Origin of the sequence: Paraburkholderia ribeironis (assembly GCF_900019265.1) — a bacterium.
Lineage (GTDB): Bacteria > Pseudomonadota > Gammaproteobacteria > Burkholderiales > Burkholderiaceae > Paraburkholderia > Paraburkholderia ribeironis.
In genome coordinates this window covers 1-55548 of the sequence record NZ_CYGX02000024.1, presented here as the reverse complement: position 1 = coordinate 55548, position 55548 = coordinate 1, and the positions used below count along the sequence as shown (strand labels likewise).

At 61.0% G+C, this 55548-nt stretch carries 59 protein-coding genes and 1 pseudogene; 43 read left to right on the top strand and 17 right to left on the bottom strand.

Features of this window, described 5'->3' with window-relative positions:
• Positions 1 to 1358: 1358 nt before the first annotated feature.
• The 4 genes from pheA to BN2475_RS11760 are packed head-to-tail and all read right to left on the bottom strand — an operon-like array spanning position 1359 to position 5486.
• Positions 1359 to 2201 (bottom strand): prephenate dehydratase, encoded by an 843-nt coding sequence (gene pheA / locus BN2475_RS11780; protein WP_094779703.1) that lies wholly within the window; start codon positions 2199 to 2201, stop codon positions 1359 to 1361.
• Positions 2198 to 2878 carry an acyl-homoserine-lactone synthase gene (locus BN2475_RS11775; RefSeq protein ID WP_094779702.1) on the bottom strand — a complete coding sequence of 227 codons (681 nt, stop codon included), beginning with the start codon at positions 2876 to 2878 and terminating at the stop codon, positions 2198 to 2200. The genes pheA and BN2475_RS11775 overlap by 4 nt, the downstream gene beginning before the upstream one ends.
• A 6-nt stretch (positions 2879 to 2884) precedes the next feature.
• Positions 2885 to 3841 (bottom strand): NAD(P)H-dependent flavin oxidoreductase, encoded by a 957-nt coding sequence (locus BN2475_RS11770; protein ID WP_094779701.1) that lies wholly within the window; start codon positions 3839 to 3841, stop codon positions 2885 to 2887.
• A 1-nt stretch (position 3842) separates the two neighbouring features.
• Complete coding sequence (locus BN2475_RS11760; protein WP_245841281.1) at positions 3843 to 5486, bottom strand: thioesterase, FlK family; 1644 nt, start codon at positions 5484 to 5486, stop codon at positions 3843 to 3845.
• 427 nt (positions 5487 to 5913) lie between these two features.
• Here BN2475_RS11760 and BN2475_RS11755 point away from each other — a divergent pair, with 427 nt between their 5' ends.
• Positions 5914 to 6651 (top strand): LuxR family transcriptional regulator, encoded by a 738-nt coding sequence (locus BN2475_RS11755; protein WP_143325775.1) that lies wholly within the window; start codon positions 5914 to 5916, stop codon positions 6649 to 6651.
• Between the two features lie 44 nt (positions 6652 to 6695).
• On the opposite strand, the gene BN2475_RS11750 is transcribed toward BN2475_RS11755, so the two are convergent.
• Positions 6696 to 7115 carry an acyl-CoA thioesterase gene (locus BN2475_RS11750; protein ID WP_245841280.1) on the bottom strand — a complete coding sequence of 140 codons (420 nt, stop codon included), beginning with the start codon at positions 7113 to 7115 and terminating at the stop codon, positions 6696 to 6698.
• 242 nt (positions 7116 to 7357) lie between these two features.
• On the opposite strand from BN2475_RS11750, the gene BN2475_RS11745 reads away from it, so the two are divergent.
• From BN2475_RS11745 to BN2475_RS11715, 7 genes are read left to right on the top strand one after another with little or no spacing between them, the layout of a single operon-like run.
• Positions 7358 to 8515: a 3-deoxy-7-phosphoheptulonate synthase gene (locus BN2475_RS11745; protein ID WP_094779698.1), complete on the top strand. Its 1158-nt coding sequence runs from the start codon at positions 7358 to 7360 to the stop codon at positions 8513 to 8515.
• A 1-nt stretch (position 8516) separates the two neighbouring features.
• Positions 8517 to 9764: a Rieske 2Fe-2S domain-containing protein gene (locus BN2475_RS11740; protein ID WP_162844470.1), complete on the top strand. Its 1248-nt coding sequence runs from the start codon at positions 8517 to 8519 to the stop codon at positions 9762 to 9764.
• Positions 9761 to 10291 (top strand): aromatic-ring-hydroxylating dioxygenase subunit beta, encoded by a 531-nt coding sequence (locus BN2475_RS11735; protein ID WP_094779696.1) that lies wholly within the window; start codon positions 9761 to 9763, stop codon positions 10289 to 10291. The genes BN2475_RS11740 and BN2475_RS11735 overlap by 4 nt, the downstream gene beginning before the upstream one ends.
• 10 nt (positions 10292 to 10301) lie before the next feature.
• Positions 10302 to 10631, top strand: a complete 330-nt coding sequence (locus BN2475_RS11730) for a non-heme iron oxygenase ferredoxin subunit (RefSeq protein ID WP_094779695.1) — start codon at positions 10302 to 10304, stop codon at positions 10629 to 10631.
• Between the two features lie 26 nt (positions 10632 to 10657).
• Positions 10658 to 10945: a DUF1330 domain-containing protein gene (locus BN2475_RS11725; RefSeq protein WP_094779694.1), complete on the top strand. Its 288-nt coding sequence runs from the start codon at positions 10658 to 10660 to the stop codon at positions 10943 to 10945.
• A gap of 31 nt (positions 10946 to 10976) precedes the next feature.
• On the top strand, positions 10977 to 11264 hold the full coding sequence (locus BN2475_RS11720; protein WP_094779693.1) for a DUF1330 domain-containing protein: 288 nt from the start codon (positions 10977 to 10979) through the stop codon (positions 11262 to 11264).
• Positions 11265 to 11288: 24 nt separating this feature from the next.
• The gene (locus tag BN2475_RS11715; RefSeq protein WP_094779692.1) at positions 11289 to 12473 is read left to right on the top strand and encodes an FAD-dependent monooxygenase; all 1185 of its coding nucleotides are present in this window, start codon (positions 11289 to 11291) and stop codon (positions 12471 to 12473) included.
• A 37-nt stretch (positions 12474 to 12510) separates the two neighbouring features.
• Here BN2475_RS11715 and BN2475_RS11710 read toward each other — a convergent pair whose 3' ends face one another.
• The 3 genes from BN2475_RS11710 to BN2475_RS11700 are packed head-to-tail and all read right to left on the bottom strand — an operon-like array spanning position 12511 to position 16816.
• Complete coding sequence (locus BN2475_RS11710) at positions 12511 to 13998, bottom strand: DHA2 family efflux MFS transporter permease subunit (RefSeq protein WP_245841278.1); 1488 nt, start codon at positions 13996 to 13998, stop codon at positions 12511 to 12513.
• 53 nt (positions 13999 to 14051) lie between these two features.
• On the bottom strand, positions 14052 to 15281 hold the full coding sequence (locus tag BN2475_RS11705) for an HlyD/EmrA/EmrK family protein (protein ID WP_094779690.1): 1230 nt from the start codon (positions 15279 to 15281) through the stop codon (positions 14052 to 14054).
• Positions 15278 to 16816, bottom strand: a complete 1539-nt coding sequence (locus tag BN2475_RS11700; RefSeq protein WP_094779689.1) for an efflux transporter outer membrane subunit — start codon at positions 16814 to 16816, stop codon at positions 15278 to 15280. Before BN2475_RS11700 ends, BN2475_RS11705 begins: the two co-directional genes overlap by 4 nt.
• 39 nt (positions 16817 to 16855) lie before the next feature.
• On the opposite strand from BN2475_RS11700, the gene BN2475_RS11695 reads away from it, so the two are divergent.
• Positions 16856 to 17080: a LysR substrate-binding domain-containing protein gene (locus BN2475_RS11695; protein ID WP_094779688.1), complete on the top strand. Its 225-nt coding sequence runs from the start codon at positions 16856 to 16858 to the stop codon at positions 17078 to 17080.
• Positions 17081 to 17358: 278 nt separating this feature from the next.
• On the opposite strand, the gene BN2475_RS11690 is transcribed toward BN2475_RS11695, so the two are convergent.
• Together BN2475_RS11690 and BN2475_RS11685 are read right to left on the bottom strand one after the other, a co-directional pair.
• A complete protein-coding gene (locus tag BN2475_RS11690) occupies positions 17359 to 17781 on the bottom strand; it encodes an ACT domain-containing protein (RefSeq protein ID WP_094779687.1) in 423 nt (140 codons plus the stop codon).
• A 181-nt stretch (positions 17782 to 17962) separates the two neighbouring features.
• A complete protein-coding gene (locus BN2475_RS11685) occupies positions 17963 to 18511 on the bottom strand; it encodes a hypothetical protein (protein ID WP_094779686.1) in 549 nt (182 codons plus the stop codon).
• Between the two features lie 117 nt (positions 18512 to 18628).
• On the opposite strand from BN2475_RS11685, the gene BN2475_RS11680 reads away from it, so the two are divergent.
• From BN2475_RS11680 to BN2475_RS11640, 9 genes are all read left to right on the top strand, one after another.
• A complete protein-coding gene (locus BN2475_RS11680; RefSeq protein ID WP_094779685.1) occupies positions 18629 to 18898 on the top strand; it encodes a hypothetical protein in 270 nt (89 codons plus the stop codon).
• A 238-nt stretch (positions 18899 to 19136) separates the two neighbouring features.
• Entirely contained in the window at positions 19137 to 19640 is a 504-nt protein-coding gene (locus BN2475_RS11675) for an SUF system Fe-S cluster assembly regulator (protein WP_094779684.1), read from the top strand.
• The gene (gene sufB / locus BN2475_RS11670; RefSeq protein ID WP_094779683.1) at positions 19637 to 21085 is read left to right on the top strand and encodes a Fe-S cluster assembly protein SufB; all 1449 of its coding nucleotides are present in this window, start codon (positions 19637 to 19639) and stop codon (positions 21083 to 21085) included. Before BN2475_RS11675 ends, sufB begins: the two co-directional genes overlap by 4 nt.
• A 29-nt stretch (positions 21086 to 21114) precedes the next feature.
• Positions 21115 to 21906 carry a Fe-S cluster assembly ATPase SufC gene (gene sufC / locus BN2475_RS11665; RefSeq protein WP_094779682.1) on the top strand — a complete coding sequence of 264 codons (792 nt, stop codon included), beginning with the start codon at positions 21115 to 21117 and terminating at the stop codon, positions 21904 to 21906.
• Positions 21903 to 23228 (top strand): Fe-S cluster assembly protein SufD, encoded by a 1326-nt coding sequence (sufD, locus tag BN2475_RS11660; RefSeq protein ID WP_094779681.1) that lies wholly within the window; start codon positions 21903 to 21905, stop codon positions 23226 to 23228. The genes sufC and sufD overlap by 4 nt, the downstream gene beginning before the upstream one ends.
• Positions 23225 to 24478, top strand: coding sequence for a cysteine desulfurase (locus tag BN2475_RS11655; RefSeq protein WP_094779680.1), 1254 nt, complete (start codon positions 23225 to 23227; stop codon positions 24476 to 24478). The genes sufD and BN2475_RS11655 overlap by 4 nt, the downstream gene beginning before the upstream one ends.
• Entirely contained in the window at positions 24475 to 24930 is a 456-nt protein-coding gene (sufU, locus tag BN2475_RS11650; RefSeq protein WP_094779679.1) for a Fe-S cluster assembly sulfur transfer protein SufU, read from the top strand. The genes BN2475_RS11655 and sufU overlap by 4 nt, the downstream gene beginning before the upstream one ends.
• A gap of 8 nt (positions 24931 to 24938) precedes the next feature.
• The gene (locus BN2475_RS11645) at positions 24939 to 25307 is read left to right on the top strand and encodes an SUF system Fe-S cluster assembly protein (RefSeq protein WP_094779678.1); all 369 of its coding nucleotides are present in this window, start codon (positions 24939 to 24941) and stop codon (positions 25305 to 25307) included.
• A 1-nt stretch (position 25308) separates the two neighbouring features.
• Positions 25309 to 25629, top strand: coding sequence for a Rieske (2Fe-2S) protein (locus BN2475_RS11640; RefSeq protein WP_094779677.1), 321 nt, complete (start codon positions 25309 to 25311; stop codon positions 25627 to 25629).
• A 146-nt stretch (positions 25630 to 25775) separates the two neighbouring features.
• On the opposite strand, the gene BN2475_RS11635 is transcribed toward BN2475_RS11640, so the two are convergent.
• Positions 25776 to 26330, bottom strand: coding sequence for a dioxygenase family protein (locus tag BN2475_RS11635; RefSeq protein ID WP_245841276.1), 555 nt, complete (start codon positions 26328 to 26330; stop codon positions 25776 to 25778).
• 915 nt (positions 26331 to 27245) lie between these two features.
• On the opposite strand from BN2475_RS11635, the gene BN2475_RS11625 reads away from it, so the two are divergent.
• Genes BN2475_RS11625 through BN2475_RS11615 form a run of 3 tightly spaced genes read left to right on the top strand, consistent with a single transcriptional unit; the run spans position 27246 to position 28447 of the window.
• Positions 27246 to 27827: an RNA polymerase sigma factor gene (locus BN2475_RS11625; protein WP_174641936.1), complete on the top strand. Its 582-nt coding sequence runs from the start codon at positions 27246 to 27248 to the stop codon at positions 27825 to 27827.
• Between the two features lie 12 nt (positions 27828 to 27839).
• Positions 27840 to 28148 carry a hypothetical protein gene (locus tag BN2475_RS11620; RefSeq protein ID WP_094779673.1) on the top strand — a complete coding sequence of 103 codons (309 nt, stop codon included), beginning with the start codon at positions 27840 to 27842 and terminating at the stop codon, positions 28146 to 28148.
• A gap of 2 nt (positions 28149 to 28150) precedes the next feature.
• On the top strand, positions 28151 to 28447 hold the full coding sequence (locus tag BN2475_RS11615) for a 4Fe-4S binding protein (RefSeq protein WP_094779672.1): 297 nt from the start codon (positions 28151 to 28153) through the stop codon (positions 28445 to 28447).
• Between the two features lie 393 nt (positions 28448 to 28840).
• Here the strand turns inward: BN2475_RS11615 and BN2475_RS11610 are convergent, their stop codons facing one another.
• Positions 28841 to 29611 carry a hypothetical protein gene (locus tag BN2475_RS11610; protein ID WP_245841274.1) on the bottom strand — a complete coding sequence of 257 codons (771 nt, stop codon included), beginning with the start codon at positions 29609 to 29611 and terminating at the stop codon, positions 28841 to 28843.
• A 439-nt stretch (positions 29612 to 30050) separates the two neighbouring features.
• Between BN2475_RS11610 and BN2475_RS11605 the strand changes: the two genes are divergently transcribed.
• Together BN2475_RS11605 and BN2475_RS11600 are read left to right on the top strand one after the other, a co-directional pair.
• Positions 30051 to 31619, top strand: coding sequence for a flavin monoamine oxidase family protein (locus BN2475_RS11605; RefSeq protein WP_245841273.1), 1569 nt, complete (start codon positions 30051 to 30053; stop codon positions 31617 to 31619).
• Between the two features lie 22 nt (positions 31620 to 31641).
• Positions 31642 to 32031, top strand: a complete 390-nt coding sequence (locus tag BN2475_RS11600; RefSeq protein WP_245841283.1) for a c-type cytochrome — start codon at positions 31642 to 31644, stop codon at positions 32029 to 32031.
• A gap of 540 nt (positions 32032 to 32571) precedes the next feature.
• On the opposite strand, the gene BN2475_RS11590 is transcribed toward BN2475_RS11600, so the two are convergent.
• Entirely contained in the window at positions 32572 to 33261 is a 690-nt protein-coding gene (locus BN2475_RS11590; protein WP_094779667.1) for a response regulator, read from the bottom strand.
• A 421-nt stretch (positions 33262 to 33682) separates the two neighbouring features.
• On the opposite strand from BN2475_RS11590, the gene BN2475_RS11585 reads away from it, so the two are divergent.
• Positions 33683 to 34057, top strand: coding sequence for a BON domain-containing protein (locus tag BN2475_RS11585; protein ID WP_094779666.1), 375 nt, complete (start codon positions 33683 to 33685; stop codon positions 34055 to 34057).
• A 432-nt stretch (positions 34058 to 34489) separates the two neighbouring features.
• On the opposite strand, the gene BN2475_RS11580 is transcribed toward BN2475_RS11585, so the two are convergent.
• A complete protein-coding gene (locus BN2475_RS11580) occupies positions 34490 to 35236 on the bottom strand; it encodes an SDR family NAD(P)-dependent oxidoreductase (RefSeq protein ID WP_094779665.1) in 747 nt (248 codons plus the stop codon).
• 369 nt (positions 35237 to 35605) lie between these two features.
• Between BN2475_RS11580 and BN2475_RS11575 the strand changes: the two genes are divergently transcribed.
• The 9 genes and pseudogenes from BN2475_RS11575 to BN2475_RS36330 all read left to right on the top strand — a co-directional run.
• A complete protein-coding gene (locus tag BN2475_RS11575; protein ID WP_094779664.1) occupies positions 35606 to 36418 on the top strand; it encodes an MBL fold metallo-hydrolase in 813 nt (270 codons plus the stop codon).
• A 137-nt stretch (positions 36419 to 36555) separates the two neighbouring features.
• Positions 36556 to 37185, top strand: coding sequence for a hypothetical protein (locus tag BN2475_RS11570; protein WP_245841269.1), 630 nt, complete (start codon positions 36556 to 36558; stop codon positions 37183 to 37185).
• 198 nt (positions 37186 to 37383) lie between these two features.
• Complete coding sequence (locus BN2475_RS11565) at positions 37384 to 38520, top strand: amine dehydrogenase large subunit (protein ID WP_094779662.1); 1137 nt, start codon at positions 37384 to 37386, stop codon at positions 38518 to 38520.
• Between the two features lie 13 nt (positions 38521 to 38533).
• The gene (locus BN2475_RS11560; RefSeq protein WP_094779661.1) at positions 38534 to 39022 is read left to right on the top strand and encodes a MauE/DoxX family redox-associated membrane protein; all 489 of its coding nucleotides are present in this window, start codon (positions 38534 to 38536) and stop codon (positions 39020 to 39022) included.
• Positions 39022 to 39630 (top strand): methylamine dehydrogenase accessory protein MauD, encoded by a 609-nt coding sequence (gene mauD / locus BN2475_RS11555; protein ID WP_094779660.1) that lies wholly within the window; start codon positions 39022 to 39024, stop codon positions 39628 to 39630. The genes BN2475_RS11560 and mauD overlap by 1 nt, the downstream gene beginning before the upstream one ends.
• A gap of 71 nt (positions 39631 to 39701) precedes the next feature.
• Positions 39702 to 40430 (top strand): aminotransferase class III-fold pyridoxal phosphate-dependent enzyme, encoded by a 729-nt coding sequence (locus tag BN2475_RS11550; RefSeq protein WP_245841267.1) that lies wholly within the window; start codon positions 39702 to 39704, stop codon positions 40428 to 40430.
• Positions 40431 to 40440: 10 nt separating this feature from the next.
• Positions 40441 to 41247 carry a phosphotransferase enzyme family protein gene (locus tag BN2475_RS11545; protein ID WP_094779659.1) on the top strand — a complete coding sequence of 269 codons (807 nt, stop codon included), beginning with the start codon at positions 40441 to 40443 and terminating at the stop codon, positions 41245 to 41247.
• 28 nt (positions 41248 to 41275) lie between these two features.
• Positions 41276 to 41704, top strand: a complete 429-nt coding sequence (locus BN2475_RS11540) for a porin (protein ID WP_245841266.1) — start codon at positions 41276 to 41278, stop codon at positions 41702 to 41704.
• A 114-nt stretch (positions 41705 to 41818) separates the two neighbouring features.
• Positions 41819 to 41977, top strand: a pseudogene (locus BN2475_RS36330) (transposase); the annotation flags it as partial.
• Between the two features lie 87 nt (positions 41978 to 42064).
• On the opposite strand, the gene BN2475_RS11530 reads toward BN2475_RS36330, so the two are convergent.
• Entirely contained in the window at positions 42065 to 43846 is a 1782-nt protein-coding gene (locus BN2475_RS11530; protein ID WP_094779657.1) for a PHA/PHB synthase family protein, read from the bottom strand.
• 325 nt (positions 43847 to 44171) lie between these two features.
• Between BN2475_RS11530 and BN2475_RS11525 the strand changes: the two genes are divergently transcribed.
• On the top strand, positions 44172 to 44333 hold the full coding sequence (locus BN2475_RS11525) for a DUF1328 family protein (protein WP_094779705.1): 162 nt from the start codon (positions 44172 to 44174) through the stop codon (positions 44331 to 44333).
• Between the two features lie 645 nt (positions 44334 to 44978).
• Positions 44979 to 45224 carry a hypothetical protein gene (locus BN2475_RS11520; protein ID WP_143325774.1) on the top strand — a complete coding sequence of 82 codons (246 nt, stop codon included), beginning with the start codon at positions 44979 to 44981 and terminating at the stop codon, positions 45222 to 45224.
• 438 nt (positions 45225 to 45662) lie between these two features.
• Here the strand turns inward: BN2475_RS11520 and BN2475_RS11515 are convergent, their stop codons facing one another.
• Entirely contained in the window at positions 45663 to 46118 is a 456-nt protein-coding gene (locus BN2475_RS11515; protein ID WP_094779655.1) for a ribonuclease, read from the bottom strand.
• A gap of 487 nt (positions 46119 to 46605) precedes the next feature.
• On the opposite strand from BN2475_RS11515, the gene BN2475_RS11510 reads away from it, so the two are divergent.
• Positions 46606 to 47400: a DUF899 domain-containing protein gene (locus BN2475_RS11510; protein WP_162494328.1), complete on the top strand. Its 795-nt coding sequence runs from the start codon at positions 46606 to 46608 to the stop codon at positions 47398 to 47400.
• Between the two features lie 87 nt (positions 47401 to 47487).
• On the opposite strand, the gene BN2475_RS11505 is transcribed toward BN2475_RS11510, so the two are convergent.
• Complete coding sequence (locus BN2475_RS11505; protein ID WP_094779654.1) at positions 47488 to 47856, bottom strand: hypothetical protein; 369 nt, start codon at positions 47854 to 47856, stop codon at positions 47488 to 47490.
• Positions 47857 to 48294: 438 nt separating this feature from the next.
• Between BN2475_RS11505 and BN2475_RS11500 the strand changes: the two genes are divergently transcribed.
• The 7 genes from BN2475_RS11500 to BN2475_RS11470 all read left to right on the top strand — a co-directional run.
• Positions 48295 to 49827, top strand: coding sequence for an amino acid permease (locus BN2475_RS11500; protein ID WP_094779653.1), 1533 nt, complete (start codon positions 48295 to 48297; stop codon positions 49825 to 49827).
• A 26-nt stretch (positions 49828 to 49853) separates the two neighbouring features.
• Positions 49854 to 50636, top strand: a complete 783-nt coding sequence (locus tag BN2475_RS11495; RefSeq protein ID WP_094779652.1) for an SDR family NAD(P)-dependent oxidoreductase — start codon at positions 49854 to 49856, stop codon at positions 50634 to 50636.
• Positions 50637 to 50759: 123 nt separating this feature from the next.
• Positions 50760 to 51758: a helix-turn-helix domain-containing protein gene (locus BN2475_RS11490; protein ID WP_094779651.1), complete on the top strand. Its 999-nt coding sequence runs from the start codon at positions 50760 to 50762 to the stop codon at positions 51756 to 51758.
• Positions 51759 to 52053: 295 nt separating this feature from the next.
• Positions 52054 to 52332: a metal/formaldehyde-sensitive transcriptional repressor gene (locus BN2475_RS11485; protein ID WP_094779650.1), complete on the top strand. Its 279-nt coding sequence runs from the start codon at positions 52054 to 52056 to the stop codon at positions 52330 to 52332.
• An 8-nt stretch (positions 52333 to 52340) separates the two neighbouring features.
• Entirely contained in the window at positions 52341 to 53633 is a 1293-nt protein-coding gene (gene dmeF, locus BN2475_RS11480) for a CDF family Co(II)/Ni(II) efflux transporter DmeF (protein ID WP_094779649.1), read from the top strand.
• A 3-nt stretch (positions 53634 to 53636) separates the two neighbouring features.
• On the top strand, positions 53637 to 53870 hold the full coding sequence (locus BN2475_RS11475) for a DUF1289 domain-containing protein (RefSeq protein ID WP_094779648.1): 234 nt from the start codon (positions 53637 to 53639) through the stop codon (positions 53868 to 53870).
• A gap of 498 nt (positions 53871 to 54368) precedes the next feature.
• The coding region (locus BN2475_RS11470; protein ID WP_143325773.1) for an MFS transporter at positions 54369 to 55548 on the top strand (1180 nt) is incomplete at its 3' end.

Below are 55548 nucleotides of genomic sequence, written 5' to 3'. Positions count from 1 at the left end.
GCGCCCGAACCGGCTGCACCTGCACCCGAGCCGCGTGCGCCCGAACCGGCTGCGCCTGCACCCGAGCTGCCCGCACCCGAGCTGCCCGCACCCGAACCGCCCGCACCCGAACCGGCTGTGCCTACCCCCGAACCGCCCGCGCCCAAACCACCTCCTCCGTGAGCGCCTGCAGGCTGTCCTTGAACCAGCCGCAGTGAAGCAGAATTCCGAGAAGGTGTACCGCGAGTATTCGGAGAAGGTGCACCGCGGTGATCGAGCGAAGCGGAAGACACGGCTGGGGCATGTTCAGCATTGCTAATTGCAGGTCCCCGCGCAGGAACTGACGATGATCCCGCGACATGAACGGACGAAGACGCTTGTGGCGTCGGCGATGTGGGCAGGGTGATCCCGCTCGCATGCCGCTTGATTGCTCTCACATACGGCGCCGAGTGGCGGCGATTCTGCGTGGCGGCATAGCTTGCGTGATCGGGCCCTCGTGTAACCGACTGCGGCGCGGCAGAATCCAGAGTAGCTTCAGCGCCGTGATCGGACGGAGCGGAAGACACAGGCGGGGCGAGGTCAGCACTGCCAACCGGGGTTGCGCGAGCGGGAGGCGACGGCGGCAGCGCGACATGCCCGGACCAAGTCTTGTGTTGCGCTGGCGACGTTGTTCCGATGATCCCGAGCGCCTGATCATCGTCGAACCGATCGCTACGCGCGACGATACCCATGACCGCGACAGCCAACGCGCTTGCCGACGCAGCCCAAAGCGCAAGGCGTCTGCCTCGCGAAGGCTGTGCGGTATTGATGTCTGCATCGGGGCTACCTGCACCCGAACGCGGAAGCCCGGTCTGCCTGAAGATTCCAACACGCTTCGGACCGTTTCGCCAAGTCCTTCCATTCACTATGTTCATCTGCCATCCCCTTACGGAGTGCTCATCGAAATGAGCCGCGGTTCGGCCTGTTCGCCCACGGTTCCGCCACGGCAATGGGGAGCCGTGTACCAGCTTTTCTATCCTAAGCCTTTGAGCTATGAAGACGCCCGCCATCTTCGTGGCCGATCTGGACTGGTGGCCGGAATCGCCGTCCGGCGTGCCTCTGCGCGATCCCTCCACAGTTGGCAATGACCCGATGCAGGTAGAGCATTCACTGTGCCTGATAGGTCGAACCCCAATGAAATTGTGAGATCGTGGACATGGCATGGGCATACACGACCCAACAGGATCCGTGCCAGGCGAGGCGGCAGATCGAACGGGGAAAAGATGGAAGAGAAAGATCTATTTGTGAACCTACTTAATCTGGACGCGCAGCGTTTCAAATGCAAACGGAGCCGGGTTCGTCGGGATGCGAAATGGTCCCCGGGAAGGACCATGGTCGGCTTACGCCGCGCGTGGATACGAACCGAGCATCCGGATCTCGCGCATCGAATGCCGAATCTCGGTAAGTGCGGCGCTCAATGGTGGATCGTCGCGATGACCCATCAGATCAAGATAAAAGCGGTAGTTCCAGCCCGAACCATGCGCGGGACGGGATGCGAGCCGCAACACGGACACGCCGTGTCGGGCAAACGGTGTCAGTACATCGACAAGCGCTCCTGGCACATTCGCCAGTGAAACGATCACCGTGGTGCAATCGAATCCCGTAGCCGCCGGTCCCGCGCCGCCTAGCACAGCAAAGCGGGTCCGGTTGTCCGCCTCATCCTCGATTCCCTCAACGACCGCGCGCAGCCCGTAATGTTGAGCCGCTTGTGCGCCGGCCACCGCCGCATGATCAGGTTCGGTAGCCGCCAGGCGCGCTGCAACGCCCGCGCTGGCAACCGCTTCGAGCGAAATGCCGCGGCCATGCAAGCTGAGCCAACGGCGACATTGTGCAAGCGCTTGCTGGTGTCCGCAAATGCGCGTGACGTCGTGCAGCGAGCCGCTTTTCGTCAACAGACAATGGTGAATCGGCAGCACGATCTCGCCGATGATCGGAAACGGAAAGTCGTAGAGCACATCCAGGGTGCGGGTGACAACACCTTCAGTAGAGTTTTCAAGCGGCAAGACGGCATACTGCGCTTGTCTCGCGACGAGCGCCTGACAGGCGGCATCAACGGTGTCACAACTCAGTGTCCTGACCATCAGGCCAAACCGCTGCTGCATCGCAGTTTCGCAGTAAGTCCCCTGCGGACCGAGGTAGGCCACCACGCCTTGTGCTTGCAAAGGCCGCTTGAAGCAGCTCATACCCGTACCTGCATAGTCGCCCCTGCGTGGACGTGATCAGGGTGCGCGTCGCCATGGCGCGTCGTCAGGGAACGCGGTCTTGACGTCACGCGAGCCGCGGAGATCACACCCAATGCAGAACGCGTGGTTTCGTCGAGTTCGATCCAGCAGACGAACATCTGCTTGCCAGCAATGGTTAGCGGTGGTCCTGCCCGACTGGCGTTCACGCCCATTCGATGCAACAGTCGCTCGACGCCGAGCGGGGACAAAGTGATAATCCGCGTCGCGCCCTGCTCCACTGCACACTGGACGCAGGCGGCTAGCAGCGCGCGGGTCAGTTGCCTGGTTTGGCGTGCGTCGAGCGAATGTGACGGTGGCGGCCTTGCGGCAAAGCGCGACAGTTCGACGACCGTTTTGGAGTTCGGTAACGCGACGCCACCCAACACATCGGAAAACACTTCCGAGAGCAGGTAGGGCCGATGCGTCGCAAGCAAGCGGGCGCAACCGCAAACAGCATCATGATTGTCTAACGCGGCGACATACCGCGTGTCGATACGGTCGAACCGATCGCGCTCGAACGGCGCGCAGCACGACAACGGCCATCCCTTCTGTCGCACGAAGATTTCATACCGATAGGCTGCGATTGCCGGTTCGACCCCGGGCGGCAGGCTCGCCGCACATCCATAGACAGTTCGCATAACTGATCACCACGCGATGAGACGGTTGCGTGCGGCACGGTACTCGGTGTCGAGTTGCGTAACGATATCCGCCACGCTGAGTACCGCGTCCATCGACCCGACGCCCTGCCCAGCACCCCAGATATCACGCCATTGTTTCGCACCGGAAGAGGCCGAAAAATCCATCGCGAGCCCGTCTGGTCGCGGCAGATTTGACGGATCGAAGCCGGCCGCCTCGATGCTCTGCCTCAGGTAGTTGCCGTGAACACCCGTGAAAGCGTCGGTGTAGATGATATCGGCGGCTTGCGCGTCGACAATGGTCTGTTTGTAGCGCGTCGCGATGTTCGCCTCACACGAGGCAAGAAAGCGCGTACCGATATACGCACAGTCGGCACCGAGCGCAAGCGCTGCGCACACGGACGCGCCGGTAGCAATCGCGCCCGACAGAACCAGGAAGCCGTCGAAAAAACGCCGCACTTCGGCCACCAGCGCAAACGGCGACAACGTACCCGCATGTCCGCCGGCACCGGCTGCGACCAGGATCAATCCATCGACACCGGCTTCGAGAGCCTTATGCGCATGGCGTACCGTCGTCACATCGTGCAGGATAATGCCGCCATAGGCGTGCACTGCGTCAACGATTGCGCGTGGCGGCGCACGCAGGCTGGTGATGAGTATGGGCACGCGGCGCTCGATGCAGATGCTCAGGTCGACGTCGAGCCGGTCATTGGACTGGTGACAAATCTGGTTCACCGCGTAGGGTCCGAGCGGCGCATCAGGATGCGCGGCACGATACGCCGCCAGTTCGGTATCGAACTGATCGATCCAGTCAGCAAGCTGCGCGCTGGGACGCGCGTTCAACGCCGGGAACGCGCCCACGATTCCGGCTTTGCATTGCGCCAGAACCATCTCTGGATAGCTGGCGATCAGCATCGGCGATGCGATGACCGGCAGGCGCAATGTGTGAAGCAAGGGAGGTAGCATGTCAGTGGACCTCGCAGGCCGGACTCATTGTGCGAGCGCCCACACTGTCACGGCGTTTCGCGATTCGCTCGTGGAACGAGGTCTTGCTCACCACGCAGCGTGTGTGAATGCCGTCGCCCACGACGCCCGCGGCGTCGCTCACGGTCACTCGGTAGGTCATCATCCGGTTTTCCACCGCGATCAGTTCAACATCCACTGTGACTTCCCAGTCAGGCGGCGTAGGCGCGAGATGCCTGATTTCGAAGTTGCAGCCAACAGTCATCTGGGTCGTATCGAGCAAATGATCGGTCGCCGCCATGCATGTCTTTTCGATAAAGATAATCATGATTGGACTCGCGAGTGCATGAGCTTCGCCGCCCCACTGATCAGCAAGATCGATGACGTTGACGTGATGCGTCGCGTGCGCCTTCAGGCCTGGTTCGATGGACACGAGATTCTCCTTTGTCGATGAGTGAATGAGGTCCGAGGGGGACGCACCGATCGCGCTCGCCTCCACGCGAGCGGGTTCCGCAGCAAGGTCGGCTTGCCGCCGCATCTGCGCAAAGATATTTCGCCTATGCATCTCATCCGTGCCGCCTGCGCACAGCATGCCGAGTGTATCCGCGACAAACGACGCAAGCGCTGCGCTGCGATATCCGGCGCTGCCGTACAGGCGGAGCAGGTCGAGCGCACCGGATGACAGATCCTGTGCGCCAGTCAACTTGGCGATCGAGCAATTCGCGAATGCGTCGGGATGACCGCCTAGCAACTGGCCGAGCGCCGCGAGCGACATCCAGCGCGTGCGCTCTATGCCGATGCGGATGTCAACCAGGCGTCGCTGCACGTGCTGATGCGCGTCCAGCGTGACGCCCAGTGCCTCGCGCGACTTCGTATAGGCGAGCGCGTCGTCGAGAAACGGCACGATTGACTGTGCGCATAACAAGCCGAAGTAAGCGCGATTCATCGATGCAATGTCCATCAGGTTGCGCAGTCCGTCGCGCGGCGTGCCGAGCATGCAGTCGTCGTCGAGTCGCACAGACGCGAACTCCATGTCGCCGATGGGCAGGTTGCGATTGCCCATCGTCTGCTGCGGCGGCGATCGCGTCACCCCGGCGAGCGTAGGATCAAGCAGCACCAGCACCGTTGGTTCGTGCGCATCATCCGCGAAGCGAGCTGCGACCAGCAGCAGTGATGCCGTTGGTGCATGACTGATGTTGTACTTGTGCCCATCGAGCAGATAGCCGTGTGCACTCGCACTCAGCGTTGTCTGCAATGCGCGCACTTCTGTTCCTGTTCCGCGTTCGGAAATGGCTGTTGCACAGTTCGCGCCGTCGAGAAGTGGCGCAAGATACCGTGCGCGTTGAGCGGGATTGGCGTGTTTCAGCAATGCGCGGATCACCGTCGCCTGATTCGCAACCGCCATCGCAAACCCTGTCGAGCGCATCGCGCCGACGATACCCTGGAAGGCCACGGTGAAGTCCGACCAACTACCGCCGCCGCCACCGCATTCCCGGGGCACCGGGATGCGCCACATGCCCGCCGCCGTGAGCGCACTCCAACAGTCTGCATCGAAGCCGTCGCGCGGTGCGGCGCGCACGAAGCGCAAACCGATCGCACGATATGTGCGATAGATTTCCCGTTGCTCATCGGTCCATTCGAAGTTCATTTCGATTCCATCCGGGTTGCGTGTTCTGCGTAAAAAGCGCGGTCGTCTGAAATCTAGTCCACGTCGCAGATACGCGAAACTGTGACTAATATCAGTTGCGTGTCGCTTGAATTTGCCCGGAGATTTCGAACAGATTGGAATCGTGATTTTCTAAAACACTCGATTAAAAGAATTTAACAACCACTTCAAAAAATCAAGACAGGAAGCACTGGTCATTTTCCTTCGAAACGCTTTCACTAGAATTTCATCAAGCATTCCGCAAAGAAGATCGGGCGCGACCGTGGGCGTTCGTGGCCCGCACAGGCACGGTCACATCAAGCTTTTTTTCCAAATAGTGGGTATTGAGTCGTCTTACCGACACACGATTGATTTCGGTCCGGGCTTCCTCCGGCGTGCGAGCTGAGCCCCGGCATACTCGAGAATCAACGTGTCGAGACTGGATGAGGAATACAAGATGGCGGCCTGGCGAAACGAGATAATTGGCGCTTTAATGAGCGCACGGGGTTGCGACGAGGCGTTCGCAGCAATCGCCCTACACGCGAAGGAATGGGGATTTGATTATTGCGCCTATGGCGGGCGATTACCGCTACCGATTTGCCGGCCGGCTTTTTTCCTGATAAATAATTATCCGGAAGAATGGCAGCGCGTATATCGGAAAAGCAATTATCTGCGAATCGATCCGACAGTGCAGCAGGGGTTGCGTCGAGCAACGCCGATATTATGGTCGGACCTTGCGGACACCGAGCACGAATTCTGGGCCCATGCGCGCGAGTTCGGCCTGCAGCATGGCTGGTCGCAAGCCTCCCACGACGCGGGCGGTACGGTAGGCATGCTCACGGTCGCACGCGAGCACGAACCCATCGGAGCGAGCGAGCTTGTGAACGTCGAACATCGGCTGAAGCTGCTCGCACACGCCGCGCATAGCGTGATGAGCGGGTTCGCGTTGCCGGCCATTCTGCCCGAATCCGCATCCACACTCAGCCCGCGCGAACGCGAAGTACTGCGCTGGACCGCCGAAGGTAAAACCTGCTACGAAATCGGCATGATCCTCGGACTGACCGAGCGCACCGTAAACTTTCACGTCAACCGTGCGGTGTGTAAGCTGGACGCGTCGAACAAGACGCATGCGACCGTCAAGGCGGCGCTGCTCGGCATCCTGAGCTGAGTCGCGCAGATCGCACGGCGCCGCGCCGTGCGATCTGTCGCTCGCTACAGTCTCCCCTGAAAATTGATCACCCGGTCCTTGAAGTCGTCAGGCACCTGCATCGTCGAGTCGCTTGCATAGTCGAACATGACGTGCGTGGACGACCCTCTTGCGACGACGCCTCCCTGCAGTCCGTCACGCACCATCACGTGCTCGAGTTCGAAGCTCTTTGTGCCGAATTTGACAACGCTGCTTTTTACCTTCAGCCGGTCGCCATAGTGCGCTGGCTGCAAGTACTCGCATGCTGTCTTCACCATGATGTGCGGCAGCTTCTCGGCGAGCGGCACCTCGAGCAGATTGTGCATGAAGTTCAAGTATGCATGCTGCAGGTAGTCATAGTAGACGGGGCTGCTCACATGCCCCATCGAATCGGTATCGCGATACTTCACGTCGATCGACGTTTCGAAATGCCTCTTGTCCATCATTCATCTCCATTGCGTGGTTCGGTCGACGCGTCACGAGGCCAGGCCGTGCGAGCGTCAGTCGCAAAACTACGTCGGGTCCGCGCTCCGCGCTACTGGGATATCTGACAGCGACGCCGAGCGGTCCGCCGCATGGCGCTGCGACTTCTGACAGTTTCCATTCCATGCGCAATCGCCTTTAATCCGTCTCACCAGGTCTGCTCTACATTTGAGCGGACCTCTGTGAGGCACTCAAGGAGTTGCGCATGCCGTCCACGTCCGTAGCCGCATTGCCCAGTAGGCTCACGCTTGTCGAGGAGCTCGCGACCCCGTCCGAGCTGCGCGCGATCATGCCTCTATGCCAGCAGGGCGCCGCATTGATCGCAAACACGCGCAATGCGCTGGCGCAAATTTTTGCGGGCAACTGTGATCGCCTGGCGTTGATCGTCGGCCCGTGCTCGATCCACGATCGCGCGGCCGCACTCGAATTCGCGCGCCGTCTGAACGTGCTGCGTGTTCGGCATGCTGACGTACTGGAAGTAGTCATGCGCGCCTATTTCGAGAAGCCTCGCACGACAATCGGCTGGAAAGGCTGGATCAACGATCCGGATCTCGATGGCAGTTGCCGCGTTGCATGTGGCCTGCGACAGGCTCGCGAGCTACTAGTCGATATCAATGCGATAGCGATGCCGGTCGCCACCGAATTTCTCGACGTGATCAACGCACAATACCTGGACGACCTGGTGTCCTGGGGCGCGATCGGCGCGCGAACCACTGAGTCCCAGGTGCACCGGCAACTCGCATCCGGCCTCGCGGCACCAATCGGCTTCAAGAACGGCACGGACGGCAATGTGCGCATCGCCATCGATGCCGTCAAGGTGGCGCAGCAGCCGCATCGTTTTATCGCGCTGGGCGACAGCGGGCGCCCGGCCAGTGTCGAGACCTCTGGCAATCCCGCGTGTCACATCGTGCTACGCGGTGGCAAGACGCCGAACTACGACGCGCAAAGCGTTGACGAAGCATGCGCCCAGTTGCTCGAGACGGGGCTCGCACCTTATGTCGCGATTGACGCGAGCCACGGCAACAGCGGCAAGGATCCCTTTGCACAAGTCAACGTTTGTAGCGATATTGCTGCGCGCATCGCGAGCGGTGATTGCCGCATCGCAGGTGTGATGATCGAGTCCCACCTGTTTGCCGGCCGTCAGGACGTCATGCCCGGTGCACCACTTGCATATGGAAAGAGCATCACCGATGCGTGTCTCGGCTGGGATGACACCGCCCATCTGATCGACACACTCGCCAATGCGGCGCGTGCGCGACGTTGCATTCGGCGCCCACACGGCACGCGTGAGCGAAGGCGACAATTCGCGGGCCCTATCGACCCCTTCCACCTGACGGGAGAAAATCTTGAACGCACCTCGTGACATGGCCGCCGCCCTCGACTGGAAGGGTGAGGGCTCGAGCCGTACGCCCTTCGACGCGTATACCAGTGAAGCGCTGTACCAGCGCGAACTGGAACGTCTCTTTTATTCAAGGCACTGGTGCTATATCGGGCTGGAGGCAGAAATCCCGAACCCGGGTGATTTCCGCCGCACCGAAGTGGGGGAACGCTCGGTCATCATGACGCGCGACAAGGAAGGCAAAGTCGTGGTCGTCGAAAATGCGTGCGCCCACCGCGGAATGCAGTTCTGTCGCGAGCGTGCTGGCAACGCGCAGGACTTCCGCTGCCCGTACCACCAATGGAACTATGACTTGAATGGCAACCTGACCGGTGTGCCGTTCCGGCGCGGTGTGCGCCAGGGCGGCCGCATCAACGGCGGCATGCCGTCCAACTTCGACCCGAAGGAGCACGGGCTTAGGCTCCTTAGGGTTTCGACTCGCGGTGGTGCCGTGTTTGCTTCGTTCGATCCCGATGTTGAATCGTTTGAAGACTTTCTTGGCCCCCAGATTCTGGCGTACTACGACCGGCTCTTCCACGGTCCGAAACTGACCGTGCTCGGCTACACGCGCCAGCGCATTCCCAGCAACTGGAAGCTGATGCAGGAGAACATCAAGGATCCCTATCACGCTGGCTTGTTGCATACGTGGTTCGTCAACTTCGGTCTTTGGCGCGCAGACAATCCCGCCAGGCTGGTCACAGATGCGCGGCATCGCCATGGCGCGATGATCTCGATTCGCAGCGGCGGTGGCGGCGGCGAAGTCACGCGCAACGTGACGAGTTTCAAGGAAAGGATGACCTTGCACGATGACCGCTTTCTCGACGTCGTGCATGAACCGTGGTGGGGCGAGCCGACCGTCGTGATGCTGACCCTGATGCCGAGCGTGATCATCCAGCAGCAGGTCAACGCGTTGTCAACCCGGCGCATTCGTCCGTCTGGCCCAGGGGTATTCGATTACGTGTGGACTCATTTCGGTTTCGAGACCGACGACGACACCATGACGCGCCGACGCCTGCGTCAGGCGAACCTGTTCGGTCCGGCCGGATTCGTGTCGGCCGATGACGGCGAAGTCATCGAATGTGTGCAGCAAAGCTTTGCACAAGTGAAGCACGGCCATGTGTACAACGAACTAGGTGGGCAGCAGGTCGACGATCACACGGATCACATGGTCAGCGAAACCCTGGTGCGCGGTATGTATCAATACTGGCGTGAAGTCATGGAGGCCAAGTCATGAGCACGACTGCAACGCTCGTTACCCGCACCGCCTGTCAACTCGATGGTGCGGGCGTTCCGAGCTTCGACGACTTCTATGCGCTCGTCGCACTTAACGCCCGCTACGCGGCGGCCCTCGATACCGGCGACTGGGACAGCTGGCCGGAATTCTTTCTCGACCAATGCACGTATCAGGTACTGCCGCGCGAAAACCATGAGCGAGGCATGCCTCTTGCGGTGCTCGCATTCGAGAGCAAGGGCATGTTGAAAGATCGCGTCTACGGGATCAAGGAGACGCTCTTCTTCGATCCGTACTATCAACGGCACGTCGTTGGTGCGCCGCTCATCCATCGGATCGAAGGCGACGTCATTGAAGCGGAAGCCAACTATGTGGTGCTGCGTACCAAGACCGAGCAACTTAGCGACGTGTACAACGCCGGCCGCTACATCGACCGGATTCGCAGGACCGACCAGGGGCTCAGGTTCGAGTCGCGCATCTGCGTGTTCGACAGCGAAATGATCCCGAATTCGCTGATTTATCCGATCTGAAGGTGATGTGATGACGACCTGCTGGACACTCGCGGCCGATGCCGCAACAGTGCGCGAACTCGGCCTCGTCGGCGTGCTGGTGGAAGGGCGCGACGTGGCCTTCTATCTCGTCGATGACGAGATATTCGCGACCGACAACCAATGCACGCACGGCCAGGCGCGGCTGACCGATGGCTTCCTGCTTGACAACGAAATCGAATGTCCGTTGCATCAGGGGCGCTTCGATGTGCGCAGTGGCAAGGCCATGTGCGAGCCGCTGCAGGCCTGCTTGCGCGTTTTTCCGGTGAAGATCGAGGATGGCAAAGTGTTCGTGGCGCTGGACGACGAGGTCCGCGCCTGAATAACTGTGACGAAGAGGAGAAGACGATGGTCGCCTACGTTGTAGTGGAAGTTGATGTGCATGATCCGATACCGTTTGGCGAGTATCGAAGGCTCGGCGTTCCGACCATCTCACAGTACGGCGGACGCGTGCTGGCGCGCAGTGACGATGCGCTCACACTGGAAGGCGAATGGCATCCCAGACGCATCGTAGTACTGGAGTTTGCCGACCTCGACACGGCCCGTCGCTGGCACGCTTCGGCCGAATACCAGGCCGCCCGGAAGATCCGCCTGCCGGTATCGAATACGCGCACCGTTGCGTTCGCGGGTCTTTGAGCTCAGCAGTTGTCTCGATTGGGAGAAGCGCATGTCTGCCTACATCATCTTTGATATCGAGGTGCACGATCAACGTGGCTACGAAGAATATCGGCGGCTCGGTGCACCAACACTCGCCACCTATGGCGGACGGTTCCTCGTGCGCGGCGGCGAGGCGCACACCATTGAGGGAAGCTGGTCGCCCAAACGTGTGATCGTGCTCGAATTCGACAGCATCAGCCAGGCACGCGCCTGGCACCAGTCGGCCGAGTATCAGGCCGCCAGAGAAATTCGCGACCGCACGGCGCACAGCGTCGGCATTATCGTCCAGGGAACTTGAATCGGCGTCGCCTGAGGGGGTTCAATGAGTCAACACATACCCGAGCGCATCGCGATCGTCGGCGCGGGCATTGGTGGCTGTGCGCTCGGCGCACTGCTGCAACGAGGCGGATACAACGTCAGGTTGTTCGAGCAGGCTCCCGGTTTCGCCCGCGTCGGTGCCGGGATTCACCTGAGTCCGAATCTGATGCGGGTGATGCGATTTCTCAGCGTCGACATCCTCGCGTTGTCGTTCGGACAGGAACCGGCTGCCTTCGTCAATCGCCGCGGAGACACCGGCGCGTTGCTTTACCGCCTGCCGCTTGGCAACGCCGCGAACGAGGTTTTCGGCGCGCCGTTCGTTACGCTCAAGCGTGGCGATCTGCACGCGGCACTGCTGTCGGGGCTCACGCCCGACTCGATCGCCTGGGGTAAGCGACTCGTGGGCCTCGAGCCGCGCGGCGACGCGATCGAACTGCGCTTCGCGGATCAATCGAGCGTGCGCGCCGATATCGTGATCGGCGCGGACGGACTGAAATCGCGTGTGCGCGAGGCGCTCATCGGATATGAGCGGCCGACGTTTTCCGGCCAGGTCGCATTTCGCGGCGCGTATCCGAAGGCGCTGCTCGGCAACCTGCCAGTCGACGATCTGACCAAATGGTGGTGCGATGACACGTTCGTGCTGTCGTACTGGCTCGACAACGCACGCGAACAGTTCTACTTCGCCGCGATGACACCCCAGCTCGAGTGGCCGACCGACGCGTCATCATTGCCAGGCGATGTCCACGAAATGATCGGGATCTTTACCGGCTATCACGCCGATGTGCGACACATGCTGGAACACGCGCCGCGCGACTCGGTCACCAAATGGGCGCTGTTCGAGCGGCCCGCGAACTTTATATTCGGCGAGGATCGGGTCGCGCTCATCGGCGATGCGTGCCACCCGATGCGGCCATTCATGTCGCAAGGTGCCGCGATGGCACTGGAAGATGCCGTGGTGCTACTGCGCGCGCTCTCCGGCACAACTGGCTTCGGTGCCGCGTGCGCGGCGTATGCCGCGCATCGGCGCGAGCGGCTCGCGTTGATCCACCAGGTGTCGAGCGCGAATACGTTTATGCGCGGGCCGACCGACCCGACATGGGTGTTCGGCTATGACGCGCTGTCGGACCGTCCCGACAGTCTGCCAATACTGCAGCACGTCTCACGCGTTCCGCGGTGGGAAGTTGCCTGAGGCCGCGGGCGTATCGAGCAACTCGCGAGCAACTCGCTTATCCCTGCGCCCGCTGGTAACGCGTCGTCCAGACAAGCACCAGCGTGGCGCCAAAAAGCAACATGCAGACAAACGAAAAGTCATTCAACGCAAGCATGTGCGCCTGTACGTCGATCGAACGCGCAACCGATGCCAACGCACCCTGCGGAGGCATTCCGCTCTGCTCCAGACGGTCAATCCAGACGCTCGTCTCCGGATTGAAATGGGTAATGCGGTCAACCAGATAGGTGTTGTGTACGCGTGCGCGCCGCTCGAAAAAGGTCGGCGCGAGCGATGTGGCGACGCTCGTGCCGATCCTGCGCAGCGAATTCTGCAGACCGGATGCCGCCGGCAGTCGCTCGCGCGGTAATGCGGCGAGCGACAGCGACACCAACGGCGTAATAAAAAACGCGGTCGCGCTGCCCATCAGCAGCGAGTTGAGCGCGACGGTTTCGATCGGCACGTCGCTGTTGAACCCCATCCGGGCGAACGATGCGATGGCCCACCCGAGCAACGCGACGGTGGCAAACCAGCGCGGATCCACACGCTGCTGATAGCGGCCGACAAGCGGCGCGATCACGATCCCGGCGATGCCGAGCGGCGCTGTCGCGATGCCGGCCCAGGTCGCGGTATAGCCGAGTTCCGTTTGCAACCACAGCGGCACCAGCACAAGCGCGCCATAGTAGACGCCGAATCCAACCGTAACAGCGATGGTCCCGGCGGTGAAATTGCGATCCGCGAACAGGCGCAAGTCGACGATCGGATGCTTGTCCGTCAGTTCCCACAGCACGAACGCGACGAAGCCGAGCATGCAGCAAATCGCGAGGATGCGGATCGGCGTTGCGTTGAACCAGTCCAGGTCCTGGCCCTGATCGAGGAAGAGCTGCAGTGAGCCAAACGACAATGCAAGCAGCAGCAATCCGATCAGATCGACCGGCAGCTTGCGCGTCGGATTGTCGTGTCCGCGCAGGCAGCGCGTGAGCACCATCACGACCGCGATGCCGGTCGGTGCGTTGACATAGAAAATCCACGGCCAGCTGATGTTGTCGGTGATCCAGCCGCCGGCGATCGGACCCAGGACCGGCGCGATGAATGTCGTAGTCTGCCAGACGGCCAGCGCGACGTGTCGGCGTGCGGTCGGAAAAACGGCGACCAGCAACGCTTGCGACAACGCGGTCACGGGTCCGGACACCGCTCCTTGCAGCGCGCGGAACAGCAAAAGCAATTCGAAGTTGGGCGCGAGCCCGCACAACACCGATGTGAGTACGAACAAGCCGACCGATACGCGGAACAGCCTGACCTGACCGAAGCGCTGCGCGAGCCAGCCGGTTAGAGGTAGCGTGATCGCCAGCGGCGTCGCGAACGACGTCAGCATCCAGGTGCCCTGGTGCGGCGCGACGCCCAAGTCGCCCGAAATCGCGGGCACGGCGACGTTCGCGATCGTCAGGTCCAGCGTCTGCATGAAATTCGCTACGCTGATCGCGATCGCGACCAGCGCGAGTGGCATACCCCGCATCGGCTCAACTGGGCGCAATGGCCTGGACGTACTCACGCTCACGCTCACATTACCGGAGGGACATGTGCTCCGCGGGCCTGGTCGGCGTGCGCCCCCGGCACGGCATTCTCGCGGATGATCTGGTCGACCACGTCACTGCCCACGTTCTCGTCGTCACGAAAAATCGCCGTCGTGTCAAGCGTACGCACTGGCCGTGCGGGACTCGATGCCGCGTTCGCCTCGCCGGCCCTGCCGCCCACCCGCACCTGCGCGGTCATCGACAGGCCGATGCGAAGCGGATGTCTGCGCAACTCCTGTGGGTCGAGCGCGATACGCGCTGACAAGCGCTGCACGACCTTGATCCAGTTGCCGGTTGCGTTTTGCGCCGGCACTGAAGCGAACGCTGCGCCCGTGCCGGCTTCGAAGCCTTCGATCACGCCGTGATACGTCAGGGCACTGCCATATAGATCCGCGTGCAGTTGAACCCGCTGGCCCACATGCATCCGTCGCAGTTGTGATTCCTTGAAATTGGCTTCGGCCCACAACCGATCCATGGGCACGATCGCAAACATGGGCGTTCCCGGCACAACGCGCTGTCCGACTTCGACCACGCGTTTGGTCACGAGACCAGCGACCGGCGCGAGCACGACTGTACGGCGCATCGCGAGGGCGGCGCTGCGCACTTGCGCGGCGGCGCTGCGCACCAGCGGACTCGAGTCGATCGAGGTGCCATCGGTATGGGCGACGCTCGCCTGATACGCCGCGCGCTGTGCGTCGAGCGCTGCGTCAGCGCTGCTGGCCGCATCTCGTGCATGCCGCACGTCCTCGTCGGCAACAGCACCGTCGCTGATCAGCGCGAGACGCCGGTTCAGGTCGTCTCGCGCCCGAGTGGCCGCGGCTTCGCGCAGGCGGATTTGCGCACGTTCGCGCTCGGCATCGGCGCTCGCCGAGCGGTATTCGCGCACCGCATGCGCAAGCTGGTCGCTTGCCGCATCTAGCGCTATTTTTGCGTCGGTCTTGTCCAGTTCGATCAGGGGCGTGCCGGCTTCAACCGAATCGGTGTTTTGCACTAACACTGCGACGACGGTGCCGACGATCTGGGGCGAGACCTGAACGACGTCGCCCGCGACGTAGGCATCGTCAGTCGACTCGATGCCGCGTGCGGTGAGCCACCACGCGGCGGCCGACGCGAGCGCGACAGTCCCCACGATCATCGCGAACCCGGTGAAGTAGCGGCGCCGCCGGCGCTGCCGCTCGTCGTCCGGCAACGTAGAGTAGTGTTCCGATTGACTCATTTTGAGACATCTCCGCTCGATGGCGAGCCGCCAAGTGCGGCGACCAGGTGCACGTGCTCAGTCAGCAGCGCACTGTCCGTGCGCGCCTGCGCCGAGCGGTCGTCGAACAGCCGGCTTTGCGCGAGCAATACGTCCAGATAGCCAGTCAAGCCTCGCCGATAGCGGTGCACTTCGACATCGAACGCGTGCTGCGCGTCATCGAGGGCCTGCGTGGTCAGTTCAAGCTGCTCACGCAGCGCGGTGATCGACGCCAGTGAGTCGGCGACCTGCGCCAACGCGCCAATCAACGTATCGTCATAAGCGGCGACGGCGGCAGTGTACGCAGCTGTCTGCGCACGCAGGCTGGCGCGCAAGCGTCCGCCTTCAAAGATCGGCAACGTCAGCGCGGGACCTACACCCAGCGAGCTGCTATTGCCACTGAACAACGCGTGAAAGCCAAGGCTTTGGAGGCCGGCGAACGCCAGCAGATTGATGCTGGGATAGAACGCCGCTTTCGCCGCATCGATGCCAGCCGACTCCGCCTCGACGCCCGCGCGTGCGGCGGCGACATCCGGGCGACGGCCGATCAGGTCTGCAGGCAGCGCTCCCGGCAGAGCCGGACGCACATCGAGCGTGCCGAGTCGCGGCGTCAGGGTGTCGGCGTAGCCCGGACCCCGCCCGACCAGCGCGGCGATCTGGTGTCGGGTTCGAGCGACATCCGCATTCAGGCGCGCAAGCTCCGCCCGCGCAAGCGGGATCGGCTCGCTGGCACGCAAGCCCGCCACGCGAGTGTCAATGCCTTGAGCAATGCGCTCTTGCGTCAGCGCGAGAATGGCTTTGCGCTGGTCCAGGATATCGTTCGCGATCTGCAGCAGGCGCAAGTCCAGGGCCAGCGTCAGGTATGCGCTGACCAGCGCGGTCTGCAATGCGAGTGCGACGCAGCGTGCCTGTGCCAGTTGTGCGTCGGCTCGCCGCTCGGACGCTCTCGTCAAGGCTCGGGCGCGACCGGAAAGATCAAGATCGAGCGACGCCTGCAACAATGCCTGGACATCGGTCTGCCAGTGACCTGCAGCCGGGGGCGGGATTTTGTAGCTGGCCGGGAAGCGGGTTGGCACCGCGCTGACGGTCGCAAAGAGCTGCGGCGATGTTGCCGACCGCTCAACGTCTGACAGCGCGAGCGCCTCCGTCACCCGCGCTTGCGCGGCGGTCAGCTCGGGCGAATTGCTCAGTGCGTCGTCGACCACTTGATCAAGCGCGGGATCGCCGAACACACTCCACCACCGCATGTTGATGGCCGGTGCCGGGATCGCTTCGCGGATCTCGCGCCCAACATCAAGCGATTCCGGCGACATCGGCTGGACCGGGATCCCTTGGGCGCCAAAATCGGCGCACCCGACGAGCGCCGCAACACTCAGCGCGGCTGCGAAAGCCTGCGCCACGGCCCGGACAGTTCTGGGTGCAAAGGATACAGCCCGAAGCATGCGTCGTTCTCCAAAAACGCTTCCAACCTGCGATATAGCTTGAGGAATTATTGGTCTGATCGGCCGCAGCGTCATCTGTCGGAAATGACAGTTGGAAAGGCGCTCTGTCGGTGATTGGTCGATCTTCAGTTGAGCGACCGGGTGGTGGATCTCGCGGTGGAGCGTGTCGATCTCGCGATCCGTAGCGGGCGTGATTTGAGCGGTGATCTGGTCGCCATGCGACTTGCGCCGGTACGTCGTCTGGTTTGTGTCGCACCTTCGGACCTGACCAAAGCAGGCCGGCCGGAAACGCTAAAGCAGTTGCTTGAACATGAGCGTCCGGGCAGGCGTACAGCGTGAATAGCAGAAGCGCTTTTCGCTGCGCTACCGCGACGCGGGCGCGTCTTTTTCTTGAGCACGTTCGCGCCCATATTGATGATCCGCCGTATTGGGACCGCACAGAACGATCGAAGCCTTCAGACGCACGTCGGCCGAGGCGTGCTTCATGATCGAAAGCGGGTGGCGATCAATTGAGCGTCGTACGTTGCGAGGGCGTCGGCTAGCGTTTCGCAGGCAATGTCGACCCGTTGCCTCGCCAGCAAGCAAGCCAGGCGAGTTCGCAGTCCGGCACAGGCGCTTCAGGCCCTCTGCAGAATGTCGATCGCTTTTTCCGCATCGTCCAACGAGTCGACCGCGAGATAAGCAATGAACTGCGTGCCAAGTACAGCGGCCGAAACGCCGCGGAGGTTGATCCCCTCGTCTGCCAGCATCTGGGTCAATTGCGCGATGATCCCCAGTTGGTCCAGACCCATTACACGGACGGAGTGAAGGCTCGGGGTGACGCTGAACCCCACCTGTGTAGCGGCACGGATCTCCGTCTCCCCTTGCAGCGGTGCGACAAAGACGATTCCCTTGCCCGATGCTTCCGGCGTGCGACGTGCAACGACGAACTGCAAGTCCGCCCCAGCATCCCGCAAGGCGCTTAATACTTTCGCAAGGCCGCCTGGACTGTCCTCGATGGTCGCTGCCCAAACATCGACACGTTCAACGCTCAGTTCCATGGCGATGCCTCCCGTCTGTCACACCTCAATAAAGAAAATCTAGTTCACTAACGGGACGCGAGCAAGACCGCCACCGTAAGCGACGCACGGGAATGCCGGGAATGCCGGGAATCCCCGGGCCGGCACTGCCAAATTTGATGTTATTGAAGAAACGGCCGCCGGACTGGACTTGCGTCAGCAATCACATCGGCTTGTTGTCGCCACCCTGTTCGTGGAGCGGGTCCGGGCTCTTCTGGGTTGAGCGCAGCACGCCGGTGTCGTCGAAATAGAAATGAAACAGCAGGTACCACACGCCGTCTTCCAGATAGCGATAGCTCCATACTTCGCGCTTCATCAATGGAAAGTAAGCCGTTTCCTCCGGCCGGCCGAAGTTGACCAGAACCTCATTCTTGGTCCACTTGCCAGGCTCCGCGCGGTAAAACTCGTTCGGCTGCAGCACTTGCCGGATGCTGATCACCTTGCCGGTCGCATCGATGTCTGCGGCGACGGTGACTTCCCCCATAGGCTGCGTCGGCCACATCAGCCGCCTGGAGCCGTCAGGCAGGTTGTAGACCTCGCGCGGCTGCCCCAGTCTGGCGACGACGGCGGATTCCTGTTCGCCTGTATGGAACCCCTCCCACGGCTGCGCGCAGGCCCCAAGCGCGAATACCGCCGCGCAGACCAGCGCGGCGCGTGTGTCACATGCCCGACCCAATGCCGGTCGGAATGGGTTCGATCGCCGGGATGTCATGTTGGACTCCTCGCACAAGATCAACTTAAAGTTTTTGACACAGGGCGCGGAAAAAGATTTGCGCCGATTCCAGACGCATTGGCGGATCACCTATCGACAAGATTTCCCGAACTTCACATGCACATCCGGGAAGACCTTCACAACCAGGGCTACGTCGGCCGCAGCGTCGGCTGCGGCAGCCTTGCAACGACGCTGCTGGACCGTATGTCGCCGCAAATGCACGCTAGACGGGGGCGGCCGGAAAGACAGACCGGGCCTGAGATCAGGGCGATGAATGTCGCTAACCCGCCTGGGGCTGCCCGCGACGAGGCCAGGCGCATAGCGACAACGCCCGAGTACAAAGAATCTTGCGGTGAGCGAAAGGTCGATATTCTGGATATCGAATAACTAATGTCTCGCCAGAGTGATCCGTCAAGAAGACCAATACACCGACAAGGTTATGCATACAGGTCTAGAATGAAATTGGCGTTGCATCGTTCGCGAAATGCTTCTCCCGAAACGGAAAGCGGTTCGCGACATGGCCAGGAATCCCCACACAGAACAGTGTCGCCCATTGCAAACGTGCGGATTTCGTTTCGATGTAATCAGGACTAAAAGGGTCCTGATTAAAAGGGGAGATATTCCGATGTTGCGCATGAGCAAACTTGCCGATTACGGCACGGTGATCATGACCGCGATGGCGCGCGATCCGGATGCCGTCCACAGCGCAAGCAGCATTGCGGCGGCGACCGGCATCGCGATGCCTACGGTGTCAAAGGTGCTGAAAGTCCTGACGCGGGGTGGTGTCGTGGAGTCGCTGCGCGGCACAAACGGCGGTTACCTGCTGCCGCGGCCGCCCGGGCGGATCACGCTGGCGGAGGTGATCGCCGCCGTCGACGGCCCGATCGGGATGACCGAATGCAGCACTACGCCAGGCCTGTGTATCCAGGAGGCGGTGTGCGCGGTGCGCGCCAACTGGCAGAAGGTCAATCGCCTGATTTACGAAGCGTTGCAGCAGGTCACGCTGGCGGACATGGCGGGCCCCACCTTGCGCGCGGTCGATATTAGCGCGATCCGTGCGCGTAGTATTCCCAACCATCGCGCGGGCGCGACGCCTGCGCGTAAGTCGATTGATGGAGGCCACGCATGAGCGCATCCGCAACCGGTTTCGATGAGCTGATCAGCCGTGAATACCAGCATGGTTTTGTGACCGACCTGCAGGCCGATGCGCTGCCGCGCGGGTTGAGCGAGGACATGGTCCGGCTCATTTCAAGGAAGAAAGACGAGCCGGCGTTCATGCTCGAGTGGCGACTCGCGGCCTACCGCCACTGGCTCACGATGACCGAGCCGCACTGGGCGACGGTCGAACATCCACCGATCGATTACCAGAACATCGTCTATTATTCCGCGCCGATGACGCAGAAGAATCGTCCGAAGAGTCTCGATGACGTCGATCCGGAACTGCTGCGTACCTACGAAAAGCTGGGTGTGCCGCTGAGGGAGCGCGAACTGCTGGCGGGCGTGGCGGTGGATGCGGTATTCGACAGCGTGTCGGTAGCGACTACGTTTCGCGAAAAGCTGGCGGAACTTGGCATCGTGTTCTGTTCGTTCTCGGATGCCGTACAGCATCATCCCGAACTGGTGCGAAAGTATCTCGGCTCGGTCGTGCCGCACACCGACAATTTCTTCGCTGCGCTTAATTCCGCCGTGTTCAGCGATGGCTCGTTCTGCTACATCCCGCCGGGCGTGCGCTGCCCGATGGAACTGTCGACCTACTTTCGTATCAACGCCCGGAACACCGGGCAGTTCGAGCGCACGCTGATCGTCGCCGACAAAGGCGCGTACGTGAGCTATCTGGAAGGCTGCACCGCGCCGATGCGCGACGAAAACCAGCTGCATGCCGCTGTGGTCGAGCTGATCGCGCTGGAAGGGGCGCAGATCCGCTATTCGACCGTGCAGAACTGGTATCCGGGCGATGCGTCGGGCAAAGGCGGCATCTACAACTTCGTGACCAAACGTGGCGATTGCCGCGAGGCGAATGCGAAGATTTCATGGACTCAGGTGGAGACCGGTTCGGCGATTACGTGGAAGTATCCGAGCGTGGTTCTGCAGGGCGATAACTCGGTCGGTGAATTCTATTCGGTGGCGCTCACCAACCACTTTCAACAGGCCGATACCGGCACGAAGATGGTTCACCTCGGCCGCAATACGCGCAGCACGATTCTGTCGAAGGGCATTTCGGCGGGCCGCGGAAAGAACGCGTACCGTGGCCTCGTGAAGGTCGGCCGTGCGGCCGAAGGTGCGCGCAACTACACGCAGTGCGATTCGCTTTTGCTCGGAAACCGTTGCAGTGCTCACACATTCCCTTACATCGAGGTCAAGAACCCGACCGCGAAGGTCGAACACGAAGCATCGACGTCACGCATCGGCGAAGACCAGTTGTTCTATTGTCGGCAGCGTGGGTTGTCGCCGGAAGATGCAGTGTCGATGATCGTGAACGGGTTCTGCAAGGAAGTCTTCAAGGAGCTGCCGATGGAGTTTGCCGTCGAGGCGCAGAAGCTGCTCGGCGTCAGCCTGGAAGGCGCTGTGGGATAGCCCACAGCGAATCGCGAAGGATTCGGACCATGCTTGAAATCAGCAATCTGCAAGTCGAAGTCGACGGCAAGAAAATTCTGCGTGGCATCGATCTGAGGGTAAAGGCCGGCGAGGTGCACGCGATCATGGGCCCGAACGGCTCGGGCAAGAGCACGCTTGCCCAGGTGCTGGCCGGGCGCGAGGACTTTGCTGTCACGGGTGGCGAGGTCTCGTATTGCGGCCGCGACCTGCTGGCGCTCGCACCCGAGGAGCGTGCGCACCAAGGACTGTTTCTCGCGTTCCAGTATCCCGTCGAGATACCCGGCGTGAGCAACGTTTATCTGTTGAAGGCGGCTTTGAACGCGCAGCGGCGGTATCGTGGCGAGCCGGAACTCGATGCGATGGAGTTTCTGCAACTGGTCAAGGAGAGCATGACGCTGATGCAGATGGACGAGAGTCTGCTGTATCGCGCAGTGAACGAAGGTTTTTCCGGTGGAGAAAAGAAACGCAACGAGATCCTGCAGATGGCCGTGCTACAGCCACGGCTCGCGATTCTCGACGAAACGGATTCCGGACTCGACATCGACGCATTGCAGATTGTCGCGCAGGGTGTCAACAGCATGCGCAGTCCAGAACGGGCGATCGTGCTGGTCACGCACTATCAGCGGTTATTGAATTACGTCGTGCCGGATCGTGTGCATGTGCTGGCGAATGGCCGGATCGTGAAGTCGGGATCACGTGAACTGGCGCTGGAGCTGGAACGTAAAGGCTATGGCTGGATCGACGATGAAGTGGTGCAACCAGAAATTGGAGCAGGCCGGGAAAGTGCGGGGCATCCATGAAAAACGAATCTCTCGACTATTTCCATCAGGCTTTTGGGCAACTCGCGAAGACGTTGCCCGGCGTTGAGTTTCTGTGGCTGCGCGCCGCGCGCCGAAGCGCGTTCGACCAGTTCGACGCGCTGGGTTTGCCGACCACGCGGCAGGAGGACTGGAAATACACGAACGTGTCGACGATCGGCAAGCGTCCCTGGCATTTCAGGGCGCAACGCACCGACGATGGCGACGTGCGGCACGTCATCGATGCACTCGAGCTGGACCCTGCCGGGCATCGACTGGTCTTTGTCAACGGTCGGCATGTGCCGCGGCTGTCGAGACTGAATGGTTTAGCACACGGGGTATTTGTGGGCTCGCTTACCCGGGCGTTGAGAGAAATGCCGCAACGACTGGAAGCGGCAATCGCCTCGCAGGCATATACCGACGGTTTTGCCGCGCTGAACATGGCGTTTATGACGGACGGGTTTGCCATCGTGCTGCCGCCTGGCGAGGTCATCGATCAACCGCTGCAGATACTGTTCCTGACCGACGAAGCAGGTCTTGCGGTGCAGCCGTTCAATGTCGTGCTTGCAGGAGCACGCTCGGGCTGCACGATCGTCGAGCACTTTGTCGGGCTGGGCGACGACGCGTACTGGACTAACGCGGTTACCCGCATCGTTGCAGACGAGCAGGCGGACGTGCAGCACTACCGGTTGCAGCAAGAGGGCCCGAAGGCTTTTCATATCGCCTCGCTCGCCGCTGCGCAGCAACGCGGCAGCTGTTTTACCTCACATGCGTTCGCGTTTGGCGCCGCGTTGTCGCGCACGGGCATCTGCACGAGCCTGAACGCCGCGAACGCGCAGGCGACGTTGAATGGTCTTTATTTCGTTGGGGGCCGGCAGCACGTCGATCACCACACGCGCATCGATCACACAGAGCCGCATGGCACGAGTCGCGAATATTACCGAGGGGTGCTCGACGGCGCTGCGCGCGGCGTATTCAACGGGCGCGTCATCGTGCATCGCGATGCGCAGCAAACGGACACGCATCAGGCGAATCACAACCTGTTGCTGTCACGCGATGCGGAAATCGACACGAAGCCGCAACTCGAGATCTACGCCGACGACGTGAAATGCACACACGGCGCGACGGTCGGTCAACTGGACGACAGTCAGCTGTTCTATTTACGTGCTCGGGGAGTCGAAGAGCGCATGGCGCGGGCGCTACTGACCTACGCATTTGCGCGCGACATTGTCGAACGTGTGCGCATCGATTCGCTGCGTGGCCGGCTCGAAGACCTGCTGCTCGCGCGCACCCCGGAAGGCGAGCGCATCAGGGAGTTGCTATGAAGCCGATCGAACAGATGCAGACGCCCGATCCGCGCAATGTCGAGCATTGGCGAGCCGATTTTCCGATTCTGGGCGAGCGCGTGCATGGCCGGCCATTGGTCTATCTCGACAATGGCGCCACTACGCAAAAACCCGCCGCGGTCATCTACGCGGAAAACGCTTACTACCGGCATAGCAACGCCAACGTGCACCGCGGCGTGCATCTGCTGTCGCAGCGCGCGACCGATTCATTCGAGGCAGCACGCGCGAAGATCGCACGCTTCATCAATGCGCAGCGTCCGGAGGAGATCGTGTTCGTGCGTGGCACGACCGAAGCGATCAATCTCGTTGCCCAGAGCTATGCACGCCCGCAGATCAAGCCCGGTGACGAGATCCTGATCAGCGCAATGGAGCACCATTCGAACATCGTGCCGTGGCAGCTGGTCTGTGAGCAGACAGGCGCGGCGCTGAAAGTCGTGCCGATCGACGATACGGGCGCGCTCGATGCCGACGCGTACGAGCGCTTATTCAGTGAACGTACGCGGCTGGTCGCGATGACGCACCTGGCCAACGCGCTCGGCAGCATCAATCCGGTGGAGCGCATCGTTGCGGGGGCGCACGCGCGGGGCGTGCCGGTACTGCTGGATGGCGCGCAGGCGATTGCGCATTTGCCAGTCGACGTCCGCGCGATAGATTGCGATTTCTACGCGTTTTCCGGGCATAAGGTATACGGACCGACTGGCATTGGCGTGCTATACGCCAGGGCCGCACTGCTTGAAGCGATGCCGCCGTGGCAGGGCGGCGGCGACATGATCCGCTCGGTAACGTTCGAGAAAACGGAATACAACGAGATTCCGTGGAAGTTCGAGGCGGGCACGCCGAACATTGCCGGCGCAATCGCGCTGGGCGCGGCGCTCGACTATGTCGACAGCATCGGCATGGAAGTCATCGCCGCGCACGAGAACGAGCTGCTCGCCTATGCAACGGATGCATTGCGGGTGATACCGGGCTTGCGTTTCATCGGTACTGCACGCGACAAGGCGAGCATTCTGTCATTCGTGCTCGACGGCGTGCATGCCCATGATGTCGGCACGATTCTCGATCATCACGGCATCGCCGTGCGTGCAGGCCATCATTGCGCGATGCCGGTGATGCAGCGCTTCGGCGTACCGGCGACCGTGCGCGCGTCACTCGCCCTCTACAACACGCACCAGGATATCGACGCGCTGATCGAAGGTCTCGGCAAGGTCAGGGAGATATTCGGAACATGAGCGATCTGCGCGATCTGTATCAGGAAGTCATCTTCGACCACTATCGGAGGCCGCGTAACTGTCATGGACTGTCCGGCGCCAATCACAAGGCCGAGGGTTATAACCCGCTGTGCGGCGACCGGATTACGCTTTATCTGCGCATCGAGGACGGTATCGTCAAAGAGGCGAGTTTCGAAGGCGCAGGCTGTGCGATCGCGACGGCGTCGGCGTCACTGATGACCGAGGCGCTGAAAGGCAAAACGGAAGCAGAGGCCGAAGCGCTGTTCGGGCGCTTTCACGACATGGTGACAACACCCGCTGCAGGGCAGGCGGCAGCCGCGCCGGAGATGGGCAAGCTGGCGGTGCTGTCCGGCGTGCGTGAATTTCCCGAGCGGGTGAAATGCGCGACGCTGGCGTGGCATACGCTGCATGCTGCGTTGCACGACGAGGATCGCCCCGTTTCGACAGAGTGAGGCAAACGATGAACACATTCGACTGGCTGAAGCGCGCTGAGGAAGCACAACCCGGCAGTGGCACAACGACAGAACTTCTTGAAGAACGCGTGATCGACGCGCTGCGAACCGTGTTCGACCCGGAGATTCCAGTCAACATCTACGATTTGGGGCTTGTTTATGGTCTCGACGTGGACGAAGCCGAAGGCCGTGTCGGAATCCGCATGACGCTGACCGCGCCCGGCTGCCCGGTCGCGCAGACCTTCCCGGCGACGGTGGAGGATGCGGTGTTCTCGGTGAGCGGTGTGAACGACGTGCACGTTGAACTGGTGTGGGATCCGCCGTGGTCGAGAGACCAGATGTCGGATGCGGCGCGCTTGCAATTGGGAATGCTTTGACATGTCCGACTGGGTCGATGTCGCCGCGATAGGGGATTTTCCGGCCGGAGCTGTTCGCAGCGTCGAGGTCGATGGCGCGCAGGTCGCTGTGTTCAACGTCGACGGCACCTGTTATGCAATCGAGGACATCTGCCCGCACGACGGCGGCATCCTGACGGGCGGTGTGGTGGAAGGCGACGTGGTCGTCTGTCCGCGCCACGGTGCACGGTTTTGCATCAGGACCGGAAAGGTGCTGGCGCCGCCGGCATATGAGGATGTGGTGGCGTTTCCGGTGCGGATCGAGGCGGGCGTCGTTCAGGTGCGTGACGATCGGTGGGATTGAGTGAGTTAGAGTGAGCCCGGATGGGCCAAACCGGACGCGCGATGCGTGCCTTGCTCGGGCCTCGCGGGTACCCAATGCCAGATAACACTTCCAGGATCACGTCGTCCCCTAACTCTCGATACGCCCCGGCTTTACAACCACTTGCGCTACGTGAGCGCGAGGACGAAATCGAACCGGGCCGCCTTTCGCTCGCCGTCGTTGTCAATCGTCATCAATAGCCGGCGATCGAACAGGGAATCGCGAGCATTGCGCTGCTCGGCAGGAAAGTACAGTTGGGTGGTGAGGATCGGCCCGTTGGGCGGCTGCACAGTCACATGGATGTGTCGTGTGCGTCCCGGATATAGCCCCGGAACGATGGTCTCAAGGCGGTAGCGTCCCTCGCTGTCGGCGAATTGATGGCCGCGTAGCCGGAACCCCTCGACGTCGTACTCGCCGGCGTCATTGGCGTGCCAGAAATCGAGCAAAGCCCCGGAAACCGCGCTGCATCGTATCGAATACACCCGTCCGGTCAGGACGATCTTCGTTCCATTGACTCCCGGTTCGAGCAGCGATGTGCGTTGCGGCGAGTGCGGCAGGAAAAACGGACCTGCCGTCTGCTGCCGGGTCGGTTCGTGTTCGTCGGTGCAGGCGGGCGTAGTTGAAACTGCGCCGGGCCGCCCAAACGCATCTCCGACGGCCAACAGCAGCAACGTGGACGGCACTGCAGTAGACCTGCGAAGAAAATCGCGCCGTCCCTGACTCACACTTCGTGTCCGCATCGTGGGCGATCCTTGCTTTCCGCGTGCTGGCTCCGTTAGCCGCCACGGCGCCAGCACGGCTGGTTGTCGGCTTGGTAGTGTGCGTAGCGCAAGCCTACCGATCCTATGCTGGCCATGGTAAGCCGAAATGGCCGTGTTGTCGGCTGCCACTGAAAATGAAAACCGTGCCGGGTGGGTGAAAAGCTACTGCCCCAGCTCGTGAAAAATCCGGCGGCCGACACGCCGCGCGAGAACATGGGCCGCCTTTCGTCGGCCCTGGCGTCATGATCGATTTTCTGGTCGATGCGTTCGGTGGATTGCCCTCATGGGACCGGGATGACGGAAATTGGGCAGGTGCCACGCCGGCGACGAGTTGAAGACGCATCTTGAACATGCGTCCGCTATATTCCCGACGCCATATAGGGGTCGCAGATGCCTACTTATCGCTGGGCTTGCCACCGATGCCGACCTTGCCGCGTCCTACCTTGCGATGTGGCGCACAGGGGCGCTGCCTTTTCCTGGAGCTAGCCGTCAACGTGGCGTGCTCCGCAGGGTAGCGGGTCGTCCTGTGCGGTGCGGCCTGATAGGCGGGATGGCCCGAATCGATGCGCTTGATACCTGACATAACTGGAACCTCCTCAGAGGATTCTAGGCCGAAACGGCACGGCGGTTATGCCGCCTTCCTGAACACGCTGTAGTCGAACCCGCGACCAGGTGGTCGGCAAACCGGGCGTGCCCTGATGATCGGCCGAGTTTCGGGGACGCCGGCGTCAAAGAACTGCGCAACCTGCTTAAGCTGTTGCCGCGGGTCCATACTGTTCAAGGAAAGATTTTTTGCGCTCGCCACAATATTCTCGCTCCTGAAACGTCTTCAGACGCATGGAGCCGCCACCCACCTCGCACCCGATGACCGACCGAGACAGCGACATCACCGCGACCGTGGTGCGTGAGCGAACGAGGCTCGTCAATTTTATCCGGCGTCGAATACGCGACCCGGATGATGCCGAGGACATCCTGCAGGATGTGTTCCACGAATTTGTGCAGGCTTACCGGCTTCCCGCTCCGATCGAACAGGCGAGCGCGTGGCTTTTCCGTGCCGCGCGCAACCGCATCATCGATCGTTATCGCAAGAAGAAAGAGCAGCCACTAACAGATCTGTCTGAGGCCGAGGACGACGCCAGCAGTGAGTATCGCCTCGACCTCACCCTACCGGCGCACGATGCAGGTCCCGAAGCCCTCTACGCTCGCGCTCTATTGCTCAAGGCCTTGCAGGATGCGCTCGATGAGTTGCCGCCGAATCAACGAGAGGTATTTATCGCGCACGAGCTGGAGGGGCGGCCCTTCAAAGACATGGTGGCGGAAAGCGGCGTCACGCTCAATACGCTGCTCGCGCGCAAACGCTACGCGGTCTTGCATCTGCGCGCCCGACTGCAGGTCATTTATGACGAACTGGATATTTAGAGGAGTCGACGGATGAATTTTCGAATCAGATGTGCTGGCAAAGCGCTGCTTGTGGTGGTCGCGATAGGCGTGCTCGGGTGGGTGGTCATGACTCTATGGAATTGGGTGATTCCGGCGCTATTCGTTGGAGCCCGTGCGATCGACTTCGCACACGCATTGGGCTTGCTGGTTTTGAGCCGCATCCTGTTTGGCGGATTCCGCGGACACGGCGGTTGGCGCGAACGGCGTCACTGGCGCAAATGGGAAGCGATGACGGCCGAAGAACGGGAGCATTTCCAGACGGCATGGCGATCGGGCCGCGCCCGGCGCGCGGGAGATTGAACATGCGCGAGAAATCAACGGGCGACTGCAAACAGAAGCCGGGCGTGATTGCGCCGGTCGTCGACCTGAAACGTTGCGAAGGCAAGGGCGATTGCCTGGAGGTCTGCCCCGAGAATGTGTTTGAGATCCGGCGCATCGATGAGGTCGATTATCTCAGCCTCGATTTGATGCATCGCCTTAAGCTACGCGTGCATGGAATGAAAGTCGCCTACACACCGAACGCGCACGCCTGCCGGTCGTGCGGTCTTTGCGTGACGTCGTGCCCTGAACACGCGATACAGCTCGCCAGAACGGCATAGCGTTACACGTTTTCGCTGAGGGCGGATGGATAGCGCAGGCCGCCTGACGTAGATCCGGGCCGGAGGGGCGAAGGGCTGCTCGCCGACCGCCGCCCAACGCGGCAGGCCGGGACCGACCCGAGCGCTGCCGCAGCTCCCAAAGTATTCAAACGAAATCGCCCGATCCGCAGGCGAAGTCAAGTCATATTCGGCGATGCCGTTATTCGAGGGATAAACCGGCGTGAATGGTTTTTTATAAGCAATTCGATTCGCCGACGCCCGTGTATTGTTGCTGTATATAGCAATAAGGACGCGCGATATCTCTAAAGGAAAAGTGTTTGCGCCAAGCACCGCAGCGCGATGCTCAAGTGCCGGGAGCGTTCGTGCAGCCGCACGTGCTGCCGGAGAAGTTGGTTACTTGGGCGGCGGCAGCGAAGGATCGAGCTTGGCCGAATCCCTGACGAGCTGCTCCGTCATCGCGGCCGCGACCGGGTTCGAGCCCGTGCCTGGCTTCGAGCTACGTTGGTCCATGGCGGCGCGAGCGGTGGACATATCCGGCGGAGGCAACGATGGATCGAGCTTCGCCGATTCCCTGACCAGTTCGTCCGTTTCCGGTGTCGCGCCTCGAGTCGTTATCGCGCGACGGTCCAGACCGTCTCGTCCACGTTTGGCGCGCTGCGCCGGAACCACCTTCGGCACACCCGGGTCCTGCACGTTCACCGACGCGACTGCCGTCGATGGCGCCTGCTTCGGTTGTACCTCCGGTTTCGGTTGCCCAGTGACTTGTGCGGCGGCCGGACCGGATGCGGGCGCGGCCGCCATGGGCGCAGGTGCTACTGCCAGAGCGGGAGCCGTAGCGGAAACCACCGGCTGCTGCGCGATGGCAGTGCTTTTCGTGATTGCGCCGGATGGCTTCGACTGGCCGATGCTGCCTTCCGCCACGTGATCGCTGACGCGCGAATCGACGACGGAAGGGCGTGCGGATTCATCCATGGCGGCCGTGACTTCTGCCATTGCGCGGCGGTCCGCCTGAAGGAGCATCAGGTACGTGGTCCCTGCTGCACCGAGCAGGAGCCCTCCAATAATCATCAAAATCTTTCGGGTATTCATCGTACTTACTGACGGATCCGTCGAACGACGTGAGCTAGCCATGATAAACGACTGATCGCGGCTTTCATCAGGCAAATGCCAGGTGGCTTCTGCCCAACTAGCTGTTCCAAGGCTCCCGAGTTTGCCTGGTTTCCAGGTCAGACTCCATCGGCTGATCGGAGTCTGACTCTGTGCTCATCGCGGAGGACTGCTTGCCGGCAATGCGCAGGTCGAACGCGTGCAAGCTCGATTTCAGTGGAAGTAGGCAGCCTCCTGACGTTCGCGCCAAAAACGGGCGCGTGACGACCAACTTCGCGCGCTCACCACCGGTGCTTCTGGTGTTCGATTCACGACCCTCGACGGGTGATCGCATAAAATGAACTAGTCCGTTTCAGTACGCCCAAACGCAATCGCCAAGCATACAAATCCCGATGACTCGGGCCTTTGCAATCTGGGATGCCATCTGATTTCGTTCGCCATCGCATCTCTCCAGTCGGGGCATCACGTCCTTATGTCGAGAATGACCGCAAATACGATGAGCCGCCGGCACCTGCTGACGCTGATCGGCAAGAACCTCGGCGCGGCCGCCATGATGCAAGGTATGGACACGTTGGGGTTCGCCGCTACCTCGACCTACGCCGGACCGATCAGACTCGATGGCGCGACCGAAGGAACGCGAATTCTCGTGCTCGGCGCGGGCATGGCTGGCCTCGTCGCGGCCTTTGAGTTGAGGAACGCGGGCTACCACGTGCAGGTGCTCGAGTACAACGACCGCGCGGGTGGTCGGGCCTGGACTGTCAGGGGCGGTGATCGTTATACAGAACTCGGCGGTGCCACCCAGTACTGCGAATTCGCTGACGGGCTCTATCTGAACCCAGGGCCGTGGCGCATCCCGTATCACCACCAGGGCGTACTCGACTATGCAAAACGCCTGAAGGTGCGGCTCGAGCCGTTCATTCAGGTCAATTACAACGCATACCTGCATTCGACGGAGGCTTTCGGTGGCAAGCCGCAACGATTCCGGGCGGTGCAGACCGACTATCAAGGCTATATCGCCGAGCTGCTTTCCAAAGCAATCCGAAAGGACGCACTCGATGATGCGTTGTCAGTCGAAGATGCGCATCTGCTACTCGAATCCCTGCGCCAATGGGGTGCGCTCGGTGGGGATGGTCGCTATCAGGCGGGCCGGCGAAGCAGTGAACGCCGCGGATTCGCGACCGCACATGGCGGTGGTCTGATGCCCGAGGCGGTGCCGTCGAATCTGCTCCCGCGCGACCCCTTGCTTGCATCGCGTTTGTGGCAATGGCTCTCGTCTGGAAACGAGCTGGACTTCCAGAGCACTATTTTCCAGCCCGTCGGCGGCATGGACAGGATTGCCCATGCGCTTCATTCGCAGGTCGCGAGCGCCGTAGTGTTCAACGCCAGAGTCACGGCCATCTTGCAGGACGAGCAAGGCGTCACAGTGCGCTATACCGATACGACCACCCGGACCGAACGGAACGCGTACGCTGATTGGCTGGTGTGCACCATTCCGCTGTCGATTCTTAGTCAGATCGACATTGCGGTCGGCCCGGCCATGCGCGCCGCGATCGATGCGGTGCCTTACGAGACATCGGTGAAAATCGGGTTGCAATTCGGCCGACGATTCTGGGAAGAAGACGAGCAGATCTACGGCGGCATCACGCATACTGACCTGCCGATCTCGACGATCGGCTATCCGGCAACAGGTTACGGATCGATCGGTCCTGCGGTGCTGCTCGGCGCCTACATGTGGGGGCCCGCCAGCTATGAGATGGGTGCGCTGCCCCCTGCCGAACGGATCGCGGTGGCATTGAGCCAGGGCAGCCAGATTCATCCGCAGTATGCGCGCGAGTACCAGAACGGCTTCGCGATGAGCTGGAGCCGATCACCGTTCACGAATGGCTGCTTCGCCGCATGGACGGATGCGCTGAGAGAAGCGCATTACGCGAATCTCTGTCAGATCGACGGACGGATCGTCCTAGCCGGAGAGCACGCTTCCCATATCCCGGCATGGCAGGAAGGCGCCGTGCTGTCGTCACTGGATGCGATCACTCGGTTGCATCGGAGAATCGTCAATGGATAGGCCGACCCTGATCCTCAGCGTGATGCTGATGGCCTTGCTGATGGGAGCCGCGACGGTGTCGCCTCAGGCCGTGGCACAGGACGCACCACGCACTTTCACGATTTCGCCGGGCGACCGCTTCACCGAAAAAACCGGCGAAGCGCTTTACAACGCTACCTGCGCGGGATGCCATATGCGGGATGGAAAAGGCGCCCAGGGCGCGGGTCACTACCCGGCGCTCGCTGACAACCCGGCAGTCGAAGTAGCACCCTACGTCATCGTCAGCGTACTGCACGGCCGAAAGGCGATGCCGTCGTTTGGCGACGCGATGAATGATGATCAGGTCGCTGCTGTCGTCAACTACACGAGAACCCATTTCGGCAACCGATTTGCTGGAAGTGTCACGCCGGACCAGGTTAGAAGTTTGCGCTGAGTTCGCGTGGCATGGCTATCGCCCGGCCTCTCTCCCGCACCCTCCAACGCTTCACGAGACTGATGGCACGATGTGCGCGGATCTGTTTCGGCGCGGCGACGGCGAGCTTCAGTTTCAACGTTGATATTCTGGCGCTGCTTTCGTGACACGAGTGTGCCGCTTTCATACGGTTGCTTCGCCGCGCGTCGCTGTCAATGGCGCTGTCCGTTCCAGCCTGTCACCACCTTGCGATCGTGCGTCGCGTCTCGGAGAACAACGGGCACTCGCGAGATGAAATCGTTGGCGAATTCTCGGCCAAAGCCGCCACTGGGCGGGGCTGTGTTCTGCGTCAACAGTGTCGTGTCGCGGATGCTGACGTTGGCGGCGTCATGCGCCGGACGGCAACTTTTAGGATCGACGAACTCACAATTTCGACCCTGAGCGGGAGTTCAAGCACTCAGTTGAGTTGCCAGAAAACGGACGTTTAACCCTTAGCTTTGGGGCGACCGTTACTCGTAGACTACGTGACGGGAAGGCATCGACGTCCCCTGCGATCTCCAATCAACGAGCAGCGCGAAGAACTTTTAGAACATACTCGAAGAGTTCCGGAGGCCGATTTGTACAACCAATTGCACCGCGCTTGCGTGCTTCCGCCTGGTGCTCCGATGAACGTGAGCCCGCGTAAATAATGTATGGCGTCTGGTTCCCCGAAGCGCGAAGTTTTTCTAGCAATGTATAGCCGGCGCGAGGATCGGGTGGGCGTCCCATATCGGAAATGATTGCCATGAAGTTGTCTGCTCTAATCTTTTCGAGCGCCTCGTCGGTTGAGCGAGCCAGTACGAATGTGATCCCGAGCGCCTCAAGCGATTGGCGCTCATAGCTATTGTTTTCCGGACGGTCGTCGACCCAAAGGATCGTTGACCTGGAAGCCTTGCGTAGGAGACGAGGCGTTACTTCGTCTTGCACCAGATTTACTGCATCTTTCGCTTCATTAGCAGCTAGCTCTGGTTGCTCAACGTCCGGACGATTTGCCGCTGCCGCGACGAGTGCAGCAGTCACCTCGACCTGTTTGAGCTTTGCCGAAGCCTCAAAGCCTGCCCCTTTAAACGAAAACTCCCCTAATGATCGCAAGAAGTCCTTTAGCGTAGGTCCAAATCGAATCAGTGCGAAGGCGACTAGAGCTGGCCAGACTAGTGCTGAGACAAGCCTCGAGACCGAATCGATAAGTTTTGTAATTTCTTCGACACTCATGTTTTCGCGGCCGTATGTGACGAGAAGCGATTAATACGCACTGGCGAGCACATCGCTCGCACCATGGTACGAATTCACCACGGGCGTGCTGCTAACTGTCGGTGAAGTGTATCGCGTTATACGAAATTTTAAGCCACATGGTCGATGACGATATCTGTACGGGCTGCTGTAACAATAATTTTCGTCATTGATAGCGATTGTGCATACGCCGATTGTTTACGCCAACATGAGACGTTCGTGATGGACTGCTATTGGGCCGCACTGAGTCCCACGGTCTGCTACGTCGGATCGCATCGCGTGCCTCGCTCCATGCAGAAGGCATAGCCGACCCCTTGAGTCATTCACCGATACCGACGAACCTACACGAAGACCGCCCGCAAAGTTGCGGACTTGTGGGTCTATCGTCTTTTGCTGAAGGGGCATGAATGTGAGTGGTGCGAGCGTCAAAATCTACACGATCCTGGTTATGGTCCCCATGAGTTGTGGCCCGATCCATGCGGGCGCGCACACGGGTGGGAACACGGGTGCTGGCACGACAGTGCATCGGGTGGCGTACTCGACGTCGCGGCTTCAGAACAGGCCGGATAGTGCGGTGAGTCGTGACGTCCGCAGCGCTCTCAGGCGGACACCGAGCCTGGATGCTACAGGGATTCGGGTCAGGGCGCGCCTCGGCGTCGTGACGCTCACGGGATGGGTGCCTGAGCACAGGCAGATCGCGCTCGCCGGCAACGCGGCAAGGTCGGTGCGCGGAGTCAGGTCGGTGGCGAATCAGTTGACCTTGCGAAACAGCCGTTAGCCAGCGACTCGAGAAAATGAAGTGAGTACATCACGGGTAGGCTTCGCGATGAACGCCACATAGCGGCAGTGACCAGCAGGGCGGATCGGTCATTCGGTTGGCCCGCAAATGCGCGGGCCGATGGCCCGCTCGTTTATCAACGAGCAAGGTGAGTGACGGCTTTCGGTACGGACGAATGTCTCTTCCGGGTCCGAGTGCTGTCCTCCCGCACGACGGAGCGGCTAGCGTAGTCGCGAGCGCTATGCGAACGCGAGCAAGTGACAACCGGCGGCGGAAGACTGATCGGTATCGAGATTCGCAGCGCATGGGGAGTAGCTTCCGAAACCGCGAGCTAGCCCTGCATCCGAAGCAATGCAATCAGCGAGGTTCGGCGGAATGTTTCGCTGCTCCACGTCACTTCAGCGACGATCTCGCACCGAACCGGCTGGAGGCTCATATGAAAATCACGCCTCCGTTGACGGGAATCGTCTGGCCCGTGATGAACCCGTTGCCGACGACCATCAGTACGACCTGTGCCACCTCGTCCACATCGCCGAGCCGTCCGACTGGCAGTCGCTCCGCGACGTTCGCTGCCTTCAGTGGCGCGGCCATTTCAGTGTCGATCAGTCCCGGCGCCACCGCATTCACGGTAATCCCCTCGCGCCCGAGTCGCGCTGCATACCCTCGCGTCAGACCCTCCAGGCCCGCTTTCGAGGCGTTGTAGTGAACGCCGACCAGGCCGGCTCCGCGCGCAGCGGCCGACGAGAGGTTGACGATGCGACCCCAGCGCCGTGTTCGCATGCCCGGCAGCACCGCCTGCGTGCACAGGAACGCCGACTTCAGGTTGACCGCAAGCGTCCGGTCGAATTCCGCTTCCGTGAGATTGTCGAGGTCGAAGGACTTACCCGTGCCGGCGTTGTTTACGAGTATATCGACGGCGCCAAGACGGTCTTCCACCTCCGCTATCATCCCCTTGACGTCATCTCCCACCGATACGTCGGCGCATATGGCAATCGCACGGCGCCCGGCGCGTTCAATTTCAGCAACGACCTGGGCAGCTTCATCACCTCGCCGTCGGTAGTTGACGGCGACTTGCGCACCAGCTGAAGCAAGCGAGATGGCAATCGCGCGTCCGATGCCTCGCGAACCACCGGTCACCAGGGCAACGCGGTTGTTTAGATCGGGAGAAAGGGCAGACATGAAGACCTCCAATCCTGATGAAGATGACTAGACACGCGGCGGCCGCGCCGTCGCGCGTAGCGTCGCTGAACGACACATTGCCGCAAGCTGGATTCTTCCTGTTCGATGCGTCGACGCAGGAAAGATGCCCGGCGCCCCTGTCTCCGAACAGCTATCGACTCGCTTCTGTAGCGCTATAGTTATTGATGACCCTTGCAACGCGACGACCATACGGGCAGTTGCACTTTAGTGGTCGCGTAACCATCGGTCCGAGTACCGCGAAACGCCAACGATCGTCGACGGGGTGACACCTCACGGTGACCTTGCGCATGCAAACCGTTTCAATGGCCGACCGGTTGCCTCGCCGACGCCGTCCCAGGCGAGTGGTACATAGACACAGCGTGCATCAATTGCGGTGCATCGCGTCACGTCGCGCCTGGGCTGATTGTCGAACGAAACGACAAGAGTGTCTTCGTGCGGCAGCCCGTTACGCCCGAAGAGCACGTCGCTGCCTGGCGTGCGGTGTTCGTATGTCCTACGGGGTCGGTACGCAGTGAAACGAAGCAGCCTCGTCCGAGCGCCGCGATCTTTCCACAGCCGATCACGTCGGCTGTGTGGCGCTGCGGATTTAACGCACGGTCGTCGTTTGGCGCGCACTCTTACTTTGCGGGGCGTCCGGACGGCAATCTGCTGATCGACTCACCACGCTATGCGGCCGAACTCGTGAAATGGTTTGATGACAACGGCGGTATCGCGCACATCCTTCTGTCGCATCGTGACGACGTCGCGGACGCAGATAAATACGCCCGTCAATTCGGCGCGCGTGTCTGGATTCACCGGGAAGACATGTCGGCTGCGCCCTATGCAACGGACGTGCTCGACGATGGATCGGCGACGGACGTTGCGGCCGGCGTGCGCGCGATCCCTGTGCCCGGGCACACACGCGGTAGCGTCGTGTACCTGCTCGATGACAGCGTGTTGTTCTCGGGTGATTCGCTCGCCTGGAGCCCGCACGCGCGGGACCTCGTCGCGTTCAGGGACGCGTGCTGGTACTCATGGTCTGAGCTCACCGAATCGCTTGGCAAGCTATCCGCGTATCGCTTCGACTGGTTGCTTCCGGGTCACGGCTGGCTCACGCACTTGCCGGCCGAGGAAATGCGTGCCCGCTTGCTCGCGTTAGTGGTTCGCATGCGGAAGGATTGAAGTCGCCGGAATGCCCCGTCAGGTATGACGTGTTTCCGCTTCATCGGCTTCTGGAACCCACCCCAAAATCTCGCCGTATACGACAAGGGCGTCTGCTATCGGACTGGGCAGACGCCTGATTACACAGGCGATGCCCAGTGTTGGAATTTGCCGGGTTTAACCTGGCGAAATCACGCAAGGAACGCCTGCCATCTCGCGGTGCGCGGGAAAGCCTGCCCCCGCGGCAGCTTGACGTCCCCAACCTCCAATATCGGCAAACCGAATGCCGTCATATAGCGGCGGCCGGATTTTTGAGGGATCATCCGACCCGATCAGGCTGCGGGATCCAACGCTACTCATTACCCATGGAAAACGGGCTTTTATTGTATCCAGTCGCGGCGCTTCACGTCGAAGCGACTGGCGAGCCACTTTGGTTCCGGCGTGCACCCAACTCGCACGCGTCGGTCATTTCCGATTTCGGTGACGTGCCCGACGTGCTCATGCGTCTGCCGGAGTGCTGGTGCGTCGTCCCAGGCGCGCAGCTCGAAGGCTTGCACGACGACGAGGACATCGTGAGCGCCGACCCGCGCTTCAACGGCGCACTCCCGCGTCACAACTTCGCGGTCATTCGCCATACGGACCGCCGCATCAATGTCGCGCTCCTGTTGATCAATGCCGCGGAAGCGGTTCTGTTGCCCGCGCGCATGTTCGGCTCGCGCGATCTATTCGAAGCCTGTGTGCCCGGCGTCGAACAGGCGATCGGCGAAGAAGTCGGGCAGGGCGCGTAAGCCGCGTCTCGCGCATACGGGTCATCCCGGCTATTCATAGCTTCAGGAAAATGCGCTATGGCGCGTTGTAAGCGCGTCATCGGGTTCGTAAGAAATACGTAATAAATATGGCGATCGTTTGCCGATTTGGGAGCTGGTTCCGCATTTTTCTACAGCTAAATTTCGCAAGGCCAACACGAATGTTCTTGCGGAGAAGAGATGCTACGGAAATGGAGATGGGCGCTGCTGATGGTGAGCGGCGCCGCGATATCGGCCCACGTGCTCGCGGTCGAAAAGGCTGAGGACCTGACGATCGCGAAGATGCCGGCGTACAGCCCGCACCAGATATACGTCCTGGACGTCAACGTCAGCTCGATGACGGACGCGCGCACGTACGTTCTCGATGGCGACAGCGACCGCTTTCTCGGCCAGATCGATGCCGGCTTCGCGATTAGCCCCGACCACAAGACGACCTACGTCGCAACCACTTACTTCGCCCGCGGCTCGCATGGCGCGCGCACGGATGTGGTCGAAACGACGGACAACTCGACGCTTCAGGTTACGGGCGAAGTCGTGATCCCGCCGAAGCACGCGCAAAGCGTGCCGTCGCCGTATAACACGGCGCTTTCTCACGACGGCAAGTGGCTCTGCGTCGCGAACGTGACACCCGCCATGTCGGTCACCGTCGTCAACACGGCCACGCATCAGGTCGCTTCCGAGATCGATACGGATGGCTGCGTGCTCGCCTACCCTTCGGGTGACGACCGCTTCACGTCGCTGTGCGAAAGCGGTAAGGCGTTGACCGTCGTGCTCGGCACGAACGGCAAGGAGAAGAGCCGCAAGCTGTCGGATCCGTTCATCGATGTCGCAAAAGATCCGGCATTCGTGAACGCATCGCGCAGCGGCAACACATACTGGTTCGCCACCTTCAACGGCAAGGTGCGCAGCGCCGACTTCAGCGGCCCCGCGCCCGTGTTCGGCACACCATGGTCTCTCGTAACGCCGGACGAGGCGAAGGCCGGATGGCGCCCGGGCGGCCTGCAGCAAACTGCGCTGCACGTGCCGACGCAGCGTCTTTTCGTGGCGATGCACAAGGGTACCGAAGATTCGCACAAGGACCCCGCGAGCGAAGTCTGGGTGTTCGACCTGAAGACGCACAAGCGCATCGCGCGCTGGAAACTCGCAGACCTGAAGATCGATCCGCTCCTATCGATCCAGGTGAGCGAGGACGCGCATCCGCTCTTCTACGGCATCACGACGAACTCCGACGTGGTCGTGGCCGACGCGGCGACGGGCAAGCTCAAGCGCGTTCACAAGCAGACGGGCACGACGTCGTCGCTGCTGATCAATCCGTGACGAGGTGCATGCCATGAACACCAGCTTCGTCGTCGATCCGGTCGTCTCGACAGTTGCACTTGCTACCACATCGATCATCACCTTGACGCTCGCACTGCCGAAAGTGACGCGCCAGTCCGATTTGCGTCAGGCCGTCGCGGGCTTCCGGTTGCTGCCGCATGTGCTGGTCACGCCGTTCGCGCTCGCCTTGCTGTTCGTGCTCTTTGCGCTAGCTCTTGGTATCAACGTGGCGCGCGGGCGCACCGACATCGACTGTGGTTGCAATGGCTTTCGCCAGTCGGGCGACGCCGTGGCCCACTCGATCGGCTGGGCGCACGTGGCGCGCACGCTGCTGCTGGCCGCGCTTGCTGCGCTGGTGTGTGTGCCGCAAAGCGAGCGCGCGGTTGTCTGGTTCGACTACCTGAGCGTGCTCGGCGCGACGCTTCTCGCCGTTGCCGCTTTCTTTACCCTGGACGTGCTGCTCGCCAACCGTCCCAAGCTGAATCACCTGAGGAACTCGTAATGGAAAACGCACTGTTGATCTCTAACGCTTTGCTGTGGCTCGGCGTGCTCGCGCTCGGCGCCATCTCGCTCGCGCTCGTGCGCCAGATCGGCATTCTGTACGAAAGGATGATGCCCGTCGGCGCGTTGATGATCGACAAGGGACCGGCCGTCGGCACCGTGGGGCCGTCGTTCGAGCTGAGCGCGCTCGACGGCCGCCAGCTCAAGGTGGGCGGGATCTCGCCCGTGGGCCGCAGCACGCTCGTGTTCTTCCTCTCGCCGAGCTGCCCGGTGTGCAAGAAGCTGCTGCCGCTGCTGCCGTCGATCCAGGCGCGCGAAACAGCCACGGACATCGTGCTCGCGAGCGACGGCGACACCACCGAACACGCGGCCTTCTACAAGAAGCTCGGCCTGAGCCAGTTCCCATATGTGCTCTCGCAGGAGCTGGGCCTCGCTTACCAGATCGGCAAGCTGCCCTATGCACTCCTCATCGACGAAACGGGCAAGGTCCGCGCGAAGGGTCTGGTGAATTCGCGCGAACACCTCGAAAGCCTGTTCGAAGCGAAGGAACGCGGAGTTGCATCGCTGCAGGAGTTCGTCAATGCGGATCACGCAGATCAGCACGCCTGAGCACGACATTACAGATCAGAACGACAGGACGACAAGTATGAAATGGTTCGACAATTTTTTCGAGCTAAGAGGTGCAGGCAGCCATCGACGCGTTCGAGGCCGACGGCGTGCGCGTCGCGGGCCTGCTGATGTGCTCGGGCCTTTCCTGCGAAGGCTTGCCGGACGTACCCGCAGGCTATCTTGCGCGCGCCGTGGAGAAGGTGCGCCGCGCGGGCGGCGTCTATATCTCCGACGAAGTGCAGGGCGGCTTTGGCCGCTTCGGCTCGCATTTCTGGGGACATCAGAAGCTTGGCGTGACGCCCGACATCGTCACGATGGGCAAGCCCATGGGCAACGGCCATCCGCTCGCGGGCGTGGTGGCGCGCCGGGAACTGATCGAAGACTTCGCCGAGCGCAATCCGATGTACTTCAACACGTTCGCGGGCAACCCCGTGTCGTGCGCGGCGGGCATGGCGGTGCTCGACGTGATCGCCGAGGAAGGGCTGCAGCAGAATGCGCAGACCGTGGGCCGATACGTGATCGGGAGCCTGCGTGCGCTCGCGGCGAAGCATGCGGCCATCGGCGACGTGCGCGGCAGCGGCCTCTTCTTCGCCGTCGAGATGGTGGAGGACCGGGCAAGCAAGGCGCCGGCCGGCAGCGTGGCGCGGCGCGTCGTCAACGCGATGCGTGAGCGCGGCGTGCTCATCAGCCGTATCGGCCTGCACGACAACATCCTCAAGATCCGGCCGCCCATGCCGTTTTCGACGGCCAACGCCGATCAGCTGATCGACACCCTCGACGCCGTGCTCAATTCCCTCTGAGAGGATCGCGATGACCCGTACAGAAGACGCGTGCGCGTCGGAGGACGCGTTCGCGCTGCAACGTCTCGCCACGCAGGCGCTCGCGCTCTGGGACCTTGGCGACTGCGTGATCGCGCCGATCAAGATACGCGAGAACGCCGTGTTTCGTGTGGCTAGCCGTGACGGCCGCCGCGCGGTGCTGCGCATACACAGGCTCGGCTATCACGACGATGCCGCGCTGCACTCGGAGTTCGAGTGGATGCAGGCGCTCGCGAGCGCGGGCGTCGAAGTGCCGCGCGTGATGAAGTCGAGCGCAGGGCGGCCGTTCGAGCGCGTGCATAGCGACGAGCTGCCGGCGGGCCGTCAGGTCGACGTGCTCGAATGGGTCGACGGGCGGCAGCTCGGCGCGCTCGAATCGGGCCTCGACGGCGGCGAGGAGGACATCGCGGGCCGCTACTGCACGCTAGGCGGCATGGCGGCGCGCATGCACAACCACACGAGCGCATGGCGGCCGCCTGCGGGCTTCAGGCGGCACAGCTGGTGCGAGGAAGGGATCGCGGGCGACGAGCCGCTGTGGGGGCGCTTCTGGGAACTGGAGCCGCTGAGTGGATCGCAACGGCGCCTCTTCGAGCGCGTGCGCGAGGCGATCTGGACCGACCTGCGCGCGTATGGCAAGGACGATGCGCAGTTCGGCCTGATCCACGCGGATCTCGTGCCCGAGAACGTTCTCGTGGACGGCGAGCGCGTGCGCGTGATCGACTTCGACGATGCGGGCTTTGGCTGGCATCTTCACGGCATACGCCAACGGGGCATCGCCGCTCTCACAGTCGTTGAATAAGGCCTACGTACCTGCTCAGGCATACCAGGTGGCGATCGCCGCTGCAAACTATACGGTGGGTGCCGTAACCCTCGCAGCATCGTTTTCGAACGTGCAGTACGCGAACCTTGGACCCGAATTTCTTAATGGCACGGCAATATTCAATAACGTCGACGTTGGTGCCTTGTACCGATTTACCCCATTCCTGAGTGCGGCGATTGCATACAATTACCTGAAAGCTAATGGCGTGGCTACGGCTAGTGGTACGACGGTGGGAAACCAGCACTATCACCAGGTTTCGCTTGTGACTGATTACCTGCTTTCAAAAAGGACGGACCTCTATTTCGGCGCCGGTTGGCAGCGCGCGTCAGGCACCTCGTCGCTTGGTAAGCCGGCAGTTGCCGATATCGATAACCTGGGTGACTCCTCTAACAATCAACAGCTGATGTTTCGCTTAGGCATTCGGCACAGGTTCTAGGGACGTTCGTCACAAGACGAGGCTTGCGAATGCACAAATGGCGGAAGACGGACTCTATTCCGTTGCGGTGTCACCGATGCGCGGTTTCATCGGTTCATGACGGACTCTATTGTTGCGGATCAAAGCGGTGCCCCGGACGGGGTTGTGCCGGCTGATGCGGGTTATGGAAACGATGCGGCGTTTCGCGATGCCGTTGGTGAACTCGAACTGCAATGCGCGCTGGGCATCGTCAGCGCTTTCCATATGGGCCAGCAGGCCGAACGGCCTGCACCAACGGGCCGGACATAAGCGTGCTGCCTTGACCTGTAACCGATGTGCAAACCCTGCTTGCAATCCGGGAGGCGTCCACATAAGCGACTCTTAGGGTTCGAGTACGTAAGTGCCGGGCGCGTCGCACAGCCCGGACTCGACCGGTGCTGCGCCAGATGCGATTTTCTCGCCGGAATGCGCCATGAGCCAGTGTTGCCAGCGCGGCCACCACGAACCCTCGTGCACGACGGCCTGCGCGTACCACTCGTCTGGATCCAGATAGGGTGCATTCTTGCGACGCGTACTGAAGCGATAGCGGCGTCCGGGATGTCCAGGTTCGGAGATGATGCCAGCATTGTGCCCTCCCGAGGTGAGCAAGAAACTGATCTCCGCATTGCTCATCAGATGCAGCTTATATACGGAGCGCCACGGCGACACGTGGTCCCGTTCGGTGCCCACTACAAACGTCGGCAACCTGACATCGGCGAGCGCCACCGCGCGGCCGCGCACATAGTACCCACCCTCGGCCAGCGCATTGCGCAGGTACAGCTCTCGTAGCGTCTCGCTGTGCATCCGGTATGGCAGGCGCGTCGTGTCCGCGTTCCACGCCATCAGATCTGTCGGTACGGTGTGTTTGCCGAGAAGATATTCCCGCATCATCCGCGACCAGATCAGGTCGCGTGAATGGAGCAACTGGAAGGCGCGAGCCATCTGCGTGCCTTCGAGACAGCCCTGATCCCACATGAGGGCGTCGAGATCCGCAAGTTCATTCCACCCGACGTACAGACCGAGTTCACCCGGCTCGCTGAAATCCGTCTGCGCTGCGAAGAGCGTGATCGTCCTGAGTGGCGTCGCGCTGTCTCGTGCAAGCGCCGCGGCGGCGATGGCAAGCAGCGTCCCGCCCAGGCAATAGCCTGCTGCATGAATTGAGGCGGCGCCGCTTGCCCGACACACCTGCGTGACTGCATCGAAGATACCGCGCTCAAGATAATCATCCAGCCCGAGGTCGCGTGCGTCCTCACGCGGGTTTTTCCAGGAGACCATATAGACCGTGTGACCGCGTTCCACCAGATAGCGCACGAGCGAGTTGTGCGGCGACAGGTCGAGAATGTAGTACTTCAGAATCCACGACGGTACGATGAGTAGCGGTTCAGGCCATACGGTCGTGGTTTGCGGTGTGTACCGGATGAGTTCGATCAGTTCATTGCGATACACCACCTTGCCCGGCGTGATCGCGACATGTTGTCCGACACAGTGGGCAATGCACCGCCTTGGCGAAGTCCGCGGGCTGTAACCGGCAAGCACCTCCTGCTGGTCGTCAAGCCAGCGACGCCCGCCCTCGATGAAATTGCGCCCGCCCGTTCCCATCATCTCGCGCAGTACTTCCGGGTTGAGCCACCAGCAATTGCTGGGCGAAAGCATATCAGTCCATTGCCGCGCAGCGAAGCTAACCATGTGCTCATGGTGCGGCGTGACACCCTGCAGGCCTGTGGTGGCGTTCTTCCAGAATGACTCCATCTCGAAGAAGGCGTCGCGCAGCAGATTGAATGGCCAGCGTCCCCAGGCGGGATCGGCGAAACGCGGATCAACGCTGTGGTCAAGCTCCGCGGTATCGCCGACGGAGCCGGGTTCGGTTTGGGGCATCACTGGCAAGAACGCCTGTGCCCATTGGTGCCAAAGCGCGCACTGTTTGCCTGGCGAGCGCGCCATGCTGAGCGCCCAGTCCAGCCACGCCAGTTGGAGCGCCGGCGCCGGAAGCCGGCCGACGGCGCGGCCGAAGAGCGCATGAGCGTAGCGATCGAGCAGCGCGGCGGCGGCATCGAGCGACACCTCAGCGCTTCTCTCCTTGACAGGACCATCGCGTCCTTTGGACTGGACAGCAGTCTGAGTCATCGCATTCCTCTACAGGTGAGCCTTGCCGATGTCATCATCCGGGCCATTCGGCCCGATGATGGGCCCGACTAACTTTTCGGGTAGCAAGCAGCGAGCCTGCCCAAATCCCCGGTTCAACGTCAGCAAAGGCGGCGGGCAATCGGCAGAGTGCATCGGCGGCGTGCTTCGGTTTGTTCATGATTTGCTCCCGGGTAATGGCGCGGTTCCCGTAAACCGGCGTTCCCGATTGCGGCATGCAAGTTGCGGCGTGTTAAAGCGTAACAACAGCCACCTCAATTTTCAGCGCCTTCGGCGTCACCCACGAATGACCTCAGGGAGCCGCGTGATGCTTTACTACTCGATCGTGTTTTTCGTGATCGCCGTCATCGCCGGGATTTTTGGTTTCGGCGGCATAGCGGCCGGTGCCGCTGGCATCGCGAAGATCCTCTTCATCATCTTCGTTATCCTGTTTATTGCCAGCATCATCTTGCGTGAAAGGCGGTTCTGACGACGCCACGCAAGAACGTGCCGCCTCGTGACTACGGAGGTAATGGAACAGGTCGCGTCGCCGTGCATCGAAGGGTTCTTGCACGTGGCGCCGCTGCGCGAGACGGAAGCACAAGGGTCATCACGAGCATCCTGCATGGTTAGCACGCTGCGCAAGAGTGATCTCATGATCGACCTGATAACGTCCGCGGCAAGGAGGATCCGAACATTCTCGGACGATATGAAAGAGCCTCTGGACTGGGTTCGATCAGGCAACCTCAAGGTTGCTTGGCACACAGGTCGAACGCAGCGGCACTGCAATGCCGGCAAGCTCCGCGATTTGCCAAGTCCATGCGTCCAGCGGTGGCGCCGACGACCGGCTTTTGTAATAGCTTCGATTGGCATGATGCGAGGAATTTATTGAGCGATTCGAGTTCGTAGAGGCCCGTTTTGTGGCCTGGTTTGTAGCGCTGGATGACCTCGCCGGACCACGGTCATCCGGCTGATCGCGTAGCGAGGCACGCCGAGTATTTCAGCGGCCTCCGTCGCGCTTACTCTCTTTCCCTTGGCGATATTCAATTCATACCCCAGTGTTTGGGCGTTGTTTCTATAATTCGTTGTGCTGTTCGGGTCATTCCTGGATTTGTGTATACAAGGGGAGACGGATATGTCACGCCACATCATTGATCGGGATGAGCTGCTCAGAATCATCAATGAGCATCTCGAGTCTTTGCCGGTGTGCAGAAATCTTCATATATCCGGTATCGACGTTGATCCGACTCGGCAGCATGGAGGGAACTGGATCACGACCGGCTTACGTCGATCGGGTGATGACCATGACCAGAACGCATGCTCCGACGAAATCAGGCAATTCATGGCGGATTTGCAAGCTCGCTATGACATCCCGACCTGACCAGGTCTCGACAACGCGGCGCGATATTCATCAACCCGCTCATCAACCCGCTCGTCAATCTTCTGTGTCTCGCCTTCGTGGCACAGCACGGCCGCCCGGCGCACCGGAAGCGGCGACCAGGGACGAGTTGCTTCACTATGTCGCCGACATGTCCCGGACATTGGAAATAACCGCTGACATAACCGACAGCGACCGGCTGCACGACCCTCGCGCAAACGCGCAGATCAAGGTACTACTCGACGACGCGAAACACCAATTGGCAGCGCTAAGGAAGCGAGCGGCGCCTCTGTGATGTGTCGGGATAGTGGCGAATAAATGTCTGAAATCCGTCTGCTTGCGGTCATCCGGATAAAGTTAGCCACCGTCTGTTCCTAACCGCGCCAGGTCCGATCATCGACCAAAGAGTGCGCGGTTGGCTGGGACCGACCCACTACTGATTCATCCTGCAATGCGTTTGAAACTGGCGTAGTAATCGTCGGTGTAGTAGCAGTCGCTGGTCTGCTTGCGCGGTCCACCACATACGATGCGGCGCTGCCCGCGATCCGCCGAGCCAGGCGTGCGAACTGTGTATGCGTGGTAGTAGCCGCGCGGATGCTGCGGCAGCAATGCCGCGCTGTTGCGAAACAAGACACCGTCCTCGCCAAAAGGATAGGGGCCGCCCGCTTTGATCAGACGCAGTGTTTCGGCTGCTTCCCCCGGCAACTGCGCCTTGGTCACGGCGGCCAGCGCGCCCGATGCGGCGGGTGCGCCGCTCGCGGCCTGCCCCGGCTGCCCCGGCGCCTGACTCGCGGATGCGCCCGGTTCCTGAGCAGCGTTTTGCGATCCGTTCTTGCCGCATCCGCCGAGGATCGCGCTCAAGGCGAGGATGCAGGAGAAAGCCCACGCTCGTTTCACGAAACGGTTGTCTCCGGGTTGACCAGCATTCGACGACCACGAACGATTTAAGGGTATCGCTAAAGGCAGAGTGAATCAATGTTCGGCCGGAAATACCAATTTGTTCTCGACAACTCAGGGCGTGAAGCGGAAGTCCGCTCGCCGTCGACCGAGCTCACGTCCATGACCCAATCCAGATGTCGAGCTCATCTGAAGACGTTCCGGAATGGGGCCGTGCTCGACCATGGTGTTTCCTCGACCCGCAAGCGCGTAAGTATCGTCGCGCAGTACCACGCGGTTCAAGGCGCCAGGGAATCACCCGCTTTGGGCCACGCGCGGCGGCTGTAATCAGCGACTTCATCGAAATACCGCCACACTTGTTACTCCCAACGTTCGGTTTACGGGTCCAAACTACCTCACGCCAAACATCAAGCGACGCGTAGCGGATGGAACCGCGCTTCAGCCGCGAGGCGCAGGAATTTGCCCAAATCAGGAGGTTGCAAAAGCCATGACTACATCAGCCGAGAACGGAAGGAAAGACGGACAGCCTGCCATGCTCACACCACCGGTCGTGTCATCGCAGGCGTGGGAGGCAGCACGCGAGCAGATGCTTGTGAAGGAAAAGGCCCTGACCCGTGCCCGTGACGCCCTGGCCGCCGAGCGCCGCCGAATGCCGTGGATGGCCGTGGAGAAGGCATATGCATTTGAGGGGCCTGCGGGCCGGGCCAGCCTGCTGGACCTATTCGACGGTCGGCGTCAACTGATCGTCTACCGCGCTTTCTTCGAGCCGGGCGTGTTCGGCTGGCCTGAGCACGCCTGCCGGGGCTGCTCCATGGTGGCCGACCAGGTGGCCCACGTCGCCCACCTGAACGCCCGTGACACCACTCTCGTCTTCGTCTCGCGCGCCCCTCAGGCGGACATCGCGCGATTGGAGGCGCGAATGGGTTGGGAGATACCGTGGTTCAGCCTCACGGACAGCTTCGACGCTGACTTCGGCGTGGACGAGTGGCACGGCACGAACGTGTTCTACCGCGACGGCGACTGCGTATTCCGCACCTACTTCATCAACAACCGCGGCGATGAACAGATGGGGGGCACCTGGAATTACCTCGACATCACGCCGCTGGGTCGGCAAGAGGTCTGGGAGGACTCGCCCGAGGGCTATCCTCAGACTCCAACCTACAAGTGGTGGAACTGGCACGACAGCTACGTCGCAGAGGCACCGCCCGACAAGAAGTGGGTCGAGGTGTCGGACGCCGGAGAGGCGGCGTTCCGGAACCAACATACAAACGCGAAGCCGTGAACCAGCCCTGTTCCGGCGTGCAGACCCCACTGGCGGCGACGGCCGTTCCGAGGGGTCTGCGATCGACCGTAGAGAAAGGCGATCGCCTTAGACGTTGCGCAAACTGTCAACATCAGTCTTCTGCTGGATTACAGACCCCTCCGACGAGCCCGGTATTCGCGCAGTGTTAGAGCGGTGATCTTGCTCGAGCAGCAGGTCAACAGATGAAAGCCTGATCACTCTGCCATGCCCGAAGATGGCACGCTGTTGAACTGCGCGCTGGATTCGTTGTTTCCCGAGTTCAAATGCGAGAGCTAGTTGCCTCGCGCTCGTATCTGCAGCGCCGAGCTCTTCGCAAATTACTTTAACCGGTAGCGCAAACGAGCAGTATCCCCAGCCGAAGCCGAAGGCCGAAAACAATATTGTCGAGCTGCCCACGAGAATTGGACGAGAGATATCGATGTGCGGCTGGTCCACGGGCCCCCCTCTTCAACCAGAACAATTTCGACAGTGCACTGCAACGGTGGCTAGATAGGAGCGCTTTTGACTGGCAATCTCCAAAGTGCGATTTCAAAGGACGCCCTTCCACGATTCAGCAGCTTACTGCGGCGCGTCACGCTGCGCCCCTCCCAGCACGAGGGGGCGTGCAAACCCGGTAGGCATACCGTCGTCGCGCCGTTCGTCAAGACGAACATACGCCGACAGTCGGCCCCGCACGCCTTCAATTTGCGCCCTTTGCCGAAATCCGATAGTGCTTCCGATTTTGGCTTTCTACCTTCCGCGTATCGGAGCGAGACTGCGGCTTCCCGCGGCGGCAGTTGTACGAGTCCGATGGCCCAGGCCGAGCCAGGCGCCGCGATGCAGCATCGCGGTAAGCCCAGGCCTGCAGACAGTGACATCCGGGACGGAGCGCATATGGATACTAAACACCAGTTGAAAACAGCGGCCGACGGCGACGTTGGCCTGCTCCACAAGATGGGGTACGCCCAGGAACTATCGCGGCGCATGAACGGATTCTCGAATTTCGCCGTTTCCTTTTCCGTGATCTGCATTCTGTCGGGTGGTATCACGGCGTTCCAGATGGGATTTTCAGCGGCGGGCGGCGCTTCCATCGGATTGGGCTGGCCGTTGGGGTCAATATTTGCACTGATCGTCGCTGTCTCCATGTCGCAGATCGCTTCCGCGTATCCGACTGCGGGCGGCCTTTACCACTGGGGATCGATTCTCGGCGGAAAATGGTGGGGCTGGGTGACCGCCTGGATCAATCTGATTGGGCTCATTTTCGTCATCGCTGCGATCAATTTCGGCACCTACGATCCATTCTTCAAGACACTGATTGCGCCGATGTTCGGCGTCAATCCCGACAGCCTCAACTGGTGGCATCAAACCGCGTTTCTGACGCTGATTACAGTTTCGCAAGCGTTCCTGAATGCACGCGGAATCCGGATAGCCAGCAAAATCACCGACCTTGCCGGCTATCTCATCTTCATTGTCACGATCGTTCTGGTTGCCGCGCTTCTGTATTACTCGTCCGTCCCGTTTGATCTTCACCGCCTGTTCAGCTTCACCAACTTCACGGGCGCTGTTGGCAGCGCCTGGCCAAAGCAGGCGACTCCCCTCGCGTTTCTTTCCGGACTGCTGCTCGTGACTTACACGATCACCGGATTCGATGCCTCCGCCCACACCTCGGAGGAGACGCACGATGCAGCTCGCAACGTGCCGCGCGGCATCATCGGGTCGGTGTTCTGGTCAGCCGTGTTCGGTTACGTCATGGTCTGCGCTTTCGTTCTCGTGATGCCTGATCTGACTGCCGCAATGAAACAGGGAACGGGTTTCTTTAGCGCGATCCTCGCGCCGATTCCGCCCGCACTCAGGGTCGGTCTCGAACTGGCGATGTTCTTCATCAACTACGTCTGCGGGCTCGCCGCAATCATGTCCACGTCGCGCATGGTATATGCGTTCGCACGCGATGGCGGACTGCCAGGTTCGAAGTACCTGCGCAAGGTGAACGAGCAGCATCGCACGCCTGGCGCAGCGATCTGGACGTGCGCGGTGCTCGCTATCGTCGTGACGCTCTATGGCGACGCGTTCTCGGTCCTGAGCGCAGGCAGTGCGGTGTTTCTTTACATTTCCTACGCGATGCCCATTGCGTCCGGCATGCTCGCGGAGGGCCGCACATGGAACGAGAAAGGTCCGTTTCAGCTCGGCATCTGGTCGAAGCCGTGTGCGTTGCTCGCGCTGGTCGGCGCGTGTGTGCTGGCCTACGTCGGCATCCAGGCGCCGAATGAGAAGGTGCTCTATGTGTTGGTGGGATTCGTGGCGGCGCTCACGGTGATCTGGTACGGCTTCGGTGTTCGTAAGAGTTTCAGGGGACCGCCCGTTCTCGGTTCGCAAGTCAATCTCGACCGTATCCGTCAAATCGAGGCGGGCGTCGATCAGTCCGTTTAAGAACCCCAAGCCCACCAGGAGCAAGCATGACTCAAACGAACCATGGCGGCCGCCTTGCAGGGAAGGTCGCGATCGTGAGCGGCGGTGCCGGCGGCTGCGGTGCGGCGGCGTCGACGCTGTTCGCTGCCGAGGGTGCCCGCGTGGTGATTATCGACCGCGACGGCGATGCGGCCGAAACGCTCGCGGCACGGCTGCGCGATGACGGCAAAAGCGCGCTCGGCCTGCAAGCCGACGTGTCGCGGCAAGCGGACGTACAGAAAGCAGTGGCTGCGGCACGGGCGCAGTTTGGAAACGCCGACGTCCTGTTCAACCATGCCGGTACGCTCATCGTGAAGCCCTTCCTCGAGATTGACGAGACGGAATGGGACTGGCTGATGAGCGTTAACGTCAAAAGCATGTTCCTGATGACGAAGGCGGTATTGCCACAGATGCTGGAAAAGGGCCGAGGCAGCATCATCTGTACATCTTCGATTTCCGCCGTCCTTGCGACGCCGGGCGAAGTGCTGTACGACACCACCAAAGGCGCGTGCCACATGTTTGCGCGCGCCATCGCGGTCGAGTACCGCGACAGGGGAATCCGTTGCAACGCAATCGCGCCGGGCTTCATCCGGACACCGCACGGTATGCGCGAACTGAAGGAGCTTCAGGCGATGGGAGTGGACGCAACGGAAGCAGCGATATCTGCACAGCAAGGACGCTTGTGCGATCCATCGGAAGTCGCGGCGGCAGCACTCTTTCTCGCGTCCGACGATGCGAGCTTTGTCAACGGCACGCATCTGTTCGTCGACAATTGTTTTTCGGCGGTATAGGCGCTGCAATCGGGCTCGGTGACCCGATCGGATGCGAGCGAAAGTGCGCCGCCTGAGGAGGAATAATTTTCGGGCATGAGGCTGTGTACAATTAAAAGCACACGGCGGCACTTTCGAACGACCATGACAGCGCATGCTCAGCCGACCACAGGAGATGTCACGGATGCCTCGCATGCGCAGGCCGTGTCGTATAGCGCGTATCGAGACGTAGACGAACAGGCGAGGGCGTTCGACGGCTGGTCCGCAACCTATACGCAGATATCGGGCGGGGTATTCCATGGCACACTGTCGACCGTTTCGCTAGCCGGCGTTCGCCTTCTGGTCGAAGAACTCGACAAGGTGATCTATCAGCAAGGCGCCATCGCGCCCGATCGGCTGGTGATTGCCGTGCCACTCGAGCTGGAAGGGCACGCGAGACTGTGCGGCGAAAAGAGCGGGCGCGACAGTCTTCATGTGTTTTCCAGTGTGCCGCAGTTCGAGTTCTATTCGCCTGCCCGGCACACTCTGGTTAACGTCGAAATCCAATTGCAATGCCTTGCGTCGGAGCAGACCAGTCTCGTCGCGGCTTCGCTGCGCGCCAAAGCGCTGGCGCCCGTGATTCCCCTCGACGCCGACGTCGCCCAAAACCTGCGCGGTCTGCTTCGCGTCGCGATGGCCGCGAGCACGCGATCGTTGCAGGCCCGCCCGGTCGACGCCGAGGAACGGGAACGCCTGCTGGAGCGCACCATCCTGTATGCGATCTCGGAGACGCTTGCCGTTTATCCCGATACGGTGGGTGCGGGCCGTGAGCGCGATGTGAGGCAATGGATACTGGTAAAAGCGGTTGAGGAAAAGCTGCACGACGCTGCGACATGTCCGCTTTCGATTGCCGAACTCTGCGTGGAACTGGGCGTCAGCAGACGAACGGTGCAGTACGCCTTCAATGAAGCACTCGACCTGAACCCGGTCGCCTATCTGCGAGCGGTTCGTCTGAACCACGTCAGGCGGGAACTGCGATTGGGGCTTTCCGTGACCAACGCGGCGACGAAATGGGGATTCCTTCACCTGGGCAGTTTCGCAAGCGACTATCGCCGCATGTTCGGCGAGTTACCGTCGGCGACGGTCAGGCGCTTTGCGTCGTAAGGGCCTGGAGACGCACCAGGCCCGCTAACGGGTGTTCGGAACACTCGCGTTCAGCGCGCTGGACAAGGCGCTCGAGACGGCGATTCTCTGCGCGAGTCCATTATGGGCTGATTGCCTTCACGACGGCTTTGTGACCGGCAGCGACCTCTCCGAAGACGCTGCTTTTAGGGGCAATCATAGTCAATCCCTTGCCGCCGCAAAGTGGCCGATTGCCACCTCCGCGGAGATATACCCCTCCACCCTATATGGAATCCGATTTTGAAATATACTCCCCCATGGTATAGGGAGGGTAATCATGGGTCACACCGTTCGCGAGAAGCAGAAGCTGCTGAACAGAGTCCGTCGAATCAAGGGGCAGGTTGAGGCCATCGAGCGTGCGCTTGAGGAAGAGCGCGGATGCAACGACGTCCTTCAGCAAATCACGAGCTGCCGGGGCGCGATGAACGGTCTGCTGGCGGTGGTGCTTGAGGACCACATCCGCACCCATCTGGTCGACGTGGACGCAGCCGACGACAAGCACGACGGTAGTGCGACGGAGCAGTTAATCGAAGTGGTCCACAGCTACTTCAAGTAGAGGCGTAGATGAGCGATTTTGAAAACACCGCTTTTGGAGCGGGGCACGATCACATCTTTCTGGGCAATGCCCACGAAAGCAACGAGCGCAAGACATGGGCAGTAATTGCGCTGTGCAGCGCGATGATGCTGATTGAAATCGTCGGCGGCAGCCTGTTCGGGTCGCTTGCGCTGGTCGCCGATGGCCTCCATATGTCGACGCACGCCGGTGCGATGCTGATTGCGGCGCTGGCCTATACCTATGCGCGCAAGCACGCTACCGATTCACGTTTTGTATTCGGCACCGGCAAACTCGGCGACCTGGCGGGATTCTCCAGTGCCATCGTGCTGGCAATGATTGCGTTGCTGATTGGCTACGAAGCGATATCGCGGTTCCTCTCGCCTGTGCCCATCCATTTCGGTGAAGCGATTCCAATCGCCGTGGTCGGCCTGCTCGTGAACATCGCCAGTGTCTGGTTGTTGAGCGGCGACCATCATGGCCACAGTCACGGACACAGCCACGGCCATGGTCATGGTCATAGCCACGGCCATGACGAGCACGCTCACGAGGACGAGGTCCAACGCATATTCGCGCCGTCCGGTGTATTCGCAGTGTCCATCTTTGAAGATGGCGTGCCTCCGGTTTTTCGCATCACGCCTGAAGCCGCAAATTCGAAGCTGAATGCGCAAGCCGTCTCAGTCACGACGATACGGCCTGATGGTACGCGGCAATCGTTCGCGTTTGATGACCGGGGCGGTTACTTCGAGTCGAAAGAAGACATTCCTGAACCGCACGCGTTCAGGGCCATCGTCGGGTTGCCTGATGGCGAGCATGAAGTCGAATTCGAAGAGCACGAGCACGGCCATGACGATGTTCACGAAGCCACTACCCGGGACCACAACATCCGGTCGGCCTACATCCACGTGATGGCAGACGCAGCAGTCTCGGTGCTCGCCATCATTGGGTTGTTGCTGGCACGCACGTTTGGCTGGCTCTGGATGGACCCGCTCGCAGGTGTCATCGGCGCGCTGGTGATTGCGAACTGGTCCTACGGTCTGATGCGCGACACAGGGCGAATTCTGCTCGACATGAACCCCGACCGGAAGATGGCTGACAACGTCCGTCACGTGATTGAAGGCAACGGTGACAAGGTGCTCGACCTTCACGTGTGGCGCCTTGGACCGGGTCACATGAGCGCGGTGGTATCGGTTGCGACCAATGAATCGCAGCGTAACCCGAGCTTCTATCATTCGGCTCTCAAGCGCTTCAAGGGACTCTCGCATGTGACGGTCGAGGTGAATCCCACCGGCGCGGCGACTTGAGTAATGGCAGTCGACTCGCCGTGTATCAACGTGTGTCGAATTGATGGCAAATCGGGTTTGTGCGTGGGATGCTTTCGAACGCGGGAGGAAATTCGCGGCTGGAAGACGATGATCGACCACCGGCGTCATCAGGTCATCAACGACCGGCCGCGTCGAGAGGCGAAGGTGCAGCGGGAATCGCAGCGACTATTGACCTGCGACGAATTCGCAAATGGGCATCCTGACGGCTCGGGTTGAGGTGGCCTGTTTCAAGTTGTCCTCCGCAGCACACTTTGATACCAGGTGGGGGCTCTGTTAACCACGTCCTATCGAGCGCCGGCATTTGCGGCGCTCTTCGTTTCCGCAGCCGCGGATAACGAGTACCCGAGTCAAAGATAGGCAGACACATGGCCGTCGCGCGCCGCTGTCTCGTCGTTTAGACCCGGGCGGCTCAATTGGCCTCAGCAGACTGCGACAGCCATCCCTTACGGGACCTGACAGCAGTATGGGTCTTTTTTTTCTGCATGCCATGGCTGTTGCCGATGCTTTCGTGCGTCCGCATTGAGTGGAAACCAACGTTACGGCAAAGCGCACGCGGGACTGGCCAGTGAGCTTGTATCACTCGGCGGTGCTCAGGCGGCCATAGCCTCACTGACATTGTTCGGCCACGCCAGCTAGTCTTTTCAAGGGACGACGCTTTTTCCGAGGTGGAATCCAGCCTAAAGTGTGGCGCTTCAACCTGACATCAGCGTCATCATGCAAATCGATACACCTACGGCTCCAGCATCCGTGGAAGGAAGTTCAACGTCGGCGGGTCAATGGCTATCCGTCATTGCGGTCGCCGTGAGCGCGTTCGCGTTCGTGACGGCCGAGTTTTTGCCTGTCGGCTTATTGCCGCAAATCGCACACGACCTTGGCGTGTCAACGGGTGTCGCAGGTCTTATGGTCACCACGCCTGGCGTCATGGCCGCAATATTCGCACCGACGCTCATAGTCAGCGCTGGCCGCATGGACCGCCGCTACGTTTTTCTGCTTCTCACCGCGGTGCTCCTGATTGCGAACCTTGTGTGTGCAGTCGCACCGGGCCTTTCGGTCATGCTTGCAGGACGGGCATTGCTCGGCGCTGCTTTGGGTGGCTTCTGGACCTTGGCGACCGCGGCTGCCCCGCGACTTGTGCAAGCAAAGGATGCTGCTAAAGCGACCGCTACCATTCTGACCGGCGTTACCTGTGCAACCGTTATCGGCGTGCCGCTCGGGACGTTTATCGCGTCGTTTGCCTCCTGGCGTCTGGCTTTCGCTGCCACTGCGGGCTTGGTGTCGCTCGCCCTGCTGGCGCAAACGTTCCTGGTGCCTTCGTTGCCGTCGGCATCGGCGTTGCGTCTCGCCGATTTCAAGACGCTACTTGGCCGGTCTCACACAAGGCTGAGCATGATGATGGTCGCGCTCGTCTTTGGAGCGCATTTCTCGACCTACACGTACATTGCTCCGCTACTTGAGCACGACTTCTCGTTGAGTGCCATCACGCTGTTGCTTTTCGGATTTGGCCTTATCGGCTTCTTCTCTAATGCGCTGACGTCAATGGTGGTCTCGGACCATCTCAAGAAGTCTGTCGCCGCGATGGTACTGCTGCTGCTGGGCGCGATGTCTTCGATGTTGCTGCTTGAACATTCGACCATCGGCGAGACTGCGGGGATGCTGCTTTGGGGAATCGCGTTCGGAGCGCTCCCGCTTTGCTTTAGCGTATGGATTCAGCGCGGCACGACAGACTTGCCCGAAGCGGGGTCGGCCATGTTCGTCAGCATTATTCAGGTGGCGATTGCCGTGGGTTCGGCAGTGGGGGGCACCATTGTCGACCGCGCGGGAGTTCACGCTGACTTTACGCTGGGACTTGGACTTGGACTTGGACTCGGACTGCTAGGGAAGCGCCGTGCAATGG

Bases quoted from the DNA above. Each gene is read 5' to 3' on its own strand.
- pheA (WP_094779703.1), bottom strand. From the start codon at position 2,201: ATGAGCTGCTTCAAGCGGCCTTTGCAAGCACAAGGCGTGGTGGCCTAC.
- BN2475_RS11775 (WP_094779702.1), bottom strand. From the start codon at position 2,878: ATGCGAACTGTCTATGGATGTGCGGCGAGCCTGCCGCCCGGGGTCGAA.
- BN2475_RS11770 (WP_094779701.1), bottom strand. From the start codon at position 3,841: ATGCTACCTCCCTTGCTTCACACATTGCGCCTGCCGGTCATCGCATCG.
- BN2475_RS11760 (WP_245841281.1), bottom strand. From the start codon at position 5,486: ATGAACTTCGAATGGACCGATGAGCAACGGGAAATCTATCGCACATAT.
- BN2475_RS11750 (WP_245841280.1), bottom strand. From the start codon at position 7,115: ATGATGGACAAGAGGCATTTCGAAACGTCGATCGACGTGAAGTATCGC.
- BN2475_RS11745 (WP_094779698.1), top strand. From the start codon at position 7,358: ATGCCGTCCACGTCCGTAGCCGCATTGCCCAGTAGGCTCACGCTTGTC.
- BN2475_RS11740 (WP_162844470.1), top strand. From the start codon at position 8,517: ATGGCCGCCGCCCTCGACTGGAAGGGTGAGGGCTCGAGCCGTACGCCC.
- BN2475_RS11735 (WP_094779696.1), top strand. From the start codon at position 9,761: ATGAGCACGACTGCAACGCTCGTTACCCGCACCGCCTGTCAACTCGAT.
- BN2475_RS11730 (WP_094779695.1), top strand. From the start codon at position 10,302: ATGACGACCTGCTGGACACTCGCGGCCGATGCCGCAACAGTGCGCGAA.
- BN2475_RS11725 (WP_094779694.1), top strand. From the start codon at position 10,658: ATGGTCGCCTACGTTGTAGTGGAAGTTGATGTGCATGATCCGATACCG.
- BN2475_RS11720 (WP_094779693.1), top strand. From the start codon at position 10,977: ATGTCTGCCTACATCATCTTTGATATCGAGGTGCACGATCAACGTGGC.
- BN2475_RS11715 (WP_094779692.1), top strand. From the start codon at position 11,289: ATGAGTCAACACATACCCGAGCGCATCGCGATCGTCGGCGCGGGCATT.
- BN2475_RS11710 (WP_245841278.1), bottom strand. From the start codon at position 13,998: ATGCCACTCGCGCTGGTCGCGATCGCGATCAGCGTAGCGAATTTCATG.
- BN2475_RS11705 (WP_094779690.1), bottom strand. From the start codon at position 15,281: ATGAGTCAATCGGAACACTACTCTACGTTGCCGGACGACGAGCGGCAG.
- BN2475_RS11700 (WP_094779689.1), bottom strand. From the start codon at position 16,816: ATGACGCTGCGGCCGATCAGACCAATAATTCCTCAAGCTATATCGCAG.
- BN2475_RS11690 (WP_094779687.1), bottom strand. From the start codon at position 17,781: ATGGAACTGAGCGTTGAACGTGTCGATGTTTGGGCAGCGACCATCGAG.
- BN2475_RS11685 (WP_094779686.1), bottom strand. From the start codon at position 18,511: ATGACATCCCGGCGATCGAACCCATTCCGACCGGCATTGGGTCGGGCA.
- BN2475_RS11680 (WP_094779685.1), top strand. From the start codon at position 18,629: ATGCACATCCGGGAAGACCTTCACAACCAGGGCTACGTCGGCCGCAGC.
- BN2475_RS11675 (WP_094779684.1), top strand. From the start codon at position 19,137: ATGTTGCGCATGAGCAAACTTGCCGATTACGGCACGGTGATCATGACC.
- sufB (WP_094779683.1), top strand. From the start codon at position 19,637: ATGAGCGCATCCGCAACCGGTTTCGATGAGCTGATCAGCCGTGAATAC.
- sufC (WP_094779682.1), top strand. From the start codon at position 21,115: ATGCTTGAAATCAGCAATCTGCAAGTCGAAGTCGACGGCAAGAAAATT.
- sufD (WP_094779681.1), top strand. From the start codon at position 21,903: ATGAAAAACGAATCTCTCGACTATTTCCATCAGGCTTTTGGGCAACTC.
- BN2475_RS11655 (WP_094779680.1), top strand. From the start codon at position 23,225: ATGAAGCCGATCGAACAGATGCAGACGCCCGATCCGCGCAATGTCGAG.
- sufU (WP_094779679.1), top strand. From the start codon at position 24,475: ATGAGCGATCTGCGCGATCTGTATCAGGAAGTCATCTTCGACCACTAT.
- BN2475_RS11645 (WP_094779678.1), top strand. From the start codon at position 24,939: ATGAACACATTCGACTGGCTGAAGCGCGCTGAGGAAGCACAACCCGGC.
- BN2475_RS11640 (WP_094779677.1), top strand. From the start codon at position 25,309: ATGTCCGACTGGGTCGATGTCGCCGCGATAGGGGATTTTCCGGCCGGA.
- BN2475_RS11625 (WP_174641936.1), top strand. From the start codon at position 27,246: ATGGAGCCGCCACCCACCTCGCACCCGATGACCGACCGAGACAGCGAC.
- BN2475_RS11620 (WP_094779673.1), top strand. From the start codon at position 27,840: ATGAATTTTCGAATCAGATGTGCTGGCAAAGCGCTGCTTGTGGTGGTC.
- BN2475_RS11615 (WP_094779672.1), top strand. From the start codon at position 28,151: ATGCGCGAGAAATCAACGGGCGACTGCAAACAGAAGCCGGGCGTGATT.
- BN2475_RS11605 (WP_245841273.1), top strand. From the start codon at position 30,051: ATGAGCCGCCGGCACCTGCTGACGCTGATCGGCAAGAACCTCGGCGCG.
- BN2475_RS11600 (WP_245841283.1), top strand. From the start codon at position 31,642: ATGCTGATGGCCTTGCTGATGGGAGCCGCGACGGTGTCGCCTCAGGCC.
- BN2475_RS11590 (WP_094779667.1), bottom strand. From the start codon at position 33,261: ATGAGTGTCGAAGAAATTACAAAACTTATCGATTCGGTCTCGAGGCTT.
- BN2475_RS11585 (WP_094779666.1), top strand. From the start codon at position 33,683: ATGAATGTGAGTGGTGCGAGCGTCAAAATCTACACGATCCTGGTTATG.
- BN2475_RS11580 (WP_094779665.1), bottom strand. From the start codon at position 35,236: ATGTCTGCCCTTTCTCCCGATCTAAACAACCGCGTTGCCCTGGTGACC.
- BN2475_RS11565 (WP_094779662.1), top strand. From the start codon at position 37,384: ATGCTACGGAAATGGAGATGGGCGCTGCTGATGGTGAGCGGCGCCGCG.
- BN2475_RS11560 (WP_094779661.1), top strand. From the start codon at position 38,534: ATGAACACCAGCTTCGTCGTCGATCCGGTCGTCTCGACAGTTGCACTT.
- mauD (WP_094779660.1), top strand. From the start codon at position 39,022: ATGGAAAACGCACTGTTGATCTCTAACGCTTTGCTGTGGCTCGGCGTG.
- BN2475_RS11545 (WP_094779659.1), top strand. From the start codon at position 40,441: ATGACCCGTACAGAAGACGCGTGCGCGTCGGAGGACGCGTTCGCGCTG.
- BN2475_RS11530 (WP_094779657.1), bottom strand. From the start codon at position 43,846: ATGACTCAGACTGCTGTCCAGTCCAAAGGACGCGATGGTCCTGTCAAG.
- BN2475_RS11525 (WP_094779705.1), top strand. From the start codon at position 44,172: ATGCTTTACTACTCGATCGTGTTTTTCGTGATCGCCGTCATCGCCGGG.
- BN2475_RS11520 (WP_143325774.1), top strand. From the start codon at position 44,979: ATGTCACGCCACATCATTGATCGGGATGAGCTGCTCAGAATCATCAAT.
- BN2475_RS11510 (WP_162494328.1), top strand. From the start codon at position 46,606: ATGACTACATCAGCCGAGAACGGAAGGAAAGACGGACAGCCTGCCATG.
- BN2475_RS11500 (WP_094779653.1), top strand. From the start codon at position 48,295: ATGGATACTAAACACCAGTTGAAAACAGCGGCCGACGGCGACGTTGGC.
- BN2475_RS11495 (WP_094779652.1), top strand. From the start codon at position 49,854: ATGACTCAAACGAACCATGGCGGCCGCCTTGCAGGGAAGGTCGCGATC.
- BN2475_RS11490 (WP_094779651.1), top strand. From the start codon at position 50,760: ATGACAGCGCATGCTCAGCCGACCACAGGAGATGTCACGGATGCCTCG.
- BN2475_RS11485 (WP_094779650.1), top strand. From the start codon at position 52,054: ATGGGTCACACCGTTCGCGAGAAGCAGAAGCTGCTGAACAGAGTCCGT.
- dmeF (WP_094779649.1), top strand. From the start codon at position 52,341: ATGAGCGATTTTGAAAACACCGCTTTTGGAGCGGGGCACGATCACATC.
- BN2475_RS11475 (WP_094779648.1), top strand. From the start codon at position 53,637: ATGGCAGTCGACTCGCCGTGTATCAACGTGTGTCGAATTGATGGCAAA.